Origin of the sequence: Actinoplanes sp. NPDC051494 (genome assembly GCF_044454705.1) — a bacterium.
Taxonomy (GTDB): Bacteria; Actinomycetota; Actinomycetes; order Mycobacteriales; family Micromonosporaceae; genus Actinoplanes.
The window spans coordinates 414,279-469,169 of sequence record NZ_JBITDZ010000005.1 but is presented as its reverse complement, the minus strand read 5'-3'; the positions used below and the strand labels follow the sequence as shown (position 1 = coordinate 469,169).

Here is a 54,891-nt window from a genome sequence, read left to right as displayed (position 1 = left end):
AACGCGATCTTGGCGGACTCGGACGTGAAGAACGGCGTCGTGGAGTTGAAGACGCTCTGCACGACCGGGTAGTCGGCGCCGAAGATCGTCGACGCGTACGTCTTGACGTCGATCGCCTTGTAGAACGCCTTACGGACCTGCGGGTCGCTCAGCGGCCGGCCCGCGGTGGTGTTCGCGAACAGGGTGTACGCCACCCCCGGAAGCGCGCGCTTCTCGATCGTGTCGCCGGACTTCTCGATCAGCTTCTGGTCCTGCGGGGTGAACGGGTTGCGCGGCCAGGCGATGTCGATGGCGCCGCTGACCAGGTTGCCGGTGCGCACGCTGTCCTCGGCGACGTAGTTGAAGACGACCTTGTCGAGGCGGGCCTCGGCGCGGTTCTGCGACAGCTCCGAGCCCCACCGGTAGCCGGCGCGCTTGGTCAGCACCGTCTCGACCTTGGGGGTGTAGTGGTCGAGCAGGAACAGGCCCGAGCCGACGACCCCCTTGCCGGTGCAGCGTTCCGGCGGGGTCAGCTGGAACTCCGCCGGGTCGGTGATCGCCAGGTTCGTGGTGGAGGTCGCCTGCAGGAACGACGAGTTCGGCTTGCTGAGCTGGAATGTCACCGTCAGCGGGTCGACGACCGTCGCGCCGCTGAGGCCCTGGATGTACGACGCGCCGTACGCGGCTCCGTTGGTGGCCTTGACGGTGGCGATCCACCCGGCCGCGTTGTCGGCGACGGCCTGGGCGTCGAGCTTCTTGCCGTTGCTGAACGTGACCCCGTCGCGCAGGTGGAACGTGTACGCCAGGCCGTCCGGGCTGATCTCCCACTTCTCGGCCAGCCACGGCACGATCTTCCCGGTCTCCGGGTCCTGGTCGGTGAGCGAGTCGGCGAAGTTGCGCGCGATGGTCCGGTGCTCGATCCAGTACACCTGGAACGGGTCCACGCAGGAGAAGTTCGCGTTGTCCGGCCAGAACGAGACCTTGAGTGTCCCACCGGCCTTCGGCGCGCCGCTGCCGGAGCCGCCACCGTTGCCACCACCGCAGGCGGCGAGCGCGAGGATCAAGCCGACGGCCAAGGGTCTGAGCAGTTTCATGAGGGGGTTCCTTGACTATTGAGGGGTGAGGACGCGGCGACCGCCGGCGAGCAGGACGGTGTCCTCCTGCGGCGGGTGCACGCGGATGCAGAGGGCGTCACGCAGGTGCCGTTCGAGGGACAGGTGCCGCGACAGGCCCGGGTTGCCGAGCGCGGCGACCGCGGTCTGGGTCGCGGCGATCACCGAGCGGGCGATGGCCACCTTCACGGCCGACAACTGCGGCAGGAACGCGGTCTCGCCGGCCTCCACGCGCAGCAGTGCGCCGTACAGCAGGGTCTCGGCCTGGGCGATCTGCAGGTCGATCTCGCCGGCCACCGCCTGGATCCGCTCGGTCTGCGCGATCGGCTTGCCGAGGGCGGACGGGACCCGGGTACGCGCGAACGCGGCGAACGCCGAGCGGGCGGCGCGCGCGACCCCGATGTACAGCGCCGGGTGACCGAAGCTGCCCGGCCCGGCCGCCGCGGCGGGATCCCGGTAGACCCCGTCCGCGCCGCGCGGGATCTCGGAGAACGCGTCGGCGCTCAGCCGCACGTCCTCGTAGTGCACGTCGTGGGTGTTCGACGCGCGCAGCCCGAGGTGGTCCCAGGTGTCGCTCCAGCTGATCCCCGGCAGGTCCCCGGGCACGATCACGTGCCCGACCCTCGGCTTGTCCGGGTCACCGTTTGGTTCGATCGCGACCGCCCACACGACGTGGTACGCCAGGCCCGTACCCCCGGTGCCGTAGGCCTTGTGGCCGTTGAGCACCCAGCCGTCGGCGGTGCGGGTGACGGTGGTCCTCGGCAGGCCGCCGCGGGCGGGGGCGCCCAGCTCCGGCTCGGCCCGCAGCGCGTTGGCCAGCGCGGGCCCGGTCAGCGACCGGTGCAGCAGGTCGTCGTAGGCCGCCGCCGGCCAGCTCGCCCGGGCCGCCTGGCCGGCGTGGGTGATCAGCAGGTTGGCGGCGAGCAGGCCCACCGAGGCGTCCCCCTCACCGATCGCGGTGAGGATCCGGGCCGTCTCGCGCGGCCCCAGCCCCGGGCCGCCGTACCGGGTGCCGACCGTCGCGGTGAGCAGGCCCGCGCGATGCGCCGCCTCGAGACCCTTCCAGGGCAGGGCACCGCTGCGGTCGTACTCGGTGGCGGTGGACGCGATCTCGGCGGTGACGTCCGCGAGCGCGGCGTCGGACAGGTCGGGGGCGGTGAACGTGATGGTGGCGGTCACGACCGGGTCGCCGTCGCGAACCGGGCGTACTCGGGGCCGTAGTTGCCCGGGTGCTCGGCCTGCAGACCGCTGCGGCGCCCGGTGGCCTTGCGGTGCGCGATCTCCTCGCGGACCAGCGGCAGCACGAACCGGCCGTAGTCGACCGCGTCGGCCAGTGTGTCGTAACCGCGGATCGACACCAGCGACGCGCCCCGGTCGACGTAGTCGAGGATCGCGGCGGCGACCGTCTCGGGGGAGCCGACCAGCGCTGTCGACGCCCCGGCCCCACCGGTGACCGCGGCGGTCTTGGTCCACAGCGCCCGGTCGTACAGCTCGGAACGGTCGGCGAAGCTCAGCGACCGCTGCGAACCCACGTTCTGCGGGGTGGCGCCGCCCCAGCGCGGTGCCTTGCGGTGCGTCTCGGCGATCCGGTCGACGTACTCGTGGGCCTTCTTCCAGGCCAGCTCATCGGTGCGGGCGATGATCGGGCGGAACGTGACCCAGATCCGGGGCAGCGTGGTGCGCCCGGCGGCGCGGGCGATGTCGTGCACCCGGTCGATCTCGGTGCGCAGGTCGTCGAGCGGCTCGCCCCAGAAGCTGAAGATGTCGGCCTTGGCGCCGCCGACCGCGAACGCCTCGTCCGACTGGCCGCCGATCGAGATCGGGATGGGGCCGTCGTACGGTGCGAAGCCCGGCCCGAAGCCGTCGAACGTGTAGAACTCGCCGTCGTGGTCGAACGGGGCCGGTTCGGTCCACGAGCGGCGCAGCAGGTCGATGTATTCCGACGTGCGCGCGTACCGCCGGTCCTTGGGCAGGTAGTCGCCCTGGCGGGCCTGCTCGGCGTCGTTGCCGCCGGAGATGAGGTGCACGACCGCGCGGCCCTCGGTCAGCTGGTCGAGCGTGGCGAGCTTCTGCGCCCCGACGGTCGGGAACGTGGTGTTCGGCCGCAGCGCGACGATCGGCTTGATCCGCTCGGTCAGCTGCCCGACCGCGGCCGCCGTGACGAACGAGTCGGCGCTGCCGGCGCCGTAGGGCAGCAGCGTGTAGTCGTAGCCGCCCTCCTCGAGCGCGTGCACGTACTTGCGGAAGTACGGCACGTCGATGCCGCGGGTCGGGATCGGCTCGAGCTCGGTCGACGGGTTGAGGTGCGAGAGGCTGATGAACTCGACGTCCGGTGACGCGGTCGGCGGGATGCTCTGGTCGTCGCTCATGCGGGGTTCCCCTCTGATTCCCTATAATGCCTACCAATCATGTAGGTAATCCGGCGCGGAGTCCAACGTCTTTTCGCGATCGATGCCGATCGCGATCGCTTATCGGTCGGCCCGGGCGATCACTGCACGACGGTCGGGTGAGCAGCAGCTCTCAGGACGGCAGGCGGGGCACGCTGGCCAGCAACCGGCGGGTGTACGCGTGCGACGGCGCGCCCAGGACCTCGCGGGTGTCGCCCTGCTCGACGATCCGGCCGCGTTCGAGGACCGCGGTGTGCTCGCACAGCTCGGCGACCACCCCGAGATCGTGCGAGACGAGCAGGATCGTCAGGTCGCGTTCGGTGCGCAGGGTGGCCAGCAGGTCGACGATCCGGACCCGGGTGGTCAGGTCGAGGGCGCTGACCGGTTCGTCGGCGAGCAGCACCCGGGGGTGGCAGACGATGGCCCGGGCGATGGCGATGCGCTGCCGCTGGCCGCCGGAGAACTCGTGCGGATACCTGCTCGCGGTGTCGGCGGGCAGGCCGACCGCGTCCAGGGCCTCGGCGACGCGGGCGGGGTCGGCGCCGAGGCCGAGGCCGCGCAGGGGTTCGGCGACGATGCGCCCGATCCGGTGCCGGGGGTCCAGGGAGGAGTACGGGTCCTGGAACACCGCCTGCACCGACCGCCGGTAGTCGCGCATCCGGGCGCGGGTGAGCGGGCTGCCCTCGTACCGGATGGTGCCGGTGGTGGGTCTGGTCAGGCCGAGCAGCAGGCGCAGCAGCGTGGTCTTGCCGGAGCCGGACTCGCCGACCAGGGCCACGTTGCGGCCGGGGTGCACGGCCAGCGACACGTCGGTGAGCGCCCGCGTGCCACCTCGGTAGGTGAATCCGGCCCGGTCGGCTTCGAGGATCATGAGAGGTGCCGTCCCAGTGCGGTGTCGAAGCGGCGGGCGCTGTCGACGAGCGTGCGGGTGTACTCGTGAGCGGGCCGGTCGATCAGCTCGGTGATCGGCGCCGACTCGACGATCCGCCCCTGCCGGAGCACGTGGGTCTGCCGGGTGACGCGGGCGGCGACCGCGAGGTCGTGCGTGATGAACAGCAGCGCGGTGCCGTGCGTGGTGACGAGCCGGTCGAGCAGGTCGAGGATCTCGGCCTGGACGGTGACGTCGAGCGCGGTGGTGGGCTCGTCGGCGATCAGCAGCCGGGGGCGGCAGGCCAGGGCCATCGCGATCGCGACCCGCTGGCGCTGCCCGCCGGAGAGCTCGTGCGGGTAGGACCCGGCGATCCGCTCGGTGTCGGTGAGCCGGACCTCGTCGAGGGCCGCGTGCACGGCGTCGCGCAGCGCGGTGCCGCGCAGGCCCCGGAAGCGGCGCACCGGCTCGGCGATCTGCCGGCCGGCGGTCATCAGCGGGTCCAGCGCGGTGAGCGGTTCCTGGAAGACGGTGGCGGCGACCTTCCCGCGTACGCCGGTCCGCCGGCGTTCCGGCGCTCCGATCATGTCGACGCCGCCGAGCCGCACGTCGCCGGTGGCGGTCAGCCCCGCCGGCAGCAGGCCCATGACGGCGAGCGAGGTCAGCGACTTGCCCGACCCGGACTCGCCGATGAGCCCGGTGCGGTCCCCGGGCCCGACCTCGAACGAGACGTCGTCGACCAGGCCGGTGCCGCCCTGGCCGGTGATGCTCAGACCCGTCACGGTGAGCAGACTCATGACGACCTCCCGGGGGTGCGACGGCGGGTGGGGTCGGTCAGGTCGCGCAGGCCGTCGGCGGTGAGGTTGATGCCGATGACGAGCGTGACCAGGGCGAGGCCGGGGGCGATGGCGGCGGCCGGCGAGGTCAGCACCGTCGCCTGGGCCTCGAACAGCATGCGGCCCCAGGACGCGTTCGGTGGCGGGGTGCCCAGGCCGAGGTACGACAGGCTCGCCTCGGCCAGCACCGCGAGCCCGGCCTGCAGCGCCAGGTTGACCAGCAGCACCGGGGCGATGTTGGGCAGCACGTGGCTGAGCACGATCCGCGGCCAGGTGATCCCGGCGACCCGGGCCGCGGTGATGTAGTCGCGCTCGAGGACCTGCTTGACCAGCACGCGGGTCAGCCGGGCCACGATCGCGGCCATGGCCAGCCCGATCGCGAGGATCGCGGTGCCCAGCGACGCGCCGGTGCCGGCCACGATGAGCATCGCCAGCAGCAGGGTGGGGAACGCGATCAGGATGTCGAGCACCACCGCGGCCGCGTCGTCGAGCCAGCGGGTGGCGAACCCGGCGAGCAGGCCGGCGCTCACCCCGAGCATCCCGCCGACGGCGACCGCGCCGAGCGCGGTGCCGAGCGCGATCCGCCCGCCGATCAACAGCTGGGTGAGCAGGTCGCGGCCGAGTTTGTCGGTGCCGAGCAGGTGGTCGCCGCCGGGCGGTGCGAGCCGGCTCCCGGAGGTGTCGTCCGGGGCGAAGGGCAGCCACAGGTACGAGATGAGCACCGCGCCCGTGACGACGAGGACCAGCGTGAGCCCGAGCGCGAGATGCAGCGACCGGCGGTTCATGACGCCCCGCCGGACCGCAGCCGGGGGTCCACCAGCCGCTGGGCGAGGTCACCGAGGAATCCGACGACGAGCACGGTGGCGGTGCTGACCAGCATGACGCCCTGCACGACCGGGTAGTCGTGCTGGCTGATCCCGCGCACGAGCAGGCCGCCGAGCCCGGGCAGGGCGAACACGCTCTCCACGACGACCGCGCCGAGGAACGTGGTGGCCAGTTCCATGGCCAGGACCGCGATGACGGGTACGGCCGCGTTGCGCAGGCCGTGGCGCCGTAGCGCCTGACCCGGCGAGGACCCGAGCGCCCGGGCCGTGCGCAGGTAGTCGGCGCCGAGGACGTCAAGGGTGGCGCCGCGGACGTACCGGATGAGCGAGGCGGACATGACCAGCGCGACCGTCACGACCGGCAGGACCAGGGCCTGGATCGCGGTGCCGGGCTCGGCCCAGCCGCCGGGCGGGAAGCCACCGGCCGGCAGCACCCGCAGCCGCAGCGCGAACAGCGTGATGAGCAGCAGGCCCACCCAGAACGCCGGGACCGCGATGCCGAGCTGGGCCACCGCGTTGATCGCGGGGCCGTACCAGCGGTCGGCGCGGGTCGCGGCGAGCACCCCGACCGGGACCGCGATGAGCACGGCGAGCAGGAACGCGGCGAGGGTGAGCGGGACGGTGACCGGCAGCCGGGCGGTGATCTCCGGGCCGACCGGCAGCGTGCTGATCAGCGACGTACCGAGATCGAGCGTGGCGACGTCACGCAGCCAGGTGAGGAACTGGGCCGGCAGTGCCGCGTCCGTGCCCAGCTCCCGCCGCGCGGCCTCGATCTGCTCCGGGGTCGCACCGACCGGGAGCAGGGCGTTGGCCGGGTCGCCCGGCAGGAGCCGGAGCAGCACGAACAGCACCACCGCGGCGAACAACAGCGACCCGATGAGGATCGCTGTCCTTCGCAGCAGGTAGGAGACCATCAGTTCTTGACGATGCCGTACGCGAAGAACTGGGCGTTGAGGCCGTTGACCGGGTAGCCGGACAGCTTGGCCGAGGCGACCACGATCTGCGGGTACAGGTAGAGCCAGTCACTCGCGGCGTCCTCGGCGATCTGCCGGTTGGCCTGCTTGAGCAACGAGGTCTGCTCGTCGGTCGTCTTGGCCTGCTCGGCCTGCTTGATCCACTCGGTGACCTGCGGGTTGCGGTAACCCCAGTAGAAGTCGGGGTCGCCGTACCAGACCACGTCGCGGTCGTTGACGTGCTCCTGCATCGTCGCCTGGAAGTCCCGCTTCTGGTACACCTTCGTGTACCACTCGTCGGCGGTGATCGTGTTGATCGTGACGGTGACGCCGACCTTGGCCAGCTCCGACTTGATGAACGTGGCGGCGGTCGGGTGCGGGTCGTAACTCGGGGTGTCGAGCGTGAACGCGAACCCGTCCGGGAAGCCCGCCTCGGCCAGCTTCTGCTTGGCGACCGCCGGGTCGTACGCGTTGACCGAGGTCAGGTCCTCGTACCACGGGTCGCTGGGTGGGACCATCGAGCCGATCGCGGTGCCGTAGTCGCCCCAGATCGAGGTGAGCAGCTTCTTGTCGTCGATCGCCGAGCTGATCGCCTGCCGCACGGCCGGCTTGTCGAACGGCGCGACCTTGTCGTTGAACGCCAGCAGCAGCTTGGTGGTGCCCTTGCCGTCGTTCACCTTGTACGCGGCGTTGCTCGTGAACTGCGCGAGCGCGTCCGGGCTCTGCTCGCTGGTGACCACGTCCACGGCGTTGGTGAGCAGCGCGTTGTTCAGGGCGGTGGCGTCGGTGAAGTAGTGGAACACGACACCGGCGTTCTTCGCCTTGGTGCCCCAGTAGCCGTCGAAACGGGTCAGGCTGAGCGTCGAACCGCGCTTCCATTCGCCGAGCTTGTACGGCCCGGTGCCGTCCGCCGTGGTGGTCAGGTCGGTCGCGGCGGCGTTGGTCACCCAGATGTAGCTCAGGTTGTAGACGAACGAGATCGACCGGGTGGAGAGCTGCACGACCACGGTCGCGTCGTCCGGCGTGGTGATCGTCTTGATCGCCGCGAGGTTGCTCTTGCGGGCCGACTTGGAGTTCTCCGCCGTCACCCGCTCGATGCTCGACTTGACGTCGGCCGAGGTCAGCGCCTTGCCGGAGTGGAACGTCACGTTCGGCTGGAGCGTGAACGTGTAGGTCAGACCGTCGTCGCTGACCTTCTGCTCCTTGGCGAGCAGCGGTTCGACCGTACCCGTGTCGGTGAGCTTGAACAGGCCTTCGTACACGTTGCCGTTGAGCGCCTCGGTCACGCCCTGCCCGCCGCCGGCGGTGTTGTCCAGGTTCTGCGGTTCGTAGACCGACCCGACCTGGATGATCGCGGCGTCGCCGCCCCCGGCCGTCGTCGCGCCGCCCCCGCCGCCACAGGCGGCCAGCAGCGCGGTGAGACCGACAGCGACCAGCAAACGTCTTTTCATGAGTGCGACTCCGTGGTGAAGAGGGGAAGCTTCTCGCCGGCCTCGACGGGCACGGCGAGGCGGTTCTGCGGGGGCGGGAGCGGACAGTTGTAGTGCTCCGAGAACCCGCACGGCGGCACGAACGCGCGGTTGAAGTCGAGGATCGCCCGATCGGTGCCGGCGACACGTTCGACGAACAGGAACCGGCCGGAACCGTACGTCTGCTTGCCGTTCGTGGGGTCGCCGAAGACCAGCAGCAGCGGGCCGTCGTCGTCGAACGCGTGCAGCGTGTAGTCGCGGCCGTCCAGGGTGAGGTGCAGGTCACCGGGGACCGGCAGGTCACGCGTGAAGCCGGCGTCCTGCGCGTGCTCGAACGGGACCCGGCGGTCGCCCTCGGTGTAGCGGGCCTCGAGCACCCAGGCCGGGTCGTATGCGTAGGTGTCGATGCCGGTGAAGGCGCGGATCGCGGGGGAGGCGGCGTCCCAGAGCCGGATGCCGTGCTGCTCGGTGCCGGTCAGCGGGTCGTGGCGGCGCAGCCGGGTGGCCGTGACGGTCGCGGGCTGTCCGTCGAGCGCGGCGTCCGGGTCGTCGGCTCCCCAGCGGGTCTCGATCAGGGCGAGGTTGCCGGTGGGCCCGGTCACGGCGCGCCGGCGTGCCTCACGCCACACATCATGCTTGTCCACCGCTGCTGTCCTTCAGTTGATCTTGAAGAGGGCCAGGCCAAACATACAATCCCGATGGGTTTTAAAGCTACGCAAGGTCAGCGGCGTCACAACCGTCCGCCGCGGGCGCTTCGCTGTCAGCGGCCGGTGGCGTAGCCCTGGGCGCCGCGCGGGTCGGCGGCGGCGGAGAGCCGGCCGGTCGCCGGGTCGCGGCCCACCGCGGAGAGGCGGCCCAGGGTCCAGTCGCCGGCCCGGGTGATCACGTGGCCGCACCCGGCCAGGTCGGCGATGACCTCGTCGCCGAGCCGGTCCTCGACGCCCGCGCGCGGGGGTGCCGGTGCGGGGCCGGAAGCTGCCCGGGAAGCTCGTGGTGTGGAACACCGGTGCCTCGATCGCCGCCTGCGGGCTCAGGCCCCCGGTGAGCCAGGTCATCTGCAGGCGGGTGCCGAGGCTGAAGCCGACCTCGGGGATCACCGGTGACGACTGCGGCCAGCCACCCGACGGCGTCGCCGAGATCATGGTGCCCCAGCGGTCCACCACGTCGAGATGACAGGTGTCCCCAAGGGTCGTCCCACCGACCGCCACGGTGGGCTCGCCGAGGCCGCCGTCCAGGGAACCGCCGCCGCCGCGCAGCGGGGGCAGGACCGGGCCGGTGATCAACCCGCGCCGCCGGTCGGCATAGCCCGCGGAGAGCTGTGCCGTGGGGTCCAGCTCCTCGCCGTAGTACGCCTTGCGGTCGGCGAGCGCGAGTTTCAGCGCCTCCAGGACCCGGTGCACGCCGGCGGCCGTGCCCAGGTCGAGTTCGGCGTTGGTGAAGCCGTCCAGGATCGCGAGGGTCTGCAGCAGCACCGGCCCCTGCGACCAGGCGCCGGCCTTGAGCGCGGTGGTGCCGCGGAACGTGCCGCTGACCGGGGTCTCGTAGCCGGCCCGGAACGCGGCCGGGTCGGCGGCGGTCAGCAGGCCCCGGTGGACCGTGCCGGACGAATGCCGGTGCGGGGTGTCGCGGACGAACGCGTCCACGGCCCGGGCCACGAAGCCGGTGGACCAGGCCGCGCGGACCGCGTCGATCCGGGCGGCCCGGCCACCGTCGCGATGGTCGCCGCCGCGCCGGGCAGCAACCGGTGACCTTTCTCGGCGTGGTGGATCGCGTAGCCGAGCGTGTCGGCCGGCTCCCAGGTGCCGTGGTCGCGCAACAGCAGCAACCAGGCGTCGACCGCACCAGCCAGTGGGTGGACGCGGACATCCGGTCAGGTCGGGCCGGGGGCCCGGACCGTCACGGGTTGCCGTCGTGCAGGCGGCGATAGCGGCTGCCGTGGAACACCAGCGGCGCCACCTCCGGGTCGGCGTCGAGGTCGTGCACCCGGAGCAGCACGATGTCATGGTCGCCGGCGCGGATCTGATCCGCCACGGAGCAGTCCAGCCAGGCGCTGGACCCGTCGAGCACGATCGCGCCGTCCGCACTCGACCGCCAGCCCAGCCCGGCGAACCGGTCGGCGCCCCGCGCGCTGAGCAGCCGCCCGGCGTGCTCCTGGTGCGCGCCGAGCACGCTCACGCCCAGCCGGGCGGCCCGGCGCAGCACCGGCCAGGTCGTCGACGTGTGCGCCACGCAGATCGAGACCATGGCCGGCTCCAGCGACACCGAGACGAACGAGTTCGCGGCCAGACCGGTCGGCACGTCGTCGACCAGGGCCGCGACGACCGTCACCCCGGTGGGGAACGAGCCGAAGACCCGCCGCAGCCGCACCGGGTCGAGTGCCGACCGCATCGTCATGATCCGGGCCTCTCCAGCTCCAGCACCGACACCCGGCCCTCGAAGCCGATCGTACCCGTTGGGAAGATCACCCCGATCCGCATCAGGACCGCTCGTACGGGATCTTCTCGCCGGCCTCGACCGCGACCGGGAGCCGGTTCTCGGCCGGGGGCAGCGGGCAGGTCGCGAAGTCGGTGTACGCGCAGACCAGGTTCGTGGCCCGGTTGAAGTCGAGCACGACGGTGCCGTCGGCGGCGGGCGCGTCGATGGCCAGGCTGCGGTTCGCCGCGTACGTGGTGACGCCGGACGTCTCGTCGGTGAACAGCGCGAACAGTGACCCGGGGGTGCGGCCGTTGAACACGGTCAGGGCGAGCGGGGTGCCACCGGCCTCGAACTCGACGCGGCCCGGTGACGCGTAGACGTGTTCCAGACCCTCGACCGCGGCGCCGACCGTCACGTCGCGGGGCTGGTCGAACGGTACGTAGCGGCCGGTCAGCGCCCATTTCTCGGTCGGCTCGTAGGCGGGGACGCCGTGGAACCCCAGGCGCAGGGGGTTCTCGGGGTGCCGGGGCCGGACGATGTCGAAGCCGCCGCGCCGGGCGACCTCGATGACGGCGTCACCAGCGATGGCATTGATCCCGGTGCGCTCGGCGAGCACGCCGAAGCGATGCAGACCGGTGACGACGGTGCCGTCCACGGTCAGGCTCTCGCCGTCGGCCAGCTCGACGGTCACCCCGTCCGGGCCGGTGGACCACGAACCGGGGGCGTCGTTCAGCCGGCGTGGGGTGGCGTCCAGGAAGTTCAGGCTGGTGATGGCCAGGAACCCGTGCGGGTCGGCGAGCTGCCGCTCGTGCTCGGCGTGCCAGAGCGCCCACTGCTTCTCATCCATGACCCGAGCCTATCCCTACTTATGCGATAGGAGATAGTGGTGACTTTGCGTATTGCTGAACATGCTCATAGTCAAACCGGTGCTATGGACGCATGATATGGGGAGTCGGTGAGGAGGCCCTGATGACGGACGTCGTCGTAATATGCGGACACCCGAACCCGGGATCACGAACGCTCCGGCTCGCCCGGACCGTGGGAGAACGCCTTGCCGAGACCCGTGCGGTGGTCACCGTCGACCTCGCCGAGCTCGGCCCCGCCCTGCTCGTCCCCGGTGACGACGCCACCGGGCGGGCGCTGACCCGGGTGCAGGACGCGACCGTGCTCGTCGTGGCCACGCCGACCTACCAGGGGTCGTACGCGGGGGCGTTGAAGGTCTTCCTGGATCAACTCCCGGCCAACGCCCTGGCCGGGATCGTGGCGGTGCCGGTGGTCACCGCCACGTTCCAGCCGCAGGCCGACGCGACCGAGGCGTTCCTCGCCCGGCTGCTGAGCGAGCTCGGCGCCGACGTCGTCGACTTCGGACTGACCGCGATCGAGACCGAGATGGCCGATCTGGCCGCGGTCGCCGACCAGTACGCCACCGCGCTCAGCGTGTGACCGGTGCCGCCGCCCGGGCCGGGACGCCCAGGCCCAGGTGGTCGCGCAGGGTGGTGCCGGTGTACTCGGTGCGGAAGACCCCCCGTTCCTGCAGCAGCGGGACCACCGTGTCGGCGAAACCGTCCAGGCCGTCCGGGGTCACGTGCGGGACGAGGATGAAGCCGTCGGCCGCGTCGTGCTGCACGAGATCGTTGATGCTCCCGGCCACCGCGGCGGGCGTACCGATGAAGTTCTGCCGGCCGGTGACCTCGATGATGAGGTCCCGGATGGACAGGTGGCCGGCCTCGGCGCGCTCGCGCCACTCGCGGGCGGTGGCCAGCGGGTCGCGGTGCATCCGCACGCTGGCCCGGCCCCGCGCGATGTGGTTCTCGCCGAGGTCCGGGTCGATCTCCGGCAGCGGGCCGTCCGGGTCGTAACCGCTGAGGTCACGGTTCCAGAGCTGCTCCAGGAAGCGGATCGCGGTCTGCCCGCTGACCTGCTGACGGCGGATGATCGCGGCCTGTTCGCGGGCGTCGGCGTCGGTGTCGCCGAGCACGAACGTCGCGGCGGGCAGCACCAGCAGATCGTCGCGCTCCCGGCCGTACGCCGCGAGCCGGCGCTTGACGTCGGAGTGGAACTTCTGGCCCTCCTCCAGGGTGCCGTAGCGACTGAAGATCGCGTCGGCGCTCGCCGCGGCGAACTCGCGGCCCGCGTCGGAGTCACCGGCCTGCAGGATCACCGGCCGGCCCTGCGGGCTGCGCGGCACGTTGAACCGGCCCTCGATGTCGAAGTGCTGGTCGTGGTGCGTGAACGCGCCGACCCGGCCGTCCTCGACGTACACCCCGCGGTCCTGGTCGGCCACGATCGCGCCGGCGGGCCACGAGTCGAACAGCTCGGTGGCGGTCCGCAGGAACTGCTCGGCGCGGCTGTAACGGTCCGGCTCGGCGAGGAAACCGCCGCGCCGGAAATTCTCACCGGTGAACGCGTCCCAGGACGTGACGACGTTCCACGCGGCCCGGCCCGCGGACAGGTGGTCGAGGCTGGCGAACTGCCGGGCCACCTCGTACGGCTCGTTGAACGTGGAATTGATCGTGCCGGCCAGGCCCAGCCGCTCGGTGACCGCGGCCAGCGCCGCCAGCACGGTGAACGTGTCCGGGCGCCCGACCACGTCCAGGTCGTAGATCTGCCCGGCCTGCTCACGCAGCCGCAGTCCCTCGGCGAGGAAGAAGAAGTCGAACTTGGCGCGTTCCGCGGTCTGCGCGAGCCGCACGAACGAGCTGAACTCGATGTGGCTGCCGGCCCGCGGATCGCTCCACACGGTGGTGTTGTTGACTCCGGGGAAGTGGGCGGCGAGGTGGATCTGCTTCAACGGCTTGCTCATCGGGGGCTCCGGGTGGTCGCGTAGCGGTTCTCGGGTCGGGGCAGGCCGAGCAGCCCGCGCAGGGTCGTGGCCTCGTACTCGTGCCGGAAGGCGCCCCGGGCCCGCAGCTCGGGCACCAGCGCGCGGGTGATCGCCTCCAGGTCGTCCGGGACGACACCGGGCCGCAGCCGGAACCCGGTCAGCCCCGCGCGCTGCCACCGCACCAGCAGATCGGCGAGCGCGGACGGCGTGCCCGTGAAGATCTCGGCGTCGGACGAGAACTCCGCACGCCCGTCGAGCCGCGCCCGGCGGTCCCGCGCCTCCCGGTCCGTGGCGGCGAGGAAAACCACCAGATCACCGAAGATGTGTACGGTCTCCGCGTCGCGTTTCGCGGCGGACTGCGCACCGCGGACCTCGCCGACGATGCGCTGTGCCTGCGCCTCGTCATGCGGCGTCACGTAGACCACGTCGGCCGAGCCGGCGCCCAGCCGGTAGGGGATCGTGGCGTGCGCGAGCGCGGTGACCAGCGGCTGGCCCTGCGGCGGCCGGGGGGTGATCGACGGGCCCTTGACGCTGAACCGGGAACCCTTGAAGTCGATGTAGTGCAGCTTGGCCCGGTCGATGAACCGGCCGGTCGCGGCGTCGCGGATCTCGGCGTCGTCCTCCCAGCTGTCCCACAGCCGGCGGGCCACCTCGACGAAATCGGCGGCCTCGTCGAACAGCTCCCGCACCTCGCGGGCGTCGAGGTTGTCGAGCTGCCAGGCCGGGATCGTGCGGCGGCCGAAGTGCGCGGCCTCGTCCGGGCGGGCGGAGACCTGGACCCGCCAGCCGGCCCGGCCGCCGCTGACGTAGTCGAGGGTCGCGATCGCCTTCGCGATGTGGAACGGCTCGGTGTGCGTGACCGTCGCGGTCGGCACCAGGCCGATCCGTGACGTCAGGGGCGCCACCCGGGCGGCGATCAGGACCGCGTCGAGGCGTCCACGGACCTGATCGGTGCGCTCGCCGACCGGGTCGAGGCCGGTCGCCTGCAGACCGAGGGAGTCCTCGAAGGTGACGAAGTCGAGTGTGCCGCGCTCGGCCTCCTGGACCAGGTCGGTCCAGTAGCCGGCGGTCAGCAGGTCGGCCGGGCGTGCCCGGGGCTCTCGCCAGGCGGCGGGGTGCCAGCCGGCGCCGTCGAGCGCGACGGAGAGGTGCAGCGGGATGTCGCTCATGGCTATCAATCCTATCGGCTATATATGTATTGCCGACCCGTTAACGGCGCGTGACGGTAGTAACACGGAGTTTCCCTGGAGGGTCGGGGCGGGCTACCGTCGTGCCTCGCAAAGCATATCGACTTTGTAGGAAAACCGATCGACGGAATGAGCGGGGCGAGTTGATCCAGATCGAGGGCCTGCGCAAGGCCTACCGAGCACGGGGCCGGGAGGTCGTCGCGGTCGACGGGGTCGACCTCACCGTGCGCGCCGGCGAGATCTTCGGCGTGCTCGGGCAGAGCGGCGCCGGCAAGAGCACCCTGCTGCGCTGCGTGAACCTGCTCGAACGCCCCGACGCGGGGACGGTGACGGTGGGCGGCACCGAGCTGACCGCGCTGCCGGGCAAGCGGCTGCGTACGGCCCGCCGGCGGATCGGCATGGTGCACCAGCACTTCGCGCTGCTGTCCTCGCGGACCGTGGCCGGCAACGTGGCGTTCCCGCTGGAGGTCACCGGCGTCTCCCGGGCCGGCCGCGCCCGCCGGGTGGCCGAACTGCTCGAGCTCGTCGGGCTCGGTGACCGGGCCTCCGCGTACCCGGCTCAGCTCTCCGGCGGCCAGAAGCAGCGCGTCGGCATCGCCCGGGCCCTCGCCGGCGACCCGCAGGTGCTGCTCTCCGACGAGGCGACCTCGGCCCTCGACCCGGAGACCACCGGCTCGATCCTCGACCTGCTGCGCGACCTGAACCGCCGCCTCGGGCTCACCATCCTGCTGATCACCCACGAGATGGACGTGGTCCGGCGCATCTGCCACTCCGCGGCCCTGATGCGCGACGGCCGCTTCACCGAGTCCGGGCCGATCGCCGACCTGCTGCGCGAGCCCGGCTCCGAACTCGCCCGCGGCCTGTTCCCCCTGGCCGGCACGCACCCCGAAGGCGCTCTCCTCGACCTCACGCTCAGCGGCGCGGTCGCGGACGAGCCGGTCGTCTCGGAGCTCGCCCGGACGTTCGGCACCGACGTGCGCATCATCGCCGGGTCCGTGCAGGACCTGGCCGCCACCCGGGCCGGCCGGCTGCGCATCGCCCTGACCGTGCCGCCCGCCCCCGTCGTGACCTGGCTGCGCGAGCGCGGCGTGATCGTGGCGGAGGTAGCCCGATGACCTGGACCGAGATCTCTGAACTGCTCTGGGAGGGCCTCAAGGAGACCGCCTGGATGGTCGGCTTCTCCGCCGTCCTGACCGCGCTCGGCGGCCTGCTCGTCGGCGTCGCGCTGCTGCTCACCGACCGTGGCGGCCTGTTCCCGCTGCGTCCGGTCAACGCGCTGCTCGGCCTGGTCGTCAACATCGGCCGGTCGCTGCCGTTCATCATCCTGCTGGTCGCGGTGATCCCGTTCACCCGGGCGATCGTCGGCACCACCATCGGCACCACGGCGGCGATCGTCCCGCTGACCATCGGCGCGATCCCGTTCTACGCCCGCATCGTCGAGACCGCGATCCGCGAGGTCCCCACCGACGTCGTCGCGGCCGCGGTGGCCATGGGCGCCTCCCGCCGCCAGATCGTCGGCAAGGTCCTGCTCCGTGAGGCCCGCCCCGGCCTCGTCGCCGGCCTCACCATCACGGTCATCGCGCTGATCGGCTACTCCGCCATGGCGGGCGTGGTCGGCGGCGGTGGCCTGGGCGACCTCGCCATCCGCTACGGCTACCAGCGCTTCGAGACCGAGGTCATGATCGCCACGGTGGTCGTGCTGGTGGTCTTCGTACAACTCATCCAGATGCTGGGCGACCTCCTCGTCCGGCGCCTCTCCCACCGATAGAAAGGCACCACCCCTCTCATGCGCCGCCGTTCCCTGGTCACCTTCGTAGCCGCCGCCGGCCTCGCCCTCAGCCTCGCCGCGTGCGGATCGTCCTCCGACGACGCCGGCGCCTCGGGTGACGACACCCTCAAGGTCGGCGTCAGCCCGATCCCGCACGGCGAGATCCTGCAGTACGTCAAGGACAACCTCGCCGCCGCCGAGGGCCTCAAGCTCGACATCGTCGAGTTCAACGACTACATCCAGCCCAACGTCGCCCTGCAGGAGAAGCAGCTCGACGCCAACTACTTCCAGCACATCCCGTACCTCGAGGAAGAGGTGGCGGCCAAGGGCTACAAGTTCACCGCCCTCAAGCCGGTCCACATCGAACCGCTCGGCATCTACTCCAAGACGGTCAAGACCCTGGCCGAGGTCCCGGCCGGCGGCGTCGTGGCCATCCCCAACGACCCGTCCAACTCGGGCCGCGCCCTGAACCTGCTGGCCAAGAACGGTCTGATCACCCTCAAGGACGGCGTCGGGGTCAAGGCCACCGAGAAGGACATCGCCACCAACCCCAAGAACCTCAAGATCTCGTTGCTCGAGGCGGCCCAGCTGCCCCGGAGCCTCGAGGACACCGCCATCTCGGTCATCAACGGCAACTACGCCATCGAGACCGGCCTCAAGCCGGCCACGGACTCGCTCGCCCTCGAGGACGGCGTCGACAACCCCTACGCCAACCTCGTCGTGGTCCGCACCGGTGACGAGAACGACCCCCGGATCGTCAAGCTCGAGAAGCTCCTGCACTCCGCCGAGGTCAAGAAGTTCATCGAGGACAAGTACCAGGGCTCGGTGCTGGCGGCCTTCTGACCGCCGCCCAGGAACCCGTCGACCGCCCGGCCCGCACCTCGGCCGGGCGGTCGGTCACGTGACCCCCGCGCGATCGCGGTGCTGCGCCGACCGCCTCAGGCCCGGTGTCAGGGCCACCGTGACGCTCAGCGAAGCGACCGCGAGCACCCCCATCGCGTACGCGGGCCCGAGCCGGGTGGCGAGCAGGCCGCCGATGGTCGCACCGACCGCCTGTCCCACCATCAGCCCGGTCGAGTAGAGGCCGAACGCCTGCCCGCGGGTGTCCGGCCCGGTGGCCCGGACCAGCCGTTCCTGCAGGGCCAGCGAGGCGGCGAAACCGATCGCCGCGACGAACCCGAGCGCGAGAGCGACGCCCGGCGGTGGCGTGAGCAGGAATCCGAGGTACGGCAACGCCAGCAGCACCCGCAACGGCTCGACGAACCGATCGCGAAGCCGGGGCGCCAGGAAGCGGCCCACGGCGACGTCGCCGACCAGCATGCCGGCCGCGGTGGCGGCGTACAGATATCCGGCGCCGGCCTGACCCGCGTACGGGACGAACAGGGCCTCGCAGCCGACGATGAGCCCGTTCGGCACCCACATCGCGAGGTAGATCGGCCGGGTCACCGGCGAGCCGAGCAGGGCCCGGTTCGCCTCCCTGGTGCGGGTCAGCAGGCCCTTGTCCGACACCACGCCCGGACGTTCCCGGAGCCCGAACCGCAGGGCCGGCACCGCTGCCGCCATGATCGCGCCGGCGACGAGGAAGAGCGACGAGGCCGGGAACCAGGCGAGCAGGAGGCCGCCGAGCCCGTATCCGGCGACCTGCATGACGCCGACCGCGATGTTCAGGGTCGCCCGGCCGAGCACGAAGCCGTCCGGCGGAAGGACGTCGTGCAGCAGACGCATGAAGGAACCGCTGGTCGCCGAGCCGGCGAGGAAGGGGATGGCGAGGATCGCGAACCGCAGGCCCCAGGGCAGGTTCGGCAGCGACTGCACCAGGAACGCGACCGCGTAGGCGATCGGCATGATCGTCGAAGCGCGACGCGGGCCCAGGGCGTCCGACGCGCCGAGCACGGTGGCCGAACCGAGCACCGTGATCAGCGGCCCGCCGAACATCGCCAGCGCGGTGAGCACGGGCGAACCGGTGCCGGCGTAGGTGATCGCGCCGAGGGCGAGGCTGCCGATCGACACCGCCGCCATCGTCAGGCAGCGGACGAGGAACAGCACCCGGAATTCGGGCAGGGCGAAGACCTCTCGGTAGGTATGCACACGGCGAGTCTGGGACAGTGGTCCCCGTGGTCTCCAATGATTCGCGGAGAGGCGAAACATCATGGGCTCCTGGCGAGTGTCCGCCGACCTGCTCGCATCGAGCCGGTTCGTGCTGTCCCCGATGGCCGAGACGGTGTCCGCGCTGACCCTGCTCGAGGCGCCACGGGGCCCCTGGCAGCAGGCATTCCACGCCGCGAACCGCGATGCGTTCGCCGAGATGCTGGCCGGCCATCCGGTCCGCCGTGACCTCGTGCGCCGCGCGTGGCGGTCCCGCCGCGGCGATCTGCCCGGCTGGATGGCCGATTTCCTGGGCACTGTCCCGGTGACCCCGGGCATGTCGTTCGCCGAGGAGCTCGACCAGCTCGCCGCGGAGTGGGACGACGACCGCATCCGTTCGGAGCTCTACACGGTCCGGCCGGGCCGGCTCGCCGCGACACTGCTGCGACCGGGTCTGCGCGCGGAGTTGCTCGGGCTGCTGCAATGGATCTGGACGGCCACCGTCGAGGCCGACTGGCCCCGGCGGCGGCGGGTGCTGCAGGCCGACATCGTGTCCCGCACCACCACGCTGGCCGCGCACGGCTGGTCCGGCCTGATCCCCACGCTGGGTGCGCGGACGCGGTGGCTCGGTGACGGGCTGCTGCGGATCAACCATTTCGAGCTGCCCGAGCGTGACCTCTCGGCGGCCCGGACGTTGCTGTTCGTGCCGGCCCACAGCAACGGCTCGTGGGTCATGTGGGACGAGCCCACCCGGTACGCCCTCATCTACCCGGTCGCCGGCGCGCTCGCCACGACGGCCGCGGCGGACGTACGGGGCCTGGACCGGCTGATCGGCGCCAACCGGGCCGGGCTGCTGCGCACGCTGGACGACCCGCGTTCGACCACCCAGCTCGCCGCCCTGTCGGGCCTGCCCCTGGGCTCGGTCGGCAACCACCTCAGAGTGATGCTCGATGCCGGCCTGGTGCTCAGCCGCCGCGCCGGCCGCGAGGTCCTGTACTGGCGAACGGCTCTGGGTGACTCGCTGGCGGCGACCGGCCGGGAGAACAAGGCCTAGTAATCCTATCTGCCCAGTAGGTAATATGGCGGGATGACGACTCGTATCCGGGACACCCGGAGGATGCGGCGCCAGGGTGCCGACGACGCGGCGTTCCGGCTCCAGTTCGAACGCGACGCGATCTGGGACCGGATGGTGGCCGCCGGCGACCGGGTCCCGGACCTGCCGCTGCTCGAGGTCGATCTCGGCCCGATCCATCTGCGCCGGTTGTGCGACACCGGCCCGGTCGTGCTCGTCTTCGTCCGGCACGCGAGCTCGCCGGAGTGTGCCGCGGCGCTGAAGGCGTACCGCCATGTCCTCGCTCCGGTCCTGGCCGGGGTGGACGCGCACCTGGTCGCGGTCAGCCCGCAGGCGCCGGACCGGCTCGAGGTCCTCAAGCGACAGCAGGGCCTGACCTTCCTCGTCGCGTCCGACCCCCGGCACAATCTGATCGACGCGTTCAACATCGGCTTCTCCAGCCCCGGCGCCGAGCAGGTGCTCGGTGCCGGCCGCGCGGTGCTGCCGTTCGCCACGGTCGTCGTCGCCGACCGTACCGGGATCGTGCGCTTCGCCGACGTGCACGCCGACTGGACCTCGCACACCGCCCCCGGCCGGATCATCCGCACGGTGCTCGCCCTGGAGCGCTGAGTGCGCGAGCCGGTAGGTCTGGAGTTCGCCGGCGTCGGCAAGGCTTTCGCGGCCGGCGGCCGGAGCCGGGACGTGCTGCGCGGCATCGGCCTGAGTGTCGCCCCGGGCGAGGTGATCGCGCTGCTCGGGCCGTCCGGGTGCGGCAAGTCCACGATGCTGCGGCTGGCGGGCGGGCTGGACACGGCCACGTCGGGGACGGTGTCGGTCGGCGGGCGGCCGGTGACCGGCATCGAGCCCCGGTGCGCGGTCGTGTTCCAGGAGCCGCGGCTGCTGCCCTGGCGCACGCTGCAGCGCAACGTCGCCTATGGACTACCGCGCGGGGTGAGCGGTGAACGGGCCCGCGCGGAGGTCGCGCACTGGCTCACGGTGGTCGGGCTCGACGGGTTCGCCGGGCATCGTCCCCGGCAGCTCTCCGGCGGGATGGCCCAGCGGGCCGCGCTGGCCCGGGCGCTGGCCCGCCGGCCGGGCGTGCTGCTGCTGGACGAGCCGTTCGCGGCGCTCGACGCGCTGACCCGGCTGCGCATGCAGGACCTGCTGGTCCAGGTCCACGGCGAGACCGGCGCCACGGTGCTGCTGGTCACCCACGACGTCGACGAGGCCCTGCACCTGGCCGACCGCGTCGTCCTGCTGGGGCCCGGCGACACGGACGCGTCCACGGTCCGGCTCGTGCTGCACGTGCCCGGCGCGCGGCCCCGCGACCGCGGTGACCCGGTGCTGGCCGAGCTGCGCGTGTCGCTGCTGGCCGAGCTCGGAGTAGGAAGCCGACACGTTCACGGAAGGAATCCGGCATGAGATCCGTACGCTCCGCACTGGTCGCGGTGTTGTCCCTGAGCCTGATCACCGGGTGTGTGCGGGGGGAGGAGGAGCCCGCCACGGACACGGCGACGACGCTGCGCCTGGACTACGCGTATTACAACCCGGCCAGCCTGGTCCTGCGGGAGCAGAAGTGGCTGGAGACCGACCTGGCCGCGCGCGGCGTGACCGTGACGTGGCAGCTCTCCGCCGGCAGCAACAAGGCCAACGAGGCTCTGCGCGCCGACGTGCTCGACGTCGGGTCGACCGCGGGTGCGGCGGCGCTGGTGGCCCGCGCGAACGGCACCCCGATCAAGTCGATCAGCGTGTTCAGCCAGCCGGAATGGGCGGCCGTCGTGGTGCCGAAGGGTTCGCCGATCACCTCGGTGGCCGGCCTGCGGGGCCGGAAGATCGCGGCGACGAAGGGTACGGACCCGTACTTCTTCCTGTTGCGCGCGCTGGACGAGGCCGGGTTGAGACCGGTTGACGTGACGGTCGTCAACCTGCAGCACGCCGACGGCCGGACGGCGCTGGAACGCGGGCAGGTGGACGCCTGGGCGGGACTCGACCCGCTGATGGCGCAGAGCGAGACCGACGCCGGCTCGCGACTGGTCTACCGCAACGTGGCGTTCAACTCCTACGGCGTGCTGAACGCGCGGGAGTCGTTCCTGGCCGCGCACGCCGATCTCGCCCAGGTGGTGGTCGGCGCCTACGAGCGCGCCCGCGCGTGGATCCAGGCCAATCCGGACGAGGCGGTGCGGTTGTACGCCCGGGAGGCCAAGATCTCCGAACCGGTCGCGAGAACGGTGCTCACGACGCGTACCCATCTGGATGTCGATCCCGTTCCGGGCGCCGCGCAACGTGCCGTGTTCGAGAAGATCCTGCCGGTCCTGATCGCCGACGGCACCGTCAAGAGCGAACAGGCCGCCCGGGCCGCTCTCGACACGCTGCTGGAACCGAAGTACGCCACCGCTCGATGAGGCGCGCGCTCGGCATCGTCGTCCCGGTGCTGCTGGTGGGGATCTGGCAGCTGCTGGCGTCCGCGGGGGTCTACTCCGCGGCCCAGCTGCCGCCGCCGGCCGAGGTGGTGGCCGCGTTCGGGGACCTCGCCGGGCGCGGGGAGTTGTGGCACCACCTGGCGATCAGCACACAGCGGGTGCTGATCGGCTTCGCCGCGGGGGCCGGGCTCGGTCTGGCGCTCGGCGCACTGGTCGGCCTGTCCCGGACCGCGGCGGCCGCGCTGTCGCCCACGATCCAGGCGGTCCGCGCGGTGCCGTCGCTGGCCTGGGTGCCGTTGCTGCTGCTCTGGCTCGGCATCGGGGAGACGCCGAAGATCGTGCTGGTGGCGATCGGCGCGTTCTTCCCGGTTTGGTCGACGGTGTCCGCGGCCCTGGCCCACATCGATCCGCACCTGGTCGAGGTGGGCCGGGCCTACGGGCGCTCCGGGGTGCGGCTGATCGTCACGATCCTGTTCCCGGCCGCGACCCCGGCGATCCTGTCCGGGCTGCGCCTCGGGCTGGCGCAGGGCTGGCTGTTCCTGGTCGCCGCCGAGCTGATCGCCTCGTCGATGGGCCTGGGTTTCCTGCTGATCGACAGTCAGAACACCGGCCGCACCGACGTGATGCTGCTGGCCATCGTGCTGCTCGCGGCGCTCGGCAAGCTCAGCGACACGCTGCTCAGCGTCGCAGAGCGCCGGCTGCCCACGTCGCGAACGACGTGACCGGGATGCCCAGCGCCCGCGCGAACTCGGGCCGGGCGGGCTGGCCGGCGACGTTCATGAGCTCGTGCGAGATCGCGCCGTACTCCGGCATGCCGGCGGCCAGCGCCTCTTGTTCGGTCATGTCCGGCGCGGCCAGCTCGGTGCCCAGCGCGCCGGACATGATCGCGGCGATCTCGGTCAGCGACAGATAGTCACTGGCCAGCTCCAGCTCGACGGTGTCGAAGCGTTCCGGGTCGGCGATGGCCGCGGCGGCTGCCGCGCCGATGTCCTGGACCGCGACGAGCGACAGCCGGGTCTGCGGCTTCAGCACGGTCGCGAGGCCACCTTCGACACCCCGGGGCAGCAGGTACGCGGCGGCGGGCAGCAGGTTCTCCATGAAGAACCCGGGCTTGAGGATGGTCCAGTGCGCGAAACCGGCTGCGCGGACCCGGTCCTGGATCCCGGCCTTGGCGGCGTAGTACGGCTCCAGCGCCGCGAAGCGCCCGTCGAGGGTGAGCCGCCCGGCGCCGGAGACCGACGTGTGCACGAACTGCGGCACACCCGCGGCCAGCGCCCCCTCGATGAGGTTGACGGCCTGGGCCAGCTCGCCGGGGAAGTCGAACGTACCGTCGCGGAACGGGGCCATCTGCACGGAGAAGACCGCCCGGGCGCCGAGCGCGGCCCGGGTCACCGAGTCGCGGTCCTCCAGGTCGCCGGTGACGAGCTCGGCGCCGAGCGCTTCGACGGCCTTCGCTTTCGCGGTGGCGGGGTCGCGGACCAGGGCGCGGACGGGTACGCCGGCCGCGAGCAGGGCGCGGGCGGTGGCGCCACCCTGCTGCCCGGTGGCGCCGGTGACGAGGACGGGTGCGGTCATGGTGAACCTCCAGGATTAAACGGCGGGGGCCGCCGCTTCTCGTTCGCTAAGATACGGCGGACCCCGCCACTTAGCAAACCCCGAGGTGATCATGCGCGCGGACGCCCGGCGCAACTACGCGCGCCTTCTCGAGGTGGCGGCGGAGGCCGTTGCCGTGCAGGGGGCCGACGTCTCTCTGGAGCAGATCGGCCGTACAGCGGGGGTGGGGTCCGGCACGGTGCGCCGGCATTTCCCGACCCGCCGGGCCCTGCTGGAGGCGGTCTTCCAGGAGAAGGTCGAGGCGCTCTGCGATCAGGCCCGTGACCTGGCCGGGGCCGCCGACCCGCGGGCCGCGCTGCTGGAGTGGGCGGGAGCGGTCACCGCGTCCGCCGCGACGTTCCGGGGGCTGGCGTTCGCGTTGATCCAGGACCACAGCCCGCCGGAGGCGCACTGCTCCACCGGGCGGCTCACCCAGGCGGGCGACCCGCTGGTGCGCCGGGCCGCGGCGGCCGGGGTGCTGACGCCGGGCGTGACCGTCACCGACGTGCTCAGCCTGGTCACCGGCATCGCGCTCGCGACCGAGGGCCGGCCGGGCGCCGCCGCCGAGGCGCACCGGTTGCTCGTGCTGGTCATGGCCGGGATCAGCCCCCGGACGCCGTGACGCGGCGGCCCGGCCCGGGATCACCGGTGCCGGGCCGCCGACGGCGGTCGGACGGTCAGCTGGACAGGCTCGGCGTGTAGAGCAGGCGGTTCGGTGAGCCGCTGCCCGGGCTGGTCACCACGCCGGTGGTGGCGGCGGCGACGATCGCCGCGTTGACGGTCGCCACCGAGGAGCCCGGGTGGGCGGCCAGGTACAACGCGGCCGCGCCGGCCACGTGCGGCGACGAGAACGACGTGCCGCTACCGGTGTACGTGGCGGTGTTGCTGGTGCGCCACGCTGAGGTGATGTCGACGCCGGGGGCGAACAGGTCCAGCACCGATCCGTAGTTGGACCAGGAGGCCTTGGCGTCGGTACGGCCGGTGGCGCCCACGGTCAGCGCCTCCGTCACCCGGGCGGGGGAGGTGTTGCTCGCGTTGACACCGGAATTGCCGGCCGCGATCGCGTACGGGATCCCCGCCGCGATCGAGCGCCGGACCGCGGCGTCCAGGGTCGTGCTGGTGCCGCCGCCGAGGCTGAGGTTCGCCACCGAGGTGCCCCGGGCCGCGTTCGCGGTGACCCAGTCGATGCCGGCGATGACCCCGGCGGTGGTGCCGGAACCGTTGTTGTCCAGCACCCGCACGCCGACCACGTTCGCGCTCTTGGCGATCCCGTACGTGCTGCCCACCGCGACCCCGGCCACGAACGTGCCGTGCCCGTTGCCGTCCTGCGCGACGTTGTCGCCGTCCACGGCGTCGTAACCGTACGAGGCCCGCCCGCCGAACTGCTGATGGCCGATGGTGATGCCGGTGTCGATGACGTACACCGTGACACCGGAGCTGGGCCCGTACGTGTAGGTGGTGTTCAGCGGCAGGGCGCGCTGGTCGGAGCGGTCCAGTCCCCAGGGTGCGGAGGTCTGGGTGTCGCTGAACCGTACGGTCTGGTCGGCCTCGACCGAGGCGACGGACGGGTCGGCCGCGAGCCGGGCCGCCTGGCGGGCGGTGAGGCGGGCGGCGTACCCCTCGACGGCGTTGCCGAAGACCCGGGTGACCGAGCCGCCGTGGCGCTGGGCGAGCCGCCCGGCGACGGCGCCGTCGGCCTGGATGCCGTCCTTCAGCAGCACCAGGTAGGAGCCGCTGATCGCGGAAGCGCTGTCGGCGTGCTGGATCGTGCCGGTGGGTTCCGAGGCCACCGCGGGCGCGGTGGCGGTCAGGGCGAGGGCGGTGCCGGCGAGTGCGGCGAGAGCGCGGGCGGTTCGCATCGTTCCTCCTGCTTCTGCGGCGTCGGTGTGGCGCCTGAGAAAGACGCTAGAAGCCAATGATTGATAGACGGTCAACGATGGAGTTGAGGCTCATTAATTCCTACTTGGTCAGTCTGACATGTGGGATAGCTAGACTTTTGATGATCAAGTCGCGTAGCTTGCCGGTCGTGACCAGCACTTTCCTGAAACGACGCCATGTTCTCGTCGCCTTCGCGACCGCTTCCGCTGTGCTCGCGCTGTCCGCCTGCGGCGGCGCCGACGACGAGAAGGCGGGCGCCGACGGCCTTCGCAAGATCCAGGTCGCCCTGGACTGGACCCCCAACACCAACCACACCGGCCTGTACGTGGCGCAGTCCAAGGGCTTCTTCAAGGCCCACGGCCTCGAGGTCGAGATCGTGCAGCCCGGTGACGCCGACCCCGGCGCCCTGGTGGCCGCCGACAAGATCCCGTTCGCGATCAGTGCCCAGGAGGCGCTGACCCAGGCCCGGGCCGAGGGCGCCCCGCTGGTGTCGGTCGCGGCGGTCATCCAGCACAACACCTCCGGCTTCGCCTCGCCGAAGGACCGGAACCTGACCAGGCCGGCGCAGTACGCGGGCAAGACGTACGGCGGCTACGGCGGTGCGATCGAGGAGCCGCTGCTCAAGTCGATCGTGCAGGCCGACGGCGGCGACGCGTCGACGATCAAGACGGTCAACGTGGGGGACGCCGACTTCTTCGCCGCCACGAAGAAAGGCATCGACGTCGAGTGGATCTTCTACGGCTGGACCGGCATCGAGGCCGAGCTGCGTGACGAGCCGGTCAACATCCAGTACGTCAAGGACTACAACCCGGCGCTGGACTTCTACACCCCGATCCTGATCACCAACGAGAAGCGCATCTCGCAGGACCCGGAGCTGGTCAAGGCGTTCGTCGCGGCCGCGTCCGAGGGCTACGGCTACGCCGCGAAGAACCCGGCCGACGCCGCGTCGATCCTGCTCGCCGCCGCCCCGGACCTCGACAAGGACCTCGTCACCAGGAGCCAGGAGTGGCTGAGCCCGCGCTACCAGGACGACGCCGCGCGCTGGGGCGAGCAGAAGCCCGAGGTGTGGACGACCTTCTCCCAGTGGCTGTTCGACAATAAGGTCCTGTCCACCCAGGTCGACGCGGCCAAGGCCTACACCAACGACTACCTGCCGTGATCCGCAAGCTCGCCCCCGTGGTCGCGGTGCTGGCCATCCTCGCCGGCTGGCAGGCCTACACCGCGATCTCGGGGATCGACTCCTGGCTGCTGCCCAGCCCCACCGACCTGGTCGCCGCCGCCGCCGACCAGTGGTCCGCCCTGGCCACCCACACGCTCGCGACCACGAAGCTGACGCTGCTCGGCTTCTCCGCGGGCGTGGCCATCGGCCTCGCAGTCGCCGTGGTGCTGCACCTGGTCCCGCTGCTGCGGGCCGCGGTGTACCCGCTGCTGGTGATCAGCCAGAACATCCCGACCATCGCGATCGCGCCGCTGCTGGTGGTGTGGCTCGGCTTCGGCCTGGCCCCGAAGGTCGTGGTGATCGTGCTGGTCTGCTTCTTCCCGGTCGCGGTCGCCACCCTCGACGGGCTCGGCCGCAGCGACGCGCTGATCGCCGACTACCTGCTGATGAGCGGTGCGAACCGGCGGCAGCTGTTCACGAAACTGCAGTGGCCCCACGCGCTGCCGACGATGTTCTCCGGCCTGAAGATCGCCGCGACCTACAGCGTCTTCGGCGCGATCATCTCCGAATGGCTGGGCAGCGACGTCGGCATCGGCCGCTACATGATCATCCAGAAGTCGGCGTTCCGGGCCGACCGGATGTTCGTCGCCATCGCCGTCGTCGTCGTCCTCGCGCTGGCGGTCTTCGGCCTGGTGCTGCTCGCCGAGAAACTGACCGTCAAGGGAAGGAGGGCCCGTGGCTGACACCGCCCTCGACATCACCGCCCTCGACATCACCGGCCTCGCCCACTCCTACGGCGACCTGCACGTCCTGCGGGACATCACGCTGCGGGTGGACAAGGGCGAGTTCGTCTCCATCCTCGGCCCGTCCGGCAGCGGCAAGAGCACGTTGTTCCACCTCATCGGCGGCCTGCTCACCCCGGCCACCGGGCGGATCAGCGTCGGCGGGCAGGACGCCACCGGCAGGCGGGGGCTGATCGGCTACATGCCGCAGGCGCCCGCGCTGCTGCCCTGGCGCACGATCGAGGACAACGTCGTGCTGGCCAAGGAGATCGGCGGCGCCTCGAGACGCGCCACCCGCGCCCAGGCCCGCGACTGGCTGGCCAAGGTCGGCCTCGACGGGTTCGCCCGGTCGTACCCGCACGAGCTCTCCGGCGGGATGCAGCAGCGCGTCGCGTTCCTGCGCGCGCTGCTCGCCGACCGCGACCTGATCTGCCTCGACGAGCCGTTCAGCGCGCTCGACGCGATGCTGCGCGCCGAGATGCACCGCTGGCTGCTCGGCATCTGGGAGCAGAACCGCCGCTCGATCCTGTTCGTCACGCACAACATCGAAGAGGCCCTGCTGCTCTCCGACACCGTGTACGTCTTCACCCGCCGCCCGGCGACCGTCCTGGAACGCGTCGAGGTGCCGTTCGACCGCCCCCGCCGCGACGACGTCGTCGACGACCCCGCCTTCGTCCGCCTGCGCCGCCGGCTGACCGACCTGCTGACTGCGAGCCCGTCATGACCACCACCCACGTACGCGTGATGCTCGAATATTTCCACCCGTGGCCGAACTCGGCGGGCTTCTACGTCGCCTCCCGCGAGGGCTGGTACACCGACGCGGGCCTCGACGTCGAGCTCACCGTCTTCGACCCGCAGCGCGGCGACACCCTCGAACACCTGCTGCGCGGCGAAGCCCATCTCGGCGTGTTCCCCACCAACCGGCTGCTCGTGCGCCGGGCGGCCGGCCAGAGCCTGCAAGCGGTCGCGTCCATCAACCACCGCGGCATGGAGACCATCCAGACCGTGGCCAAGCTCGGCATCACCCGCCCCCGGGAGCTCGCCGGGCGGCGCCTCGCGCTCAACCCCACCCCGCGCGGCGTCGCCATGGTCCGGCACCTGGTCGCGGCGGACGGCGGTGACCCGGACGCGGTCGTCCTCGTCGACAGCGGCGCCCGCGAGCTCAGCGTCGACGACATCGCGGCCGGCGAGGTCGACGCCACGTTCGGCGGTTACTGGGCCTGGGACGCGCTCTTCGCCGGCCTGCCCTGCGACGAGCGGGTCATCTGGCCGGTCGACGAGATCGGCGCCCCCGCGTACCACAGCTATCTGCTCGGCACCGGGCCCGCGCTGGCCGGTCGCCCCGACCTGGTGGCGACGTTCCTGGAGGTCACCGAGCGCGGTTTCCGGGCGGCGACCGACGACCCGGCCCGCACCCTGGAGATCCTCGACCGGGCCATCCCGTACTTCCCCCGCGCGGTGCTGGCCCGGTCCCTCGAACTCATCGCGCCCACCTGGTGGCACGACGGCCGCTGGGGCGAGATCCGCCCCGAGCTGATGGACCCCTACACCGCCTGGCTGGCCGGCGCCGGCATCCTGCCCGCGGACTTCGACTGGCGCACGGCGGTGCCGCGATGACCGGCCCGTTGACAGACCCCGTCTCGGTACGCCGTGCCGGTCGCGCCCCGGTGATCCTCGACGCCACGGTGGACCTCCCGTCCCCGTCCCACGACGGCGACCACCGAGCGGCCCCGGGTGCCGGCGGCTGGCTGGCGGAGCACATCCCCGGCTCGCGCCACGCGGACCTCCTGCACGACCTGAGCGACCCGGCCGCCGGGTACCACTTCGCCCATCCTTCCCCGGAAGCGCTCGCCGCCGCACTGGCCCGCCTCGGCGTCACCGATGGCGTCCCGGTCGTCGTCTACGACCGCGCCGGCGGCATCTGGGCGGCCCGCCTCTGGTGGCTGCTCACCTGGATCGGCGTCGAGGCAACGGTCCTCGACGGCGGCCTCCGGGCCTGGCGCGAAGCCGGCCTCCCGGTCGAGTCCGGCCCAGCCTCGTCCTCCGTGCCGGTCCCGGCCACGGCCCTGGATCCGGCCGTGGCCGGGGGCGCGGGCGGGCTGACGCCGCGGGTGCGGCCCGGGCGGTGGGCCGAGCGGGGTGATCTCGAGGCGTGGCTGGCCGGGGGCGTCGAGGCGACCGTGCTGTGTGCGCTCAACGCGGAGGCGTACAGCGGGGAGGTCCCCACCCGGTACACCCGGCGCGGGCACATCCCGGGCAGCGGCAACCTGCCGGCCCGGTCGCTGTCCGGCCCGGACGGGCGGCTGCTGCCCGAGCCCGCGCTGCGCGAGGCGCTCGCCGGGCTGCTCGCCGACCCCCGCCCGGTGTGGCTGTACTGCGGCGGCGGCATCTCGGCGGCCGGGGTGGCGCTGGCTCTGGCCGTGCTCGGCCGCGACGACGTGGCGCTGTACGACGGCTCCCTCGAGGAGTGGTCCGCCGACCCGGCCCTGCCGCTGAGCCTGGGGCTCGTGCCGTTCAGCCCGGCCGTGCGGGAGCTGCTCGACCGGCCCGAGTTCGCGGTGCTCGCCACCGCCGAGCCGGACGGGGTGGCGCAGCTGTCGGTGATGTGGCTGGCCCGCGACGGCGACAGCCTCGTGATGGCCACGAAGGGCGGCCGGCGCAAGGTCGCCAACATCCGCCGCGACCCCCGCGTCACCGTGCTCGTCCACGACCGGAGCCGACCCACCCGCTACGTCGAGATCCGCGGCACCGCCCGCGTCACCGGGGAGGACGCCGACCAGCTCGTCGACGCTCTCGCGGTGAGCTACACCGGCGCCGACCATGTGCGCGGGACCGTGGAGCAGGAAGCCGGCCGGGTCGTCGTCCGGATCACCCCGACCCGGGTGTACGAGCGGTCGTGACGGCGGTCGCCGAATGGGCGGCGGCGCTGGGCCCCGCCACCGGACGCCTGCGGGTGGTGGCGGTCGAGGGGCGGTCCGGGGCCGGCAAGTCGGGGTTCGCGGACACCCTCGCGGCGGCGCTCGGCGCGTCCCTGATCCGGATGGACGAGATCTACCCGGGCTGGGACGGCCTGCTCGCCGCCGTCACCACGGTGCACGACCGGGTGCTCGTGCCGCTGGCCGCCGGACGCCCGGCCCGGTGGCGGCTCTGGGACTGGGCGAACGACGGGCCGGGGCAGTGGCACGAGGTGCCGGCCACGGACAACCTCGTCGTCGAGGGCGTGGGATGTGGCGCTCGCGCGCTTCGGCCGTACACCAGCGGTCTGGTCTGGATCGAGGCTCCGGAGGCCGTGCGGCACCGGCGGGCGATGGCCCGCGACGGCGACACCTATGCCCCGCACTGGCGGCGCTGGGCGCGGCAGGAGGAGGCGTTCTACCGCGCGAACGACGTGCGCGGGCGGGCGGATCTGATCATCGAGAACGACAGGGAGAACCCATGAGTGAGCGGATCCGGTTGAACGGGCTGCGGCAGTCCACGGTCGGGCACACGGCGATCGGTCTGTGGCGCCACCCCGACAGCCAGGCCCACCGGTACCGGGACCTGAGCTACTGGACGGACACGGCACGGATCCTGGAACGGGGGCGTTTCGACGCGCTGTTCATCGCGGACGCGCTCGGGCCGCTCGACGTGTGGCAGGGCAGCGTCGACGCGGCGCTGCGCGACGGGATCCAGACCCCGACCGACGACCCGCTGCTGGCGATCAGCGCGATGGCGGCGGTCACCGAGCACCTCGGCTTCTCGGTCACGGTGTCGTCGACCTACGAGCAGCCGTACGCGTTCGCCCGCAAGATGACCACGCTGGACCACCTGACCGGCGGCCGGATCGGCTGGAACGTGGTGACCTCCGCGCTGGACAGCGCGGCCCGCAACCTCGGCCTGACCACCCAGCTGCCGCACGACCAGCGCTACGCGGTCGCCGAGGAGTTCATGGACGTCGTCTACAAGCTGTGGGAATCCAGCTGGGCCGACGACGCCGTGGTCAGGTCGGACGTGTTCGCCGACCCGGCACGGGTCCGTCCCGTCGCCCACGACGGGACCTACTTCACGGTGCCCGGCATCGCGCTGTCCGAGCCGGGGGTGCAGCGGACCCCGGTGATCTACCAGGCCGGCACCTCGCCGGTCGGCCGGGCGTTCGCCGCCAGGCACGCGGAAGGCGTGTTCCTCTCCACCTACCTGCCGTCCATGGCCCGGGGGCTGGTGTCCGACGTCCGGCAGCGTGCGCGGGCCGAGGGCCGGGACCCGCGGTCGGTGAAGTTCTTCGCGATCGCCACGGTGATCGTCGCCGAGACCGATGCCGAGGCGCGGGCCAAGCTCGCCGACTACCAGTCGTACGCGAGTGTCGAGGGCGCACTGGCCCGCTGGAGCGCGCTCATGCACATCGATCTGTCCACGCTCGACCTCGACGAGCCGCTGGAGTACGTCGAGACCGACGGCATCCGCGGCATGGTCGAGCTGTTCACCACCCTCGACCCGGACCGCCGCTGGACACCCCGCGCGATCGCCGGGTTCGTCGGGGTCGGCGGCGGGGGACCGGTCATCGTCGGCAGCCCGTCGACGGTCGCCGACGAGCTGGAACGCTGGATGGACGAGGCGGACATCGACGGTTTCAACATCGCCGACCCGGTGCCACCGGTGACGTTCCGCGACTTCGCCGACCTGGTCGTCCCCGAGCTGCAGCGACGGGGCCGGGTCTGGCGCGACTACGGGTCCGCCACGTTGCGGGAGCACTTCCACGGGGCCGGGGTGACCCGGGTGCGCGACGACCACCCTGCCGCGCGTTACCGCTTCTAGTCCTACCGGAGATGTAGGTCACGCTGGAGCGAAGCGGCTGGTGGCGTAGCCTGGGGTGCATTGTATGCAGCGATATACAGATTGGTGGCGGCATGGCTTCCTGGGATGACGTGGCGGTTCGCGAGGGTTACGCGACGATCGGCCGGACCGGACCTTTTGTGTACGGGCTGACGAACTACATCGCGGCCAACCTGAGCGCCAACGTGTTGCTGGCCGCCGGGGCCGGTCCCGCGATCGGGGCGGCGTCGGACTGGGTGACCACGTTCCCGGCCGGGGCGAGCGCGGTGTGGATCAACACCGCCTCGCTCATGAGCAGTGACGAGGAGTCGCTGCGGGCGGTGGCCCGGACCGCGCACGAGGCCGGCACGCCGTGGGTGCTCGACCCGGTCGCCGTGGGAGCCGGCGCGCCGGAGTACGACGCCTTCGTCCGGTCGCTGCTGGAATTCCGGCCCTCGGTGATCCGGGGCAACGCCAGCGAGCTCATCGCGCTCGCCGGCGGGGAAGCCACCGGTAAGGGCGTCGAGACCACCGTCGACTCGTCCTCGGCCGTTGCCGTGGTCGGCGCGTTCGCCGCCGAGATCGGCGCGGTCGTCGCGGTCAGCGGTCCGGTCGACTACATCTCGGACGGGTCGCGGACCGTGGAGGTCCCCGGCGGTGACTTGCGGCTCACCCAGGTGACCGGCGCCGGGTGCGCGCTCGGCGCGCTGACGGCCGCCGCGGTGTTCGCCACCGGGGACGCGTTCCAGGGCGCTGTCGTCGCGCACGCGGCCTACGCGGTTGCCGCCGAGCGGGCCGGGGCGCGCACCCGGGGCACCGGATCGTTCGCCGTCGCGCTCGTCGACGAGCTGTCGCTGCTCGTCTCCGACGAGGCCGGGCACACCAGCCCGGAAGCGCTGCTCGGCCAGGCCGCCCAATGACGGCCGGCCGGCGGCGGATCCACCTCGGGGCGTTCCTCAACGCGGGCGTGCAGGGCACGGCCGGGTGGCGGCACCCGGACGCCTCGCCGGAGTTCCTCACCGCCGCGCACTACACGCGGATCGCCCGGGTCCTGGAGCAGGGCCGGTTCGACTTCGCGTTCGTGCCCGACGCGCTCAGCGTCCCGCGCAGCCTCGGCGACTCGTTCGCCCCGGCGGTGACGTGGGGGTCGGGCACCCCGCGGCTGGACCCGGTGCCGGTCATCACGCTCATGTCCGCGGTGACGACCCACCTCGGTGTGACCGCGACCGTGTCCACCGGCTACCACGAGCCCTACCACGTGGCCCGCGAGTTCGCCACGCTCGACCACCTCACCGGCGGCCGGTCCGGCTGGAACGTGGTGACCAGCTTCCAGGACGCCGAGGCGCAGAACTTCGGCCAGCACAAGCTGCCTCCACGCGCCGCGCGGTATGCCCGCGCGGAGGAGTTCCTGGAGGTCACCACGCGACTCTGGGACAGCTGGGCGGACGACGCGATCGTCGCCGACCGGGAGTCCGGCGTTCTCGGCCGCCCCGAGGCGGTCGAGGCGATCGACCACGACGGCGAGCACTTCCGGGTCCGGGGGCCGCTCAGCGTGCCCCGGCCGCCGCAGGGCTACCCGGTGATCATCCAGGCCGGTGCCAGCGAGTCGGGCCGTGACGTCGCCGCCCGCTGGGCCGACGTCATCTTCTGCAGCCACGAGTCCCTCGAGTCGGCGGTCGCTTTCTACGCCGACGTGAAGGCCCGCGCGGCGGCCCACGGCCGTGACCCCGATCAGCTGCTGATCCTGCCCGCCGCCACCCCGGTGATCGGCCGGGACGCGAAGGACGCGCTCGCCAAGCACGAGGCGTTCGCCGACCTCGTCTCGGTGGAAGCCGGCCTGTCCCGGCTCGCCTACCACGTCAATGTCGACCTGACCGCGTACGACGTCGACGGGCCGCTGCCGACGCTCGAAGAGGTCGGCGTCGAGGGCCACTACCGCGAGGTCGTGGAGTTCGCCGAGCGCGAGGGACTCACCGTCGGGCAGATCGGCCGCTGGTACGGCGCCCGCACCGAGGGCAGCCTGCTCGGTTCCGCGGCCGACATCGCCGACACCATCGAGCGGTGGGTGGACGCGGGTGCCGCCGACGGTTTCGTCATCCAGGCGACCCACGTGCCGGGCTCGTTCGACGAGTTCGTCGCCGAGGTCGTCCCCGAACTGCAGCGCCGCGGCCTGTTCCGCACCGAGTACGAAGGCGCCACGCTGCGCGAGAACCTCGGCCTGAACCGCCCGGAACGCGGCGAGTGGAAGGCCCGGCGGGCGTGAACCTGGTCGACGTCACCTGGCTGCGGGACCACCTCGACGAGGTGGTGGTGCTCGACGCGTCCATCGAGCGCACCGGTGACACGTACGGTCCCGGTCGTGCCGCGTTCGCCGGGACGCACCTGCCCGGCGCCCGCTTCGCGGACCTGTTCGGCGGTTTCTCCGACCCGGACGCGCCGCTGCCGTTCACGCTGCCCCCGGTCGGCACCCTGTGCGAGGCGGCACGGGAAGCGGGCGTCCACGACTGTGCCCACGTGGTCGTGTACGACCGGCTCGGCGGCGCGTGGGCGGCCCGGGTGTGGTGGCTGCTGCGCGTGCACGGCCACCCACGGGTGAGCGTGCTCGACGGCGGCCTGGGCGCGTGGACCGCCCACGGCCTCCCCGTCGAGACCGGCTGCCCGCCGCCGGTCACCGGCCCGGCGCCGCTGACGCTCCACCCGCCGCGGGATGCCACCGCGGACCTCGACGAGGTGTCCCGGGGCGGGGTGCCGATGGTGTGCGGGATCCGCCGGGAGCAGTACGACGCCGGCCACATCCCCGGCAGTGTGAGCGTGCCCTACGCCGGGCTGCTGCGGCCGGACGGCACGCTCGACCTCGACCGGGTACGGTCGTCCGCGGCGGACATCGACCTCGGCGACGCCGTCGTCTACTGTGGCGGCGGGATCAACGCGGCCGGTCTCGTCCTCGCGTTCACCGCGGCCGGGCTGCCGGCACCGCGGCTGTACGACGGGTCGCTCAACGAGTGGCGGAGCGACCCGGCCCGGCCGCTGGAGGGGCACGGATGAACGCGCGGGACACCGTCTACCGGACGTTGCTGGAACGCCTCACGCACGGGCACTACCGCGCCGGCGACCCGCTGATCCCGCAAGCTCTGAGCGAGGAGTTCGAGGTCTCCCGTACCCCGGTCCGCGAAGCGCTCGCCCTGCTCGAACAGGACGGGCTGCTGGTGTCCGGGCGCCGCGGCTTCGAGATCCGCCGCCGTGACGACGAGGAGATCCTGGAGATCTTCGAGACCCGGGCCATCCTGGAATCCTCCGCCGCCTACGCGGCCGCGACCCGGGCCACCCCGATCGACCTGGCCCGCCTGCGGGACCTGCACGACCGCTCCCAGGCGACCAGCGACCCGGCCGAGGTCCGGCGCATCTTCAACCACTTCCACGACGCGCTGCGCAACGCCGCCCACAACCGCACGATCACCACGCTGCTCACCACGATCGAGGCCCAGGTCAAGGTGTCGGCCCCGTGGACCACCCCGGGCGGCCCCCGGGAATTCGGCCCCAGCTACGCCGAACACGCCACCATCCTCGCCGCGATCCGGGCCGGCGACGCGGCCGCGGCCCGGACGGCGACCCTCACCCACAGTGCCCACGACCGCGACACCCGGGTCAGCCAGCTCATCGTCCGCATGGCCGAGGACCTCACCACCCCCGACTCCACCGCCGCCGGCTGGGCTCATCCGTAACGGCGGTCACGCCGTGACGGTCGGGCTGGTCGCGCCGGTCAGGGTGGTGGTGGCGGGTACGACGACGCGGTAGCGGGCGCCGGTGACCAGGCCGGTCACGGTGTGGCTGCGGGTGGCCCGGTAGCTGGTGACCTGGCGCCAGCCGCCGGTGGTCCACCGCTGGACCCGGACGAGCTGGCCCGCGGCCCCGGTCAGGGTGACCTTCAGGGTGCGGGCGGTGCCGCGGGTGGCGGCGACCTGGGTGCGCACCGTGTACGTGGTGACGGGGGAGACCGCCGATGAGGCCGTGGCGGTGGCGGGCACGGTGAGGCGGATCCGCCGGGCGCCGGTCGCGGTGGCGGCGACCGTGACGGTGCCGTCCGCGGTGGTGGTGGCCGCGGTGCAGGTGAAGGCCGAGGTGGCGGTGGCCGTGCAGACCTGGGCGGCCCGGTCCGCGGCCGGGCTGCCGTCGATGGTCACGGCATAGCGGGTGGTGATCCGGGTGCCGTACAGGACGGTGAGCGCGCCGGCCCCCACGGTGATCGCGGTGGTGCTGGGGGCGGTGCTGCCGTCGGCGGTGAGATCCAGCGCCGCGGCGGCGTCCACGCGGCCCCAGCCGTAACCGGTGTCCTTGCCGGTGGCTCCGAGGTCCACCGCGCTGTCCTCGAGGATCGTCTCGATCTGGTCGGGCGTGGCGGCCGGCCGGTACGCCTTGATCAGCGCGGCGACGGCGGCGACGTGCGGGGATGCCATGGAGGTGCCGCTGTCGATGGCGTAGCTGCCGTTGTCGGTCGGGTACGTGCTGAGGGTCTGGTAGCCGGGTGCGGCGATGTCGATGTAGTCGCCGCGGTTGGAGAACGACGCGACCCGGTCGGCCGTGTCGGTGGCGGCCACGGCGATGACGCCCGGGTCGGCGGCGGGGTAGGCGACCGGGCTGCCCTTCTCGCCGTCGTTGCCGGCGGCGGCCACGACGGTGACGCCCTTGTCGCGGGCGTACGCGATCGCGTTGGTCATCGCGGCGATCTCGGTGGTGGCGCCGAGCGACATGTTGATGACGTCGGCGCCGTGGTCGGCGGCATACACGATGCCGTTCGCGACGTCGGCCATGTTGCCGCTGCCCTTGGCGTCCAGGGCGCGGATCGGCAGGATCTTCGTGTCCGGTGCGATCGCCGAGATGCCGACGTCGTTGCCGGTGAGCGCGGCGATGGTGCCGGCCACGTGGGTGCCGTGACCGTTGGGGTCACTACTGGTGCCGGTGGTACCGGTGAGGTAGTCGATGCCGGGCAGGATGGCGCCGGCGAGGTCGGGGTGGGTGGCGTCCACCCCGGTGTCGATCACCGCCACGATCACCCCGGCGCCGGTGGAGTGCTCCCACGCCCGCGTCACGCCGATCGTGGCGAAGTCCCACTGATCCGCGCGGTACGGGTCCGTCCCGGCCGGGACGGCGGCGGCGTGCGCGCGGGTGTCGAGCTCGACCGCGACCGTACGGGGTGCCCGCCGCGCGTCCCGCAGGTAACGCGCCGCGGTCGTCCGGTCGGTCGCGGTCCGGGTGCTGATCACCGGCCGGCCGGTGGCGTCGAGGGTGGTGCTGACCACCCGGGCCGGCTGCCGCCCGGAGACCTCGGCGGGCAGGAGCCCGTCGGAGGCGTACGCGGCGCTGCCGTTCACCGTGGTGACGCCGCCGATGGTGGCGACCGCCAGCAGGGCGAGGGCGGGCCGGGACAGCAACTCTCGCATCGGGCTCTCCTGTCGTCGTGGTCGTCCTCACGTTCGGCAGGCAAGCGGTGAACCGGGCGATCAGACCGGGCGCGAAAGGGTTGCAGTCTCCGGACCCGGCATCAGGCGGCTGAGGGCGGCGGCGACCGGGCGGCTCTGCACGAGACGCATGGCCAGGGCGTTGGCCCGGATGCCCCACACCGTACGGGGTGCGGCCGCGCTGACCCGGCCGGGGAACATCCGCTGGGCGGCGGTGACCCGCGGCCGCATGGTCGCCTCGTAGCGGGTCAGGGCGTCCTCGACGGTGGGGGCGGTGGTGAGCGCGCCGGCCAGGGCTTCCGCGCCCCGCAGCGCCAGCGCCGTGCCGAGGCCGCTCAGCGGGCTGGCGCACCAGGCGCTGTCGCCGAGCAGGACGACCCGGCTGCGGTGGTAGCCCTCCAGGTCTATCTGGTCGTAGGTGTCGAACGCGAAGTCCGGGGCGACCCGGGCGGCGGCGAGGAGTTTGGGGGTGCGCCAGCCCACCCCGGCGAAGGTCGCGTCGAGCAGGGCGAACCGTTCGGCCCGGGGTGGCAGGCCGGTGGCCGGGAAGGTGAAGCCGATCTCCTGTTCGCCGGGCCGGCCCGGGCGGGCCTCGACGACCCGGGAGCCGGGGGCCTGGTGCATGAGGAACCAGCCGTCGAGGGCGGGGGTGCCGGGCTGCTCGGTGAGGGTGAACCAGGCGTGCGCCAGGCCGAGCGGGCGGCGGTACGCGGTCTCGGGGCCGAAGGCCAGCTCGCGCACCCGGGAGTGGGTGCCGTCGGCGCCGACGACCAGGTCGAAGTCCTCGGTCGCGCCGTCGTTGCGGAACGTGGCCCGCACGCCGCCGGGGCGAGGCTCCAGGTGGGTGACCGTGTCGCCGAAGCGGTGCGTGACGCGCGGGCCGGCCGCGTCGTGCAGGATGCGGGACAGGTCGCTGCGCAGCAGTTCGTGCGACGAGACGAGGCCGCGCCCGCCGAACGCCTCGACCGGCATCGCGGCCAGGGGGCGGCCGGTGGCGTCGATCCAGGCGGCGCCGCGTTGCGGGACGAGCCGTTGCCGGCAGGCGCCGAGCAGGCCCATCCGGTCGACGGTGGCACGGGAGTCGCCGCGCAGGTCGACGGTCTGGCCCCCGGTCCGCAGCGCCGGCGCGAGCTCGACGACGGTCACGTCCCAACCCGTGCCGGAACCGCCCGCGCCGGGGAGGCCCGTAGCGGCGCGGCCGAGGAGGACGGCCAGGGCGTCGCCGGCGATGCCGGCGCCGACGATGAGAGTACGTGCCATGGGGCACCTCCGAGAGGGACGACGTCGTTAACGCGAGAGTAGTCGCGTTAGGTGACGATAGGCTAGGCCCTGTGGTGCAGGAGACGGGCAGGGCGCGGCCTGGTGGCCGGACCGCGCGGACGCAGGAGGCCGTGCACGCGGCCGTGCGGGAGCTGCTGGGGGAGAACCCGGGTGGCGTCTTCACGATCGCGGAGGTCGCGGCGCGTTCCGGCGTGCACCAGGCGACGATCTACCGGCGGTGGCGTTCGCCCAGCGGGCTGCTGCTCGACATTGCGGTCGGGGAGATCAACGACCGGTCCCCGGTGCCCGCGACCGGGGATCTGCGGGCGGATCTCAGCGCGTACGCGACCCGGCTGGCGACCGGCATGACCGGCCCCGGTGCGCTCGACTTCCTGCGGGCGCTGATCGCGGCGGCGAACGACTCGGTGGAGGAGCTCGCGCTGCCCCGGGTGGAGCAGTTCCAGGCCATGCTCGACGCGGCCGGGGCGCACGAGCTGTCACCGGTGGACATCGTGGAGCTGATCCTCGCCCCGATGTATCTGCGGGCGATGCTGCCGGTCGCGGCGTGGAACGGGCTCGCGGAGGCGGAACGGCTGGTGGACAACGTCCTCGCCGTCCGCGAGCGCCGGGCGGTCAGTCGCGCAGCAGCGGGAGCAGCTGGTCGCCCTGGCGCCTGATCTCCGGGAGGTACGGCGTGTCGGAGAGGATGAAGTGCGTGATGCCCAGGTCCTGGTAGCGGCGTAGCGAATTCGCCACCTCCTTCGCGGAGCCGACCAGCCAGGTCGTGCCGGCGCCACCGCCGCCGAATTTTCCGGGCGTGGTGTACAGGTTGTCGTCGAGGACCTCCCCGCGGGCGGTCAGGTCGAGCAGGCGCTGCTGGCCCACGGCCGTACGCCGGGCCTGGTCTTGCGGGGTGGTCCCGATCCCTTTCGCCATGCCCGCGACCTTGGCCTCGGCGTCGGCCCAGGCCTGGTCGGAGGTGTCGCGCACGAGCGTGGTGATGCGCAGGCCGAACTCCAGCGGGGCGTGCTCGCGGCCGAGGGCGGCGCCGAGGTCCTTGAGCCGGGCGATGCGTTCCGCGACCCCGTCGAGCGGTTCGCCCCAGAAGAGCTGGACGTCGGCCTCGGTGGCGGAGACCCGCTCGGCGGCCGGGGAGGCGCCGCCGAAGTAGAGCCGGGGCGGGCGCGCGAGGCGCGGGACCACGGTGGAGCCGGTGACCTGGAAGTGGTCGCCGGAGAATGTCACGTTCTCCTCGGTCCAGAGCCGGCGGACGAGCTGGATGAACTCCCTGGTCCGCGCGTAACGGTGGGTCTGGTCGCCCTCGCTGTCGCCGTACGCCGCGAGGTTGTCCTGGCCCGAGACGATGTTGATCAGGAGCCGGCCGCCGCTGAGGTGGTCGAGGGTGGCGGCCGCCGACGCGAAGTTGGCCGGCCGCCAGTAGCCCGGGCGCACCGCGACGAGTGGCTGGAACGTGGTGGTGCGGGCGGCCAGCGCGGCGGCGACGGTGAACGTGTCGGGGCGGCCCCAGCCGGTGCCGAGCAGGGCGCCGCCCCACCCGTGGCGTTCCAGGGCGAGGGCATGGCCGGTGAGGGTGTCCAGCGTGTTGTGGCCGGTGACGACGTCGTCACCGCGGTGGCCGGGTTCGGCCTGGTTGGGGATGTACCACAGGAATTCGTTGGCAGCACTGTCACTCATGTAATCCTCAAATCCTATCGGGCATATAGCTATTGTATAGATACCAGCAGGACCCCGGATACGCCAGAAAAGTGAGTGACCCCCCATGTCAGACGTTCGTTCCACCATCGAGCAGGCCGCTCCCGGCCGCCGCAAATGGCCCTGGGCCGCTGCCGCCGTCGTGCTCGTCCTGCTCGCCGCCGGGATCGGTGTCGCGGTCACCCGCGGCGGCGACAGCGCCGAGGCCGGCGGTGACGGCCGGCCGGTCACGGGCGGCACGCTGCAGTTCGCGCTCATCGACTACCAGCGCAGCCCCGATCCGCAGTGGGGCACCAACTATGCCGAGTCGCTGATCGGCAACAACATCACCGACAAGCTGACCTGGCAGGACCCGGACACCGGCGCGATCACCCCGTGGCTGGCCGAGTCCTGGCAGTACAACACGGACCTGACCGAGTTCACGTTCCACCTGCGCAAGGACGTGACGTTCAGCGACGGCACGCCGTTCGACGCGGCCGCGGTCAAGGCCAACTTCGACCAGTACGTACACGGTGACGAGAAGCTGGGCATCAACCCGAACGGCGCCACCCTGCTGCCCGGCTACGTCGCGACGGCCACCCCTGACCCGTACACCGCGGTGGTCCGTTTCTCGAAGCCCCTCGCCAGTTTCCTGCAGGCCTCGTCGTTCACCGCCAACGCGCAGCCGGGTTTCCTGGCCCCGGCGACGCTGAAGCTGAGCGCGCAGGAGCGCGCCGACCCCAAGAAGATCATCGGGACCGGACCGTTCGTGTACGAATCCTGGGAGCAGCAGGTCAAGACCGTGATCGTGAAACGGGCCGACTACCACTGGGCGCCCGCCGCGATCAAGCACGAGGGTGCGGCCTACCTGGACAAGGTCGTGTTCAACACCATCCCGGAAGCGAGCGTCCGCACCGGTTCGCTGGTGTCCGGCACGATCGACGCGACGCTCGACGTCGGCACCACCGACGAGAAGCCGCTCGCCGACCAGGGTTTCTCGATCATCAGCCGGGGCGTCTCCGGCACCGCGATCTACTTCAACTTCAACTCGCAGCTGTTCCCCACCGACGACATCGCCGTCCGCAGGGCGATCCAGCTCGGCTGGGACCGTGACGCGATCGCCAAGACCGTCCTCACCGACTCCTACTCGGTGGCGACCTCGGTGCTCGCGCCGTCGGTCATCGGCTACGCGGACCACAGCGGCACGACCCTGAGGTACGACCCCACCCGGGCAAGCGCTCTGCTCGACGCCGCCGGCTGGCAGCCGGGCCCGGACGGCGTACGGGTGAAGGACGGCCGCAAGCTGGTCGTGAAGCTGCTGGGCATCAGCAACCTGGTGGCGAACAAGCCCGCGTACGAGTCGGTGCAGCAGGACCTCAAGAAGATCGGCATCGACCTGCAGCTGTCCGTGCTGCCGATCCCGGACTACGCCGCCCAGGTGGCCAAGGCCAGGACCGACTGGAACGTCACCGCCGCCAACCGGTCCCGCAACGACGCGTCCGCGCTGAACCTGACCTACAGTCCCGCGCTCGGCAACGGCTCCTACCTGACCGCCGACTCCACCGGCGTCGACCTGAACGAGGTCACCACCACGCTCGGCAAGCTGGAGACCACACTGGACCCGGCCACCCGCAAGGGTTACGCCAAGGCCGCCCAGGACCTGCTGCTCGACAAGTACGCGCTGGTCAGCCCGATCTACAACCCGTCACAGGTGATCGCCCACGCGCCGGACGTGCACGGCATCATCTTCGACGCCCAGTCCCGCAACCACTTCGTGGACGCGTGGAAGAGCGACGGGAAGTGACGACATGGCCCGCTACATCGCGCTGAAGGCCGGCCGCGCCGCGTTCGTGGTCTGGGCCGCGTTCACCGTCACCTTCGTGCTGCTGTTCGTGCTGCCCGCCGACCCGGTGGACCTGCTGTTCGACCCGGCCGAGCTGAACACCGTGACCCCGGAGGTACGCGAGCGGGTCGCCGCCAACTACGGCTTCGACGAACCGGTGCTCATGCAGTACCTGCACCGGCTCGGGCATGCGCTGACCGGCGATTTTGGCTCCTCGGTGCAGTCCGGCAAGACGGTCACCACCGCGATCCTCGACGTGCTGCCGGCGACCCTGGTGCTGTCGGCCGGCGCGCTGGTGCTGGCGGTGCTCGCGTCGCTCGCGATCGCGCTGGTCGCCACGTCGACCCGGCACGAGTGGGTGCGCAACCTGGTGGAGGCGCTGCCGTCCGGCGCGGTGTCGGTGCCGGTGTTCCTGTCCGGCATCCTGATGCTGCAGGTGTTCTCGTTCCAGCTGGGCTGGTTCCCGGCGTTCGGCGACGACGGGGCGGCCGGCATCGTGCTGCCGCTGATCACCCTCGCGATCCCGGTGACCGGGCCGATCGCGCAGCTGCTCGTGCGCAGCTTCGCGACCGAGTTCCACTCCGGGTACGTCACGACGAGCTGGGCGAAGGGCGCGACCCGGGGCGGCATCATCCTGCGCGACGTGTTCCGCAACGCCGGCCTGCCGGCGCTGACCATCGCGGGCATCACGTTCGGCAACCTGATCGCCGGGTCGGTGATCACCGAGACGGTGTTCGCCCGCAAGGGGGTCGGCCGGCTGGCGCAGAGTGCCATCAACACCCTCGACGTGCCGCTGGTGCAGGGGATCGTCGTGTTCGTCGCGGTCAGCTTCGCGCTCATCAACCTGAGCGTGGACCTGGTGTACCCGCTGCTCGACCCGCGGCTGCGGGCCACGATCGCGGCCCAGGGCGCGGCCGGATGACCGCCACGGTCCGGCCGACCCTGATCGTGTCCTGGTTCGTCGTGCTGGTCGTGATCGGCTGGGCGGTGCTGCCGCAGCTGTTCACGTCCTACGACCCGTACGCCGGGGACACCACCGCGAGCTTCTCGCCGCCGAGCGCCGAGCACTGGTTCGGCACCGACCGGCTGGGCCGCGACCTGTTCGCCCGCAGCGTGTACGGCGCGCACACCACCCTCACCGCGACGCTGCTGGCCGTGGTCGTCGCGTTCGCCATCGGTACGGCCGTCGGCCTGGTCGCCGGCTTCACCGGGGGCGCCACCGACACCGTGATCATGCGGTTCGTCGACGTGTTCCTGGCGATCCCCAGCCTGCTGCTGGCGATGGTGGTGGTCTCGGTGCTGGGCTACTCCACGAACAACATCGCGCTGGCCGTCGGCATCTCGTCCATCGCGTCGTTCGCCCGGGTGATGCGCTCGCAGGTGCTCAAGGTCGTCACCCAGGACTACGTCCGGGCCGCGTACGGCCTCGGTGCCGGCCGGCTCGGCGTGATGCTGCGCCACGTCGTACCGAACTCCCTGAGCCCGGTCGTCGCCCTCGCCGCGCTGGAGGTGGGCACGGCGGTCCTGGCCGTCGCTTCGCTGGGCTTCCTCGGATACGGCGCACCACCCCCGGAGCCCGAATGGGGACTGCTCGTGGCCGAGGGACGCGACTACGTGGCCGTACACCCCTGGGCCTCCATTCTGCCCGGGCTCGCCCTGGCGACCGTGGTCGTCGCCACCCACCGGATCAGCACCTCGTTCCGCAAGGAGCACAGCCGATGACCGAGCCTTTGCTGCGGATCACGAACCTGCACATCGACTACAGGACCGGACGGCGGCACGGCACTCCCGCGGTGCGCGGCGCCGGCCTGCACGTGGCGGAGGGCGAGTTCGTCTCGCTGGTGGGGGAGTCCGGCTCGGGCAAGACCACGCTCGTCCAGGGCGCGCTCGGGCTGCTGCCGCCCGCGGCCCGCCGCACCGGGGGCTCGATCGCCTATTCCGGTGTCGACGTGACCGGCTGGAACGACAAACGGATGGCCCGGGTACGCGGCAACTACGTCGGTTTCATCCCCCAGGACCCGAACACGTCGCTGAACCCGGTGCGCCGCGTCGGCCACCAGGTGATCGAGGCGGTCCGCTTCAACGAGCCGGCCCGGCGCACCGCCGCCGAGCACCGGGAGGCGGCCCTGGACAGCCTGCGCACCGCCGGGCTGCCGGACGCCGAACGGGTGTTCCACCAGTACCCGCACGAGCTCAGCGGCGGCATGAAACAGCGGGCGCTGATCGCGATCGCGCTGGCCGGGCGGCCGAGGATCATCGTGGCGGACGAGCCCACCAGCGCCCTCGACGTCACCGTGCAGAAGGTCATCCTGGACCACCTGGTGTCGCTGCGCGAACGGCTCGGCATCGGGATCCTGCTGGTCACCCACGACCTCGGTGTCGCCGTCGAGCGCTCCGACCGGATCCTGGTCATGCGCGCCGGTGAGATCGTCGAGCAGGGCCCGGTCGAGCACATCGTGCGGCACGCGAGCGACGACTACACCCGCCGGCTGCTCGCCGCGTCGCCCGCCCGCCTCGAACCCCTCATCTCCCGGGAGCCCTCCGGGACCGTCGTGCTCCGGGCCCGCGCACTGACCAAGACCTACCGGAGGGTACGGGCCCTGGTCGCCGCCGATCTGGTCGTGCGCGAGGGGAGCACCCACGCCATCGTGGGGGAGTCCGGCGCCGGCAAGTCGACGCTCGCCGGGATCCTGGCCGGGTTCACCACCGCCGACGGCGGCACCGTCCATCTCGGCGACACCGAGCTGACCGGGCCCCGCCGCCGGGAGAGCCGCCGCCGGGAGAGCCGCCGCGACCTGCAGTTCGTGTTCCAGAACCCCTACACGTCGCTCGACCCGCGGTTCACCGTGCGCCGGATCATCGAGGAGCCGCTGCGGGCGTTCGGTGTGCTGACCCCCGGCCGGGTGAGCGAGCTGCTGGCCGCGGTGGCCCTGGACGACAGCTACCTGAGCCGGTTGCCGGGCCAGCTCTCCGGTGGTCAGCGCCAGCGCGTGGCGATCGCCCGGGCGATCGCGCTCAACCCCCGGATCCTGGTGCTCGACGAGGCGGTCAGCGCGCTCGACGTGTCGGTGCAGGCCCAGATCCTGCGACTGCTCGTCGATCTGCAGGAGCGGTTCGGGCTCAGCTACGTCTTCGTGACCCACGACCTGGGCGTGGTGCGGCTGATCGCCGACGACGTCACGGTCATGAAGGACGGTGCCGTCGTCGAGTCCGGACCGGTGGCGGCGGTGTTCCGCGATCCCCGGCACGACTACACCCGGCGGTTGCTCGAGGCGATCCCCGGCCGGGAAGTGAGGAGTACGCCATGACACGGCAGCTGCACATCAACGTCAACATCCTGAACGCCGGGGTGTTCGGGGGCTCCTGGCGCTTCCCGGGCACCGACGGCACGGCCAGTTACACCGTCGAGCACTACACGGCGATCGCCCGCAGGGCCGAGCGGGCCAAGCTCGACGCGGTGTTCCTGGCCGACGGGCCGTCACTGGACCCGGGCGTCAAGCACCGCACCGCCAACAATCTGGAACCCACCGCGGTCCTGGCCACGATCGCCGCGCAGACCTCGCACGTGGGCCTGATCGGCACCCTGTCGTCGTCCTACAACGACCCGGCCGAGATCGCCCGGCGCCTCGGCGACCTCGACGTGGTCAGCGGCGGCCGTGTCGGCTGGAACGTGGTCACCACCGCCGGCCCGGTCGCGGCCCGCAACTTCGGCCGCACCGGCGAGATCGACCACGCCCGCCGCTACGAACGCGCCGCGGACGTCACCGCGCGGGTCGTCGACGCCTGGTCGGGACGCACCCGGTTCGTGTCCCCGCAGGGCCGGCCGGTCGTGGTCCAGGCCGGCGGCTCCCGCGACGGCCGCTGGCTGGCGTCGCGGGTGGGCGAGGTGATCTTCTCGGCCGACCAGGACCTCGACCACGCCCGGGCGTTCCGCGCCGAGATCCGCGCCGGTGCCGCCGAGTACGGCCGCGACCCGTCCGAGATCGTCGTGCTGCCCGGCCTGTCCACGGTGGTGGGCAGCACCGAGGCCGAGGCCAGGGCCCGCCGCGAGCTGCTCGACGACCTGCTGCCCGATGCGTACGCCCGGGCCCGGCTCGCCGGCCAGCTCGGCATCACGCTCGACGGGTTGTCCGACGACGAGCCGATCCCCGCCGGGCTGCTCACCGACCCCGACGAGGCCGGTGGCTCCCAGACGTTCTACCGGGTCGTCAAGGCGATCATCGACCGGGAGAACCCGACGCTCGGGCAGCTGCTCAAGAAGCTGTCCGGCGGCGGCGGGCACCGGATCGTGGCCGGCACGCCCGAGCAGATCGCCGACGACATCGAGACGTGGTTCCGGGCCGGCGCCGCCGACGGTTTCAACGTCATGCCGGACGTGCTGCCGTCGGGCTTCGACGACTTCGCCGACCACGTCATCCCCGAGCTGCAACGACGCGGCCTGTTCCGCACCGAGTACGAGGGCACGACCCTGCGCGAGCACCTGGGTCTCCCGCTGAGAGGCAGGACCGCATGAGCACCATCGTCCAACTCGCCCTGACCACCGGGCAGCCGCTGTCCGCCACCGACGCGCTCGTCGCACTGGCCGAGCGGGCCGGGGTCACCGCGATCCGGCTCACCGACACCGGCGCGCTCGACCCGACCGTCACCGCCGGATACCTCGCCGGGCGGCACCGCGGCATCGGGTTCGTCGCCGAGGTGCCGACCACCCACCACGCGCCCTACAACACCGCCCGCCGGATCCTGTCGCTCGACCGGGCGTCCGGCGGCCGGACCGGCATCGTCCTGCGCGCCGGCACCGGCGACGAGGTCAGCGACGTCACTGCCCCGGATCCGTCCGCCACCGGCAGCACCGCCCGCTGGAGCGAGTACGCCCGGGTGCTGACCCGGCTGTGGGGGTCGTTCCCCCGGGAGGCACTGCTCGGCGACCAGGACGCCGGTCTCGTCGTCGACGACACGCTGATCCGGCCGATCGACCACGACGGCGCGTTCTACCGGGTGGCCGGCCCGCTCGACGGCCCGTCGTCGCCGCAGGGCCGCCCGGTCGTCGTCGCCGACCTGAGCGACCTCTGGCCGGGCGACCCCGGCCTGGTCACCGCGGCGGGCTACCTCGACGTCGTGGTGACCGGCCGGGACGTCGACGCCGGTCCCGCGCTGACCGCGGCGCTGCACCGGGTGGGCCGGTCGCGGGCCGAGGTGGCACTGCTGGGCCGGGCCGAGGTCGGGCCGGCCGAGCTCGCCGACGCCGCGACGTTCGCCCTCGGACTGCTCGCCTGGGCGGCCGGGCAGCGGCTCGACGGCTTCGAGCTGGTGCCGCGCGGTGACCCGGAGGCGGTGGTCCGCGAGCTGGTGCCCCGGCTCGCCGAGCCCGGCGGCCCGCCCCGGGGCACGCTGCGGGACGCGTTCGGGCTCCCCGGGACCGCGGCGGTGGTGGCGTGACCGCCGAGGTGATCGCCCCCGGGACCACTCGCACGGTCGAGGGGATCCGGGCGGCGATCGCCCCGGTCCTGCGGCGGCTGGGCGCCGCGGCCGGCGAGCGGGAACGGACCCGGACCTACGCGTTCGAGGACGTACGGGCGCTCGCGGAGCACCGGATCACGCTGGTGGGCATCGCCGGGCGCGACGGCGGGGCCGGCGGATCCGTACGCGACGTGCTGGACCTGGTCGTCGCCATCGCCCGGGCCGACTCCAACGTGGCCCAGGCGTTGCGCAGCAGCTTCCTGACCGCCAACCAGGTCGCGTCGCGGCCCGGCCTGCCGCACCGGGAACGGACCCTGCGGCGGCTGCTCGCCGGGGACCTGTTCGCCGGCACCGGCAACGAACGCTCCGGCGGGGCCAGCGGATCCGTGCACACCACGATCCGGCCCGACGGCGACGGGTACGTCATCGACGGCGAGAAGTATTACTCCACCGGCGGCCTGTACGCGTCGTGGTTCTCGGGCACCGCCACCACCGCCGACGGCACGGTCGTCGGCTTCACCGTGCCGGTCGACCGGGACGGCGTGCACCGCCTCGACGACTTCGACGCGGTCGGGCAGCGGCTGACCGCCAGCGGCACCACCCGGCTGGTCGGCGTGCGGGTGAGCGCCGACGAGCTCACCGCGCGCGACAACGCCCGGCTCGACAACCCGTGGCTGGGCACGTTCGCGCAGCTGTACCTGGCGGCGATCCAGGCCGGGATCGCCGCGGCGGCCCTCGACGACGCGGTCCGCTTCGCCCGGGAGAAGGCCCGGCCGATCAAGCACAGTACGGCGGCCACGAGCGTGCAGGACCCGTACGTGCGCGAGACCGTGGGCCGGATCGCCGCGCACGCCCAGGCGGCCCGCTCTGTGGTGCTGCTGGCGGGGGAGGAGCTGCAGGCCGTACGCGAAGCATCCGGGACCGCCGCCCGCGCAGCCGGCGCCCGAGCGGCGGTGACCGCCGCCCAGAGCGGGGTGACCGCGATCGCCTCCGCGCTGACCGCCGCGGAACTGCTCTTCGACGTCGGCGGCGGCTCCGCGACCGGCCGGGACATCGGCTTCGACCGGCACTGGCGCAACGCGCGCACGGTCGCCAACCACAACCCCCGGCAGTGGAAGGCCGCGGTGGCGGGTGCCTATCACCTGACCGCCGAGGAACCGCCCACCACCGGACTCTTCTGAGAGGCAGTCATGTCGGAGAACAGATTTCTGGGTCGCACCGGCGTCCTGATCGGTCCGCTCACGCTCGGGACCATGAATTTCGGGCGGTGGCAGGACGAGGACGAGAGCATCCGGATCATCCACGCCGCCCTCGACGCCGGCGTCACGGCCGTGGACACCGCCGACGTGTACGCGCACGGTGTGTCGGAACAGATCGTCGGCAAGGCGCTCGCGGGCCGCCGCGACGACGTCTTCCTGGCCACCAAGTTCCACGGGCAGGCCGGCGACGACCCGCGGCACGCCGGCAACTCGCGGCGCTGGATCGTGCGCGCGGTGGAGGACAGCCTGCGCCGGCTCGGCACCGACCACCTGGACCTGTACCAGGCGCACCGGCCGGACCCGCACACCGACCTGCTGGAGACACTGCGCACGCTCGACGATCTGATCCGGCAGGGCAAGATCCGCTATTACGGTACGTCGGTCTTCCCCGCCCACCAGCTCGACAAGGCCCAGTGGCTGGCCGAGAAGCACGGCCTGACCGCCCCGCACACCGAGCAGGTGCCCTACTCGCTGCTCGTGCGCAGCGCCGAACGCGAGGTCTTCCCGGTGGTCCGCGAGTACGGCGTCGGCGTGCTCGGTTACGGCCCGCTCGCCGCCGGGTGGCTCTCCGGCGGCTACCGGATCGGCGGCGCACAGCCCGAGTCGGCGCGCGCCGAGCTGATCCCCGGCCGCTTCGACGTCACACTGGACCGCAACCAGCGCAAACTCGCCGCCGCGGACGCCCTGGCCACGCTCGCCGCCGACCACGGACTCACGCTGGTGGAACTCGCGGTGGCGTTCGCGCTGAACCACCCGGCGATCAGCAGTGTGATCATCGGCCCGCGCACGGCTGAACATCTGGACGCGTACCTGAAGGCCTCGCCGGTGTCCCTCGGCGCTGACGTCCTGGACCGGATCGACGAGATCGTCGACCCCGGCACCCACTTCCTCGAACGCGACACCGGCCGGGACACCCCGTCCCTGCAGCCCACCGCCCTGCGATCGAAAGGACTCCCCCGATGAGCTCCCTGCCCTACCGCCGTGCCGGACGTTCCGGCCTCGACCTGTCGGCGTTCTCGTTCGGGCTGTGGCAGAAGTTCGGCACCGACTACCCCTACGACACCCAGCGCGAGATCGTGCTGCACGCGTTCGAGCTGGGCATCACCCACTTCGACAACGCCGACCGGTACGGCCCACCGCATCGCGCCGCACAACAGTTCTTCGGTCAGGTCCTCAGGAACGACCTCGCCGCACACCGTGACGAGCTGATCCTGTCGACCAAGGCCGGGAACCCGATCGGCGCCAGCCCCTACCTGAGGGGCGGCTCCCGCAAGTCGCTGCTCGGCTCGCTCGACCACAGCCTGCGCGACCTGGGCACCGACTACGTCGACATCTTCTACAGCCACAGCCCGGACCCGGGCACCCCGCTCGACGAGACCGTCGGCGCGCTGGTCAGCGCCGTGCAACAGGGCAAGGCGCTGTACATCGGCATCTCCAACTACCCGACCGACCGGGCCCGGGAGACCGCCCGGCTGCTGCGCCGGGCCGGGGTGCCGCTGCTGGTCCATCAGCCCCGGTACTCCATCCTGGACCGCCGGCCGGAGACGACCGGGCTGCTGGAGCTCGCCGGGGACGAGGGCTTCGGCGTGGTCGTCTACTCGCCGCTCGCCCAGGGGCTGCTCACCGACAAGTACCTCGACGGGATCCCGGCCGGTGCCCGGGCGCAGAACAGCGCGTTCCTGAAGCCGGACGCGATCGACGACGCGTACAGGAAGCGGGTCACCACGCTGAACAAGCTCGCCGCCCAGCGCGGCCAGTCCCTAGCCCAGCTGGCCCTGCAGTGGGTGCTGCGCCGCCCGGAGGTGACGTCGGCGATCATCGGGGCCAGCTCGGCCGCGCAACTGGACCACAACGTCAGGGCGCTCGACTTCCCGGCGCTCACCGGCGACGAGCTCGCGATCATCGACGCGTCCGATGAGTGACCCGCTACGGCTCGGCTTCCTGCTGCACCTCGACAGCGACCTGCCGCCCGCCCACGCGTACCGCGAAGCCGTCGACCTGTTCGTGATCGCCGAGAACCTGGGCTACGACTCCGGCTGGGTCATCCAGCGGCACTTCCGGCAGGGCAAGGAACACGTCTCGGCGCCGCTGGTCCTGCTCGCCGCGATCGCCCAGCACACCACCCGGATCCGGCTCGGCACCGGCGTGCTCGTGCTGCCGCTCGAGGACCCGCTCAAGGTCGCCGAGGACGCGGCCACCCTCGACGCGCTCAGCGGGGGCCGCCTGGAGCTCGGCGTCGGGTCGGGCCCGTTCCCCGGCGCCTGGGAGGCGTTCGGCAGGGACATCACCGACCGGCACCGGCTGTACGACGCGTCGGTGTCCCGGCTGCACGACGTCCTCGACGGCAAGGCCCTCAACAGTCTCGGGGAGGTGCTGCATCCGCCCGCCCCCGGCGTACGGGAAAGGCTCTGGCAGGCGACCACCGGTGACCCGCGGCTGGCCCACAAGGCGGCCGCGGCCGCGGGTCTCGCCGGTGACGGCCTGCAACTGTCCCGGGCGACCGGCTGGCGCGGCACCACCGTGCGCGAGGCCCAGCGGCAGCAGGCCGGGTGGATCGCCGCCTACCGCGACGCCTGGACCTCGCCCGCCGCGCCACGGGTCCAGCTCTCCCGGGCGGTGTACCCGCACCCCAGCCGGGCGGAGGCGGTCCGGCTCGTCACCCCGGGCGTCGAACGCTGGCAGAGCTGGCAGTCGGCCCGCCGCGACGTCGCCGACCTCGGCGTCGAGGAATACCTGACCGCCGACCATGCCCTGCTCGGCCCGTCCGAGGCCATCGCGGCCGAGCTGGCCGCCGACCCCGCGCTGCGGCAGACCACCGATCTGCTGCTCAGCTTCGTCCCCGGCGTCCCCGACTTCGCCGAGCACCGGCGGCTGCTCACCGCCGGCGCCCACGAGATCGCGCCGCTGCTCGGCTGGAGACCCGCCGCATGACCGGCCTGCACCTCAACCTGTCCCTGATGACACCCGGCCACTTCCGGTACGCCTGGCGGCTGCCGCACGTGGACCCGCTGGCCTACCTGGACATCGACCATTTCCAGGCGCTGGCCCGGATCGCCGAGGACGCGAAGATCGACGCGGTGTTCCTCGGCGACGGACCCGCACTGCGCGGCGAGATCGAACAGGCGCCGGGCACCGGGCTCGACCCGCTGGTCCTGCTCGGCGCGGTGGCGGCGGCCACCACGCACCTGGGCGTGATCATCACCAGCTCGACGACCTACAACTCGCCCTACAACCTGGCCCGCCGCTTCCAGTCCCTCGACCACGTCACCAAGGGCAGAGCCGCGGTCAACATCGTCACCACGGGTACGCCGGCCGCGGCCGCGAACTTCGGTCTGCCCGCGCATCCCGACAAGGACACCCGGTACCGCCGCGCCCACGAGTTCCTCGACGTGGTGACCCGGCTCTGGGACGGCTGGCAGCCGGGCGCGATCGTCGCGGACCGGGAGACCGGCCGCTACGCCGACCCGGCGCTGATCCACCGCCTCGACCACGAGGGCGAGTTCTTCTCGGTGGCCGGGCCGCTCCCGGTTCGTCCCGGGCCCCAGGGCCGGCCCGTCGTCGTGCAGGCGGGTGGCTCCGAGGGCGGTCTCGCGCTGGCCGGCCGGTTCGCCGACGTCGTGTTCACCGTCGCGCAGACCCGGGACAAGGCGGTCGCGTTCCGCGACGACATCCGCGCCCGGGCGGCCGCCGCCGGCCGGTCACCGGACGACGTCAAGATCTCCCTCGGCGTGGTGGTGCTCGTCGCGGCCACCCCGGCGGAAGCCCGCCGCCGGGAACAGGAGTTGTACGCCACGCTGCCGATCGAACGGCTGACCCGGGAGCTCGTGCACGGACTCGGCCTGCCCGCCACCTTCGGCCCGGACGATCCGATCAGCGTCACCGACCTGCCCGCCGCGGTGCCGGACGGCGCGTTCCCGGCCGGTTTCAGCGCCTCCACCCGGGCCCTGATCGCGCAGGGCCCGCGCACACCCCGCGAGCTGATCCGGCGCGGCGCCGGTGGCTCCGGTCACCGCCTGCTCGTCGGCTCGGCCCGCGAGGTCGCCGACGATCTACGCTCGTGGTTCGAGGCCGGTACCGCGGACGGCTTCACGATCATGCCGGCCGACACCGCCGTCGACCTGCGGAACTTCGCTGAACTGGTGGTGCCGATCTTGCAGGAGTACGGCTTGTTCCAGAAGGACTACGACGATCCCACGCTGCGTGGCCGCCTCGGTCTGCCGGCGGTGACCCGCTGATGCCCGCCGCCGCCCGCTACGGAGACCCGTCGCTGCAACTGGAGGGCCTCAACGACGTCCTGCGGTCGCAGCTGGGCCGCCGCTCGGTCCGCGCGTTCACCGACCGCCCGGTCACCGACGCCGAACTGACCGCGCTGATCGCGGCCGCCCAGTCCGCGCCCACCTCGTCCAACCTGCAACCGTGGAGCGTGATCGCGGTCCGCGATCCGGCCCGCAAGGCCCGCCTCGCGGTGCTGGCCGGCGACCAGGACTTCGTCGCCCGGGCCCCGCTGTTCCTGATCTGGGTCGCCGACCTCGGCCGGGCCCGCCGCCTGGCCGCCCGCGCCGGTACCCGGGTCGACGCCACGGACTACCTGGAGACCACGGTCATCGGCTTCGTCGACACCGCCCTGGCCGCCCAGAACGCGGTGGTGGCGGCGACCTCGCTGGGCCTCGGCTCGGTGTTCGTCGGAGCGGTCCGCAACCACCCCGAACAGATCGCCGCCGAGCTGGGCCTGCCCCCGCACACGGTGGCAGCATTCGGCCTGGCGGTCGGCACCCCGGACCCCACCGAACAGGCGGACGTCAAACCCCGCCTCCCACAGGCGGCGGTCCTGCACCACGAGCAGTACGACGCGCCGGCCGCGGACGCCCACATCGCCACGTACGACGAGCGCCTGACCGCCTACAACACCCGCTTCGGCCTGCCCGGCAACTGGTCCGACCGCGTCCTGGCCCGCCTGCACGGCCCCGCCTCCATGGCCGGCCGCCACCACCTGCGGGCCATCCTCGAACGCCTCGGCCTACCCTCCCGCTGACCCACCCACCCTTCCCGGGCTGGGCCGATCTTCTGCGCTGGGCCGGCCTTCTGCTGGCTGGGTCCTCCGCGGGCGCGGCCAGAAATCGACGATCGCGGCCGGGGAGACCGGCCCGGTCCGCCATTCGAGGCCGAGCCGGCGCCAGGTCGCGGCCCGGGCCGTCACGGCCGCCGCCAGCTCCACGACAGGGGTCACGCCGGGGACTATGGCACGGTCGGCCGGTCGGGGAGGGTGCGGCCCAGGCGGCTGAGGGGGGACACGATCATGATCAGCGGGGACAGCAGCATGGTCGCGGCGGTGATCAGCAGGGCGGTGCGCAGGCCCACGTGACCGGCGAGGACACCGCCGAACAGGGCGCCGATCGGGGTCGTGCCCATGCCGGCGAACGTGATCGTCGCGGCGACCCGGCCCTGCATGGCGTCCGGGGTGACCGCCTGCCGGACGGCCATGACCGTGACGTTGACCAGCTGGCCGAACGCGCCGAACACGACGTTGACCCCGATCAGGGCCACGA

General features: G+C 72.4%; 55 protein-coding genes (2 of these 55 running past the window's edge). 34 read left to right on the top strand and 21 right to left on the bottom strand.

Annotated elements, in window-relative coordinates:
* From ACIA6A_RS21300 to ACIA6A_RS21245, 12 genes are all read right to left on the bottom strand, one after another.
* A protein-coding gene (locus ACIA6A_RS21300; RefSeq protein ID WP_396099470.1) for an ABC transporter substrate-binding protein crosses the window boundary here: on the bottom strand, nt 1-1,073 show its 5' portion. Its footprint begins 559 nt before the window's first position; the window shows 1,073 of its 1,632 coding nt (coding positions 1-1,073); it begins with the start codon at nt 1,071-1,073; its stop codon lies off the left edge, out of view.
* A gap of 15 nt (nt 1,074-1,088) precedes the next feature.
* Nucleotides 1,089-2,270 (bottom strand): acyl-CoA dehydrogenase family protein, encoded by a 1,182-nt coding sequence (locus ACIA6A_RS21295; RefSeq protein ID WP_396099469.1) that lies wholly within the window; start codon nt 2,268-2,270, stop codon nt 1,089-1,091.
* On the bottom strand, nt 2,267-3,460 hold the full coding sequence (locus ACIA6A_RS21290; protein ID WP_396099468.1) for an LLM class flavin-dependent oxidoreductase: 1,194 nt from the start codon (nt 3,458-3,460) through the stop codon (nt 2,267-2,269). The genes ACIA6A_RS21295 and ACIA6A_RS21290 overlap by 4 nt, the downstream gene beginning before the upstream one ends.
* Nucleotides 3,461-3,611: 151 nt before the next feature.
* The gene (locus ACIA6A_RS21285) at nt 3,612-4,349 is read right to left on the bottom strand and encodes an ABC transporter ATP-binding protein (protein ID WP_396099467.1); all 738 of its coding nucleotides are present in this window, start codon (nt 4,347-4,349) and stop codon (nt 3,612-3,614) included.
* Nucleotides 4,346-5,143, bottom strand: a complete 798-nt coding sequence (locus ACIA6A_RS21280) for an ATP-binding cassette domain-containing protein (protein ID WP_396099466.1) — start codon at nt 5,141-5,143, stop codon at nt 4,346-4,348. The genes ACIA6A_RS21285 and ACIA6A_RS21280 overlap by 4 nt, the downstream gene beginning before the upstream one ends.
* Nucleotides 5,140-5,967: an ABC transporter permease gene (locus ACIA6A_RS21275; RefSeq protein WP_396099465.1), complete on the bottom strand. Its 828-nt coding sequence runs from the start codon at nt 5,965-5,967 to the stop codon at nt 5,140-5,142. The genes ACIA6A_RS21280 and ACIA6A_RS21275 overlap by 4 nt, the downstream gene beginning before the upstream one ends.
* On the bottom strand, nt 5,964-6,920 hold the full coding sequence (locus ACIA6A_RS21270; RefSeq protein ID WP_396099464.1) for an ABC transporter permease: 957 nt from the start codon (nt 6,918-6,920) through the stop codon (nt 5,964-5,966). The genes ACIA6A_RS21275 and ACIA6A_RS21270 overlap by 4 nt, the downstream gene beginning before the upstream one ends.
* A complete protein-coding gene (locus tag ACIA6A_RS21265) occupies nt 6,920-8,410 on the bottom strand; it encodes an ABC transporter substrate-binding protein (protein ID WP_396099463.1) in 1,491 nt (496 codons plus the stop codon). Before ACIA6A_RS21265 ends, ACIA6A_RS21270 begins: the two co-directional genes overlap by 1 nt.
* The gene (locus ACIA6A_RS21260; protein ID WP_396099462.1) at nt 8,407-9,072 is read right to left on the bottom strand and encodes a DUF1684 domain-containing protein; all 666 of its coding nucleotides are present in this window, start codon (nt 9,070-9,072) and stop codon (nt 8,407-8,409) included. The genes ACIA6A_RS21265 and ACIA6A_RS21260 overlap by 4 nt, the downstream gene beginning before the upstream one ends.
* Before the next feature lie 12 nt (nt 9,073-9,084).
* On the bottom strand, nt 9,085-10,083 hold the full coding sequence (locus ACIA6A_RS21255; RefSeq protein ID WP_396099461.1) for a gamma-glutamyltransferase: 999 nt from the start codon (nt 10,081-10,083) through the stop codon (nt 9,085-9,087).
* 241 nt (nt 10,084-10,324) lie between these two features.
* Entirely contained in the window at nt 10,325-10,822 is a 498-nt protein-coding gene (locus ACIA6A_RS21250) for a flavin reductase family protein (protein WP_396099460.1), read from the bottom strand.
* An 82-nt stretch (nt 10,823-10,904) separates the two neighbouring features.
* Nucleotides 10,905-11,690 (bottom strand): DUF1684 domain-containing protein, encoded by a 786-nt coding sequence (locus ACIA6A_RS21245; protein ID WP_396099459.1) that lies wholly within the window; start codon nt 11,688-11,690, stop codon nt 10,905-10,907.
* 92 nt (nt 11,691-11,782) lie between these two features.
* On the opposite strand from ACIA6A_RS21245, the gene ACIA6A_RS21240 reads away from it, so the two are divergent.
* A complete protein-coding gene (locus ACIA6A_RS21240; protein WP_396099458.1) occupies nt 11,783-12,286 on the top strand; it encodes an NADPH-dependent FMN reductase in 504 nt (167 codons plus the stop codon).
* On the opposite strand, the gene ACIA6A_RS21235 is transcribed toward ACIA6A_RS21240, so the two are convergent.
* Together ACIA6A_RS21235 and ACIA6A_RS21230 are read right to left on the bottom strand one after the other, a co-directional pair.
* The gene (locus tag ACIA6A_RS21235) at nt 12,276-13,646 is read right to left on the bottom strand and encodes an NtaA/DmoA family FMN-dependent monooxygenase (protein WP_396099457.1); all 1,371 of its coding nucleotides are present in this window, start codon (nt 13,644-13,646) and stop codon (nt 12,276-12,278) included. The genes ACIA6A_RS21240 and ACIA6A_RS21235 overlap by 11 nt on opposite strands.
* The gene (locus tag ACIA6A_RS21230) at nt 13,643-14,836 is read right to left on the bottom strand and encodes an LLM class flavin-dependent oxidoreductase (RefSeq protein WP_396099456.1); all 1,194 of its coding nucleotides are present in this window, start codon (nt 14,834-14,836) and stop codon (nt 13,643-13,645) included. The genes ACIA6A_RS21235 and ACIA6A_RS21230 overlap by 4 nt, the downstream gene beginning before the upstream one ends.
* Before the next feature lie 161 nt (nt 14,837-14,997).
* On the opposite strand from ACIA6A_RS21230, the gene ACIA6A_RS21225 reads away from it, so the two are divergent.
* Genes ACIA6A_RS21225 through ACIA6A_RS21215 form a run of 3 tightly spaced genes read left to right on the top strand, consistent with a single transcriptional unit; the run spans nt 14,998 to nt 17,465 of the window.
* Entirely contained in the window at nt 14,998-15,969 is a 972-nt protein-coding gene (locus ACIA6A_RS21225; RefSeq protein ID WP_396099454.1) for a methionine ABC transporter ATP-binding protein, read from the top strand.
* Nucleotides 15,966-16,622, top strand: coding sequence for a methionine ABC transporter permease (locus ACIA6A_RS21220; RefSeq protein WP_396099453.1), 657 nt, complete (start codon nt 15,966-15,968; stop codon nt 16,620-16,622). Before ACIA6A_RS21225 ends, ACIA6A_RS21220 begins: the two co-directional genes overlap by 4 nt.
* An 18-nt stretch (nt 16,623-16,640) precedes the next feature.
* Nucleotides 16,641-17,465, top strand: a complete 825-nt coding sequence (locus tag ACIA6A_RS21215; RefSeq protein ID WP_396099452.1) for a MetQ/NlpA family ABC transporter substrate-binding protein — start codon at nt 16,641-16,643, stop codon at nt 17,463-17,465.
* Nucleotides 17,466-17,519: 54 nt separating this feature from the next.
* Here ACIA6A_RS21215 and ACIA6A_RS21210 read toward each other — a convergent pair whose 3' ends face one another.
* Nucleotides 17,520-18,710 carry an MFS transporter gene (locus ACIA6A_RS21210; protein WP_396099451.1) on the bottom strand — a complete coding sequence of 397 codons (1,191 nt, stop codon included), beginning with the start codon at nt 18,708-18,710 and terminating at the stop codon, nt 17,520-17,522.
* A gap of 61 nt (nt 18,711-18,771) precedes the next feature.
* Between ACIA6A_RS21210 and ACIA6A_RS21205 the strand changes: the two genes are divergently transcribed.
* Genes ACIA6A_RS21205 through ACIA6A_RS21185 form a run of 5 tightly spaced genes read left to right on the top strand, consistent with a single transcriptional unit; the run spans nt 18,772 to nt 22,900 of the window.
* The gene (locus ACIA6A_RS21205; RefSeq protein ID WP_396099450.1) at nt 18,772-19,761 is read left to right on the top strand and encodes an ArsR/SmtB family transcription factor; all 990 of its coding nucleotides are present in this window, start codon (nt 18,772-18,774) and stop codon (nt 19,759-19,761) included.
* Nucleotides 19,762-19,794: 33 nt separating this feature from the next.
* Nucleotides 19,795-20,388 (top strand): redoxin domain-containing protein, encoded by a 594-nt coding sequence (locus ACIA6A_RS21200; protein ID WP_396099449.1) that lies wholly within the window; start codon nt 19,795-19,797, stop codon nt 20,386-20,388.
* Nucleotides 20,389-21,180 (top strand): ABC transporter ATP-binding protein, encoded by a 792-nt coding sequence (locus ACIA6A_RS21195; protein ID WP_396099447.1) that lies wholly within the window; start codon nt 20,389-20,391, stop codon nt 21,178-21,180.
* Complete coding sequence (locus ACIA6A_RS21190) at nt 21,177-22,160, top strand: aliphatic sulfonate ABC transporter substrate-binding protein (protein WP_396099446.1); 984 nt, start codon at nt 21,177-21,179, stop codon at nt 22,158-22,160. The genes ACIA6A_RS21195 and ACIA6A_RS21190 overlap by 4 nt, the downstream gene beginning before the upstream one ends.
* Nucleotides 22,157-22,900 carry an ABC transporter permease gene (locus tag ACIA6A_RS21185; protein ID WP_396099445.1) on the top strand — a complete coding sequence of 248 codons (744 nt, stop codon included), beginning with the start codon at nt 22,157-22,159 and terminating at the stop codon, nt 22,898-22,900. The genes ACIA6A_RS21190 and ACIA6A_RS21185 overlap by 4 nt, the downstream gene beginning before the upstream one ends.
* Here the strand turns inward: ACIA6A_RS21185 and ACIA6A_RS21180 are convergent.
* Nucleotides 22,857-23,753, bottom strand: coding sequence for an NmrA family NAD(P)-binding protein (locus ACIA6A_RS21180; RefSeq protein WP_396099444.1), 897 nt, complete (start codon nt 23,751-23,753; stop codon nt 22,857-22,859). The genes ACIA6A_RS21185 and ACIA6A_RS21180 overlap by 44 nt on opposite strands.
* 91 nt (nt 23,754-23,844) lie before the next feature.
* On the opposite strand from ACIA6A_RS21180, the gene ACIA6A_RS21175 reads away from it, so the two are divergent.
* Nucleotides 23,845-24,393 carry a TetR/AcrR family transcriptional regulator gene (locus ACIA6A_RS21175; RefSeq protein WP_396099443.1) on the top strand — a complete coding sequence of 183 codons (549 nt, stop codon included), beginning with the start codon at nt 23,845-23,847 and terminating at the stop codon, nt 24,391-24,393.
* A gap of 55 nt (nt 24,394-24,448) precedes the next feature.
* On the opposite strand, the gene ACIA6A_RS21170 is transcribed toward ACIA6A_RS21175, so the two are convergent.
* A complete protein-coding gene (locus ACIA6A_RS21170) occupies nt 24,449-25,630 on the bottom strand; it encodes a S8 family peptidase (RefSeq protein ID WP_396099442.1) in 1,182 nt (393 codons plus the stop codon).
* A 167-nt stretch (nt 25,631-25,797) separates the two neighbouring features.
* Between ACIA6A_RS21170 and ACIA6A_RS21165 the strand changes: the two genes are divergently transcribed.
* The 11 genes from ACIA6A_RS21165 to ACIA6A_RS21115 all read left to right on the top strand — a co-directional run bounded on the left by ACIA6A_RS21165 (nt 25,798) and on the right by ACIA6A_RS21115 (nt 36,100).
* Nucleotides 25,798-26,808 (top strand): ABC transporter substrate-binding protein, encoded by a 1,011-nt coding sequence (locus ACIA6A_RS21165; RefSeq protein WP_396099441.1) that lies wholly within the window; start codon nt 25,798-25,800, stop codon nt 26,806-26,808.
* Nucleotides 26,805-27,551: an ABC transporter permease gene (locus ACIA6A_RS21160; protein ID WP_396099440.1), complete on the top strand. Its 747-nt coding sequence runs from the start codon at nt 26,805-26,807 to the stop codon at nt 27,549-27,551. The genes ACIA6A_RS21165 and ACIA6A_RS21160 overlap by 4 nt, the downstream gene beginning before the upstream one ends.
* A complete protein-coding gene (locus ACIA6A_RS21155) occupies nt 27,544-28,314 on the top strand; it encodes an ABC transporter ATP-binding protein (RefSeq protein WP_396099439.1) in 771 nt (256 codons plus the stop codon). Before ACIA6A_RS21160 ends, ACIA6A_RS21155 begins: the two co-directional genes overlap by 8 nt.
* Complete coding sequence (locus ACIA6A_RS21150; RefSeq protein ID WP_396099438.1) at nt 28,311-29,207, top strand: ABC transporter substrate-binding protein; 897 nt, start codon at nt 28,311-28,313, stop codon at nt 29,205-29,207. The genes ACIA6A_RS21155 and ACIA6A_RS21150 overlap by 4 nt, the downstream gene beginning before the upstream one ends.
* Complete coding sequence (locus tag ACIA6A_RS21145) at nt 29,204-30,490, top strand: TIGR03618 family F420-dependent PPOX class oxidoreductase (RefSeq protein WP_396099437.1); 1,287 nt, start codon at nt 29,204-29,206, stop codon at nt 30,488-30,490. Before ACIA6A_RS21150 ends, ACIA6A_RS21145 begins: the two co-directional genes overlap by 4 nt.
* Nucleotides 30,487-31,029, top strand: a complete 543-nt coding sequence (locus ACIA6A_RS21140) for a dephospho-CoA kinase (protein ID WP_396099436.1) — start codon at nt 30,487-30,489, stop codon at nt 31,027-31,029. The genes ACIA6A_RS21145 and ACIA6A_RS21140 overlap by 4 nt, the downstream gene beginning before the upstream one ends.
* Nucleotides 31,026-32,381 carry an LLM class flavin-dependent oxidoreductase gene (locus ACIA6A_RS21135; RefSeq protein ID WP_396099435.1) on the top strand — a complete coding sequence of 452 codons (1,356 nt, stop codon included), beginning with the start codon at nt 31,026-31,028 and terminating at the stop codon, nt 32,379-32,381. The genes ACIA6A_RS21140 and ACIA6A_RS21135 overlap by 4 nt, the downstream gene beginning before the upstream one ends.
* A 92-nt stretch (nt 32,382-32,473) precedes the next feature.
* Entirely contained in the window at nt 32,474-33,298 is an 825-nt protein-coding gene (locus tag ACIA6A_RS21130; protein WP_396099434.1) for a hydroxyethylthiazole kinase, read from the top strand.
* Nucleotides 33,295-34,641 carry an LLM class flavin-dependent oxidoreductase gene (locus ACIA6A_RS21125; protein ID WP_396099433.1) on the top strand — a complete coding sequence of 449 codons (1,347 nt, stop codon included), beginning with the start codon at nt 33,295-33,297 and terminating at the stop codon, nt 34,639-34,641. The genes ACIA6A_RS21130 and ACIA6A_RS21125 overlap by 4 nt, the downstream gene beginning before the upstream one ends.
* Nucleotides 34,638-35,423 (top strand): sulfurtransferase, encoded by a 786-nt coding sequence (locus tag ACIA6A_RS21120; RefSeq protein ID WP_396099432.1) that lies wholly within the window; start codon nt 34,638-34,640, stop codon nt 35,421-35,423. The genes ACIA6A_RS21125 and ACIA6A_RS21120 overlap by 4 nt, the downstream gene beginning before the upstream one ends.
* The gene (locus ACIA6A_RS21115) at nt 35,420-36,100 is read left to right on the top strand and encodes a GntR family transcriptional regulator (RefSeq protein WP_396099431.1); all 681 of its coding nucleotides are present in this window, start codon (nt 35,420-35,422) and stop codon (nt 36,098-36,100) included. Before ACIA6A_RS21120 ends, ACIA6A_RS21115 begins: the two co-directional genes overlap by 4 nt.
* Nucleotides 36,101-36,106: 6 nt before the next feature.
* Here ACIA6A_RS21115 and ACIA6A_RS21110 read toward each other — a convergent pair whose 3' ends face one another.
* Both ACIA6A_RS21110 and ACIA6A_RS21105 read right to left on the bottom strand, forming a co-directional pair.
* The gene (locus tag ACIA6A_RS21110; RefSeq protein ID WP_396099430.1) at nt 36,107-37,816 is read right to left on the bottom strand and encodes a S8 family peptidase; all 1,710 of its coding nucleotides are present in this window, start codon (nt 37,814-37,816) and stop codon (nt 36,107-36,109) included.
* Nucleotides 37,817-37,876: 60 nt separating this feature from the next.
* Nucleotides 37,877-39,094, bottom strand: a complete 1,218-nt coding sequence (locus tag ACIA6A_RS21105) for an FAD-dependent monooxygenase (RefSeq protein ID WP_396099429.1) — start codon at nt 39,092-39,094, stop codon at nt 37,877-37,879.
* Between the two features lie 71 nt (nt 39,095-39,165).
* Here ACIA6A_RS21105 and ACIA6A_RS21100 point away from each other — a divergent pair, with 71 nt between their 5' ends.
* Entirely contained in the window at nt 39,166-39,771 is a 606-nt protein-coding gene (locus ACIA6A_RS21100) for a TetR/AcrR family transcriptional regulator C-terminal ligand-binding domain-containing protein (protein ID WP_396099428.1), read from the top strand.
* Here ACIA6A_RS21100 and ACIA6A_RS21095 read toward each other — a convergent pair.
* Nucleotides 39,728-40,789, bottom strand: a complete 1,062-nt coding sequence (locus tag ACIA6A_RS21095; RefSeq protein WP_396099427.1) for an LLM class flavin-dependent oxidoreductase — start codon at nt 40,787-40,789, stop codon at nt 39,728-39,730. The two genes, ACIA6A_RS21100 and ACIA6A_RS21095, sit on opposite strands and share 44 nt — an antisense overlap.
* A gap of 85 nt (nt 40,790-40,874) precedes the next feature.
* Between ACIA6A_RS21095 and ACIA6A_RS21090 the strand changes: the two genes are divergently transcribed.
* From ACIA6A_RS21090 to ACIA6A_RS21035, 12 genes are read left to right on the top strand one after another with little or no spacing between them, the layout of a single operon-like run.
* Nucleotides 40,875-42,590, top strand: coding sequence for an ABC transporter substrate-binding protein (locus ACIA6A_RS21090; RefSeq protein ID WP_396099426.1), 1,716 nt, complete (start codon nt 40,875-40,877; stop codon nt 42,588-42,590).
* Between the two features lie 4 nt (nt 42,591-42,594).
* Entirely contained in the window at nt 42,595-43,551 is a 957-nt protein-coding gene (locus tag ACIA6A_RS21085) for an ABC transporter permease (RefSeq protein WP_396099425.1), read from the top strand.
* On the top strand, nt 43,548-44,351 hold the full coding sequence (locus ACIA6A_RS21080) for an ABC transporter permease (RefSeq protein WP_396099424.1): 804 nt from the start codon (nt 43,548-43,550) through the stop codon (nt 44,349-44,351). Before ACIA6A_RS21085 ends, ACIA6A_RS21080 begins: the two co-directional genes overlap by 4 nt.
* Entirely contained in the window at nt 44,348-45,937 is a 1,590-nt protein-coding gene (locus tag ACIA6A_RS21075) for an ATP-binding cassette domain-containing protein (protein WP_396099423.1), read from the top strand. Before ACIA6A_RS21080 ends, ACIA6A_RS21075 begins: the two co-directional genes overlap by 4 nt.
* Complete coding sequence (locus ACIA6A_RS21070) at nt 45,934-47,142, top strand: LLM class flavin-dependent oxidoreductase (RefSeq protein WP_396099422.1); 1,209 nt, start codon at nt 45,934-45,936, stop codon at nt 47,140-47,142. The genes ACIA6A_RS21075 and ACIA6A_RS21070 overlap by 4 nt, the downstream gene beginning before the upstream one ends.
* Nucleotides 47,139-48,065: an LLM class flavin-dependent oxidoreductase gene (locus tag ACIA6A_RS21065; protein WP_396099421.1), complete on the top strand. Its 927-nt coding sequence runs from the start codon at nt 47,139-47,141 to the stop codon at nt 48,063-48,065. Before ACIA6A_RS21070 ends, ACIA6A_RS21065 begins: the two co-directional genes overlap by 4 nt.
* A complete protein-coding gene (locus ACIA6A_RS21060) occupies nt 48,062-49,267 on the top strand; it encodes a hypothetical protein (RefSeq protein WP_396099420.1) in 1,206 nt (401 codons plus the stop codon). Before ACIA6A_RS21065 ends, ACIA6A_RS21060 begins: the two co-directional genes overlap by 4 nt.
* Before the next feature lie 9 nt (nt 49,268-49,276).
* Nucleotides 49,277-50,308, top strand: coding sequence for an aldo/keto reductase (locus tag ACIA6A_RS21055; protein WP_396099419.1), 1,032 nt, complete (start codon nt 49,277-49,279; stop codon nt 50,306-50,308).
* A complete protein-coding gene (locus ACIA6A_RS21050) occupies nt 50,305-51,267 on the top strand; it encodes an aldo/keto reductase (protein ID WP_396099418.1) in 963 nt (320 codons plus the stop codon). Before ACIA6A_RS21055 ends, ACIA6A_RS21050 begins: the two co-directional genes overlap by 4 nt.
* Nucleotides 51,260-52,276, top strand: a complete 1,017-nt coding sequence (locus ACIA6A_RS21045; protein WP_396099417.1) for an LLM class flavin-dependent oxidoreductase — start codon at nt 51,260-51,262, stop codon at nt 52,274-52,276. The genes ACIA6A_RS21050 and ACIA6A_RS21045 overlap by 8 nt, the downstream gene beginning before the upstream one ends.
* Complete coding sequence (locus ACIA6A_RS21040; protein ID WP_396099416.1) at nt 52,273-53,580, top strand: NtaA/DmoA family FMN-dependent monooxygenase; 1,308 nt, start codon at nt 52,273-52,275, stop codon at nt 53,578-53,580. The genes ACIA6A_RS21045 and ACIA6A_RS21040 overlap by 4 nt, the downstream gene beginning before the upstream one ends.
* Nucleotides 53,580-54,377 (top strand): NADPH-dependent oxidoreductase, encoded by a 798-nt coding sequence (locus ACIA6A_RS21035; RefSeq protein ID WP_396099415.1) that lies wholly within the window; start codon nt 53,580-53,582, stop codon nt 54,375-54,377. Before ACIA6A_RS21040 ends, ACIA6A_RS21035 begins: the two co-directional genes overlap by 1 nt.
* A 203-nt stretch (nt 54,378-54,580) precedes the next feature.
* On the opposite strand, the gene ACIA6A_RS21030 is transcribed toward ACIA6A_RS21035, so the two are convergent.
* Nucleotides 54,581-54,891, bottom strand: the 3' end of a protein-coding gene (locus ACIA6A_RS21030) for an MFS transporter (RefSeq protein WP_396099414.1). Its footprint extends 946 nt past the window's final position; the window shows 311 of its 1,257 coding nt (coding positions 947-1,257); its start codon lies beyond the right edge, outside the window; its stop codon occupies nt 54,581-54,583.

Coding starts and splice junctions, on each gene's coding strand:
- ACIA6A_RS21170 (WP_396099442.1), bottom strand. CDS start 25,630: ATGCGAACCGCCCGCGCTCTCGCCGCACTCGCCGGCACCGCCCTCGCC.
- ACIA6A_RS21290 (WP_396099468.1), bottom strand. CDS start 3,460: ATGAGCGACGACCAGAGCATCCCGCCGACCGCGTCACCGGACGTCGAG.
- ACIA6A_RS21105 (WP_396099429.1), bottom strand. CDS start 39,094: ATGGCACGTACTCTCATCGTCGGCGCCGGCATCGCCGGCGACGCCCTG.
- ACIA6A_RS21035 (WP_396099415.1), top strand. CDS start 53,580: ATGCCCGCCGCCGCCCGCTACGGAGACCCGTCGCTGCAACTGGAGGGC.
- ACIA6A_RS21250 (WP_396099460.1), bottom strand. CDS start 10,822: ATGACGATGCGGTCGGCACTCGACCCGGTGCGGCTGCGGCGGGTCTTC.
- ACIA6A_RS21265 (WP_396099463.1), bottom strand. CDS start 8,410: ATGAAAAGACGTTTGCTGGTCGCTGTCGGTCTCACCGCGCTGCTGGCC.
- ACIA6A_RS21200 (WP_396099449.1), top strand. CDS start 19,795: ATGACGACTCGTATCCGGGACACCCGGAGGATGCGGCGCCAGGGTGCC.
- ACIA6A_RS21095 (WP_396099427.1), bottom strand. CDS start 40,789: ATGAGTGACAGTGCTGCCAACGAATTCCTGTGGTACATCCCCAACCAG.
- ACIA6A_RS21055 (WP_396099419.1), top strand. CDS start 49,277: ATGTCGGAGAACAGATTTCTGGGTCGCACCGGCGTCCTGATCGGTCCG.
- ACIA6A_RS21275 (WP_396099465.1), bottom strand. CDS start 5,967: ATGAACCGCCGGTCGCTGCATCTCGCGCTCGGGCTCACGCTGGTCCTC.
- ACIA6A_RS21230 (WP_396099456.1), bottom strand. CDS start 14,836: ATGAGCGACATCCCGCTGCACCTCTCCGTCGCGCTCGACGGCGCCGGC.
- ACIA6A_RS21175 (WP_396099443.1), top strand. CDS start 23,845: ATGCGCGCGGACGCCCGGCGCAACTACGCGCGCCTTCTCGAGGTGGCG.
- ACIA6A_RS21285 (WP_396099467.1), bottom strand. CDS start 4,349: ATGATCCTCGAAGCCGACCGGGCCGGATTCACCTACCGAGGTGGCACG.
- ACIA6A_RS21115 (WP_396099431.1), top strand. CDS start 35,420: ATGAACGCGCGGGACACCGTCTACCGGACGTTGCTGGAACGCCTCACG.
- ACIA6A_RS21125 (WP_396099433.1), top strand. CDS start 33,295: ATGACGGCCGGCCGGCGGCGGATCCACCTCGGGGCGTTCCTCAACGCG.
- ACIA6A_RS21150 (WP_396099438.1), top strand. CDS start 28,311: ATGACCACCACCCACGTACGCGTGATGCTCGAATATTTCCACCCGTGG.
- ACIA6A_RS21190 (WP_396099446.1), top strand. CDS start 21,177: ATGAGATCCGTACGCTCCGCACTGGTCGCGGTGTTGTCCCTGAGCCTG.
- ACIA6A_RS21110 (WP_396099430.1), bottom strand. CDS start 37,816: ATGCGAGAGTTGCTGTCCCGGCCCGCCCTCGCCCTGCTGGCGGTCGCC.
- ACIA6A_RS21080 (WP_396099424.1), top strand. CDS start 43,548: ATGACCGCCACGGTCCGGCCGACCCTGATCGTGTCCTGGTTCGTCGTG.
- ACIA6A_RS21135 (WP_396099435.1), top strand. CDS start 31,026: ATGAGTGAGCGGATCCGGTTGAACGGGCTGCGGCAGTCCACGGTCGGG.
- ACIA6A_RS21070 (WP_396099422.1), top strand. CDS start 45,934: ATGACACGGCAGCTGCACATCAACGTCAACATCCTGAACGCCGGGGTG.
- ACIA6A_RS21240 (WP_396099458.1), top strand. CDS start 11,783: ATGATATGGGGAGTCGGTGAGGAGGCCCTGATGACGGACGTCGTCGTA.
- ACIA6A_RS21180 (WP_396099444.1), bottom strand. CDS start 23,753: ATGACCGCACCCGTCCTCGTCACCGGCGCCACCGGGCAGCAGGGTGGC.
- ACIA6A_RS21205 (WP_396099450.1), top strand. CDS start 18,772: ATGGGCTCCTGGCGAGTGTCCGCCGACCTGCTCGCATCGAGCCGGTTC.
- ACIA6A_RS21130 (WP_396099434.1), top strand. CDS start 32,474: ATGGCTTCCTGGGATGACGTGGCGGTTCGCGAGGGTTACGCGACGATC.
- ACIA6A_RS21145 (WP_396099437.1), top strand. CDS start 29,204: ATGACCGGCCCGTTGACAGACCCCGTCTCGGTACGCCGTGCCGGTCGC.
- ACIA6A_RS21075 (WP_396099423.1), top strand. CDS start 44,348: ATGACCGAGCCTTTGCTGCGGATCACGAACCTGCACATCGACTACAGG.
- ACIA6A_RS21280 (WP_396099466.1), bottom strand. CDS start 5,143: ATGAGTCTGCTCACCGTGACGGGTCTGAGCATCACCGGCCAGGGCGGC.
- ACIA6A_RS21065 (WP_396099421.1), top strand. CDS start 47,139: ATGAGCACCATCGTCCAACTCGCCCTGACCACCGGGCAGCCGCTGTCC.
- ACIA6A_RS21050 (WP_396099418.1), top strand. CDS start 50,305: ATGAGCTCCCTGCCCTACCGCCGTGCCGGACGTTCCGGCCTCGACCTG.
- ACIA6A_RS21090 (WP_396099426.1), top strand. CDS start 40,875: ATGTCAGACGTTCGTTCCACCATCGAGCAGGCCGCTCCCGGCCGCCGC.
- ACIA6A_RS21085 (WP_396099425.1), top strand. CDS start 42,595: ATGGCCCGCTACATCGCGCTGAAGGCCGGCCGCGCCGCGTTCGTGGTC.
- ACIA6A_RS21220 (WP_396099453.1), top strand. CDS start 15,966: ATGACCTGGACCGAGATCTCTGAACTGCTCTGGGAGGGCCTCAAGGAG.
- ACIA6A_RS21235 (WP_396099457.1), bottom strand. CDS start 13,646: ATGAGCAAGCCGTTGAAGCAGATCCACCTCGCCGCCCACTTCCCCGGA.
- ACIA6A_RS21185 (WP_396099445.1), top strand. CDS start 22,157: ATGAGGCGCGCGCTCGGCATCGTCGTCCCGGTGCTGCTGGTGGGGATC.
- ACIA6A_RS21215 (WP_396099452.1), top strand. CDS start 16,641: ATGCGCCGCCGTTCCCTGGTCACCTTCGTAGCCGCCGCCGGCCTCGCC.
- ACIA6A_RS21270 (WP_396099464.1), bottom strand. CDS start 6,920: ATGGTCTCCTACCTGCTGCGAAGGACAGCGATCCTCATCGGGTCGCTG.
- ACIA6A_RS21245 (WP_396099459.1), bottom strand. CDS start 11,690: ATGGATGAGAAGCAGTGGGCGCTCTGGCACGCCGAGCACGAGCGGCAG.
- ACIA6A_RS21040 (WP_396099416.1), top strand. CDS start 52,273: ATGACCGGCCTGCACCTCAACCTGTCCCTGATGACACCCGGCCACTTC.
- ACIA6A_RS21045 (WP_396099417.1), top strand. CDS start 51,260: ATGAGTGACCCGCTACGGCTCGGCTTCCTGCTGCACCTCGACAGCGAC.